General features: G+C 71.0%; 53 protein-coding genes and 1 pseudogene (1 of these 54 only partly in view). 23 read left to right on the forward strand and 31 right to left on the reverse strand.

Translation table 11 applies throughout. The features are described from left to right. The 3 genes from AB0J02_RS05135 to AB0J02_RS05145 form a co-directional block, all read right to left on the reverse strand. On the reverse strand, positions 1 to 1472 hold a 1472-nt coding region (locus AB0J02_RS05135), incomplete at its 3' end, for an L-aspartate oxidase (protein ID WP_363192210.1). Further along, complete coding sequence (gene panC / locus AB0J02_RS05140; RefSeq protein ID WP_363192211.1) at positions 1469 to 2455, reverse strand: pantoate--beta-alanine ligase; 987 nt, start codon at positions 2453 to 2455, stop codon at positions 1469 to 1471. The genes panC and AB0J02_RS05135, both read right to left, overlap by 4 nt. Beyond that, on the reverse strand, positions 2452 to 3318 hold the full coding sequence (locus AB0J02_RS05145; RefSeq protein ID WP_363192604.1) for a DUF2520 domain-containing protein: 867 nt from the start codon (positions 3316 to 3318) through the stop codon (positions 2452 to 2454). Before AB0J02_RS05145 ends, panC begins: the two co-directional genes overlap by 4 nt. Positions 3319 to 3521: 203 nt before the next feature. Between AB0J02_RS05145 and AB0J02_RS05150 the strand changes: the two genes are divergently transcribed. Continuing rightward, the gene (locus tag AB0J02_RS05150; protein WP_363192212.1) at positions 3522 to 4673 is read left to right on the forward strand and encodes a beta-eliminating lyase-related protein; all 1152 of its coding nucleotides are present in this window, start codon (positions 3522 to 3524) and stop codon (positions 4671 to 4673) included. Between the two features lie 12 nt (positions 4674 to 4685). On the opposite strand, the gene AB0J02_RS05155 is transcribed toward AB0J02_RS05150, so the two are convergent. Next, positions 4686 to 4907, reverse strand: coding sequence for a hypothetical protein (locus AB0J02_RS05155; protein ID WP_363192213.1), 222 nt, complete (start codon positions 4905 to 4907; stop codon positions 4686 to 4688). Positions 4908 to 5104: 197 nt separating this feature from the next. Between AB0J02_RS05155 and AB0J02_RS05160 the strand changes: the two genes are divergently transcribed. Then, positions 5105 to 6211, forward strand: a complete 1107-nt coding sequence (locus tag AB0J02_RS05160; protein ID WP_363192214.1) for a DUF5937 family protein — start codon at positions 5105 to 5107, stop codon at positions 6209 to 6211. On the opposite strand, the gene AB0J02_RS05165 is transcribed toward AB0J02_RS05160, so the two are convergent. Both AB0J02_RS05165 and AB0J02_RS05170 read right to left on the reverse strand, forming a co-directional pair. Beyond that, a complete protein-coding gene (locus tag AB0J02_RS05165; protein ID WP_363192215.1) occupies positions 6208 to 6885 on the reverse strand; it encodes a response regulator transcription factor in 678 nt (225 codons plus the stop codon). The genes AB0J02_RS05160 and AB0J02_RS05165 overlap by 4 nt on opposite strands. A gap of 55 nt (positions 6886 to 6940) precedes the next feature. Beyond that, the gene (locus tag AB0J02_RS05170; protein WP_363192216.1) at positions 6941 to 8143 is read right to left on the reverse strand and encodes a sensor histidine kinase; all 1203 of its coding nucleotides are present in this window, start codon (positions 8141 to 8143) and stop codon (positions 6941 to 6943) included. A gap of 184 nt (positions 8144 to 8327) precedes the next feature. Here AB0J02_RS05170 and AB0J02_RS05175 point away from each other — a divergent pair, with 184 nt between their 5' ends. Next, entirely contained in the window at positions 8328 to 9326 is a 999-nt protein-coding gene (locus tag AB0J02_RS05175; RefSeq protein ID WP_363192605.1) for an SAM-dependent methyltransferase, read from the forward strand. Here AB0J02_RS05175 and AB0J02_RS05180 read toward each other — a convergent pair. Continuing rightward, positions 9291 to 10442, reverse strand: coding sequence for an NADH-quinone oxidoreductase subunit D (locus AB0J02_RS05180; RefSeq protein ID WP_363192217.1), 1152 nt, complete (start codon positions 10440 to 10442; stop codon positions 9291 to 9293). The genes AB0J02_RS05175 and AB0J02_RS05180 overlap by 36 nt on opposite strands. Positions 10443 to 10473: 31 nt before the next feature. On the opposite strand from AB0J02_RS05180, the gene AB0J02_RS05185 reads away from it, so the two are divergent. Further along, on the forward strand, positions 10474 to 10998 hold the full coding sequence (locus AB0J02_RS05185) for a PH domain-containing protein (RefSeq protein ID WP_363192218.1): 525 nt from the start codon (positions 10474 to 10476) through the stop codon (positions 10996 to 10998). Then, positions 10995 to 12347 carry a PH domain-containing protein gene (locus AB0J02_RS05190; protein ID WP_363192219.1) on the forward strand — a complete coding sequence of 451 codons (1353 nt, stop codon included), beginning with the start codon at positions 10995 to 10997 and terminating at the stop codon, positions 12345 to 12347. The genes AB0J02_RS05185 and AB0J02_RS05190 overlap by 4 nt, the downstream gene beginning before the upstream one ends. Before the next feature lie 133 nt (positions 12348 to 12480). Here AB0J02_RS05190 and AB0J02_RS05195 read toward each other — a convergent pair whose 3' ends face one another. The 4 genes from AB0J02_RS05195 to AB0J02_RS05210 all read right to left on the reverse strand — a co-directional run bounded on the left by AB0J02_RS05195 (position 12481) and on the right by AB0J02_RS05210 (position 15953). After that, positions 12481 to 13359, reverse strand: a complete 879-nt coding sequence (locus tag AB0J02_RS05195; protein ID WP_363192220.1) for a hypothetical protein — start codon at positions 13357 to 13359, stop codon at positions 12481 to 12483. 159 nt (positions 13360 to 13518) lie between these two features. Continuing rightward, entirely contained in the window at positions 13519 to 14487 is a 969-nt protein-coding gene (locus tag AB0J02_RS05200; protein ID WP_363192221.1) for an ABC transporter substrate-binding protein, read from the reverse strand. Between the two features lie 63 nt (positions 14488 to 14550). Next, a complete protein-coding gene (locus AB0J02_RS05205) occupies positions 14551 to 15219 on the reverse strand; it encodes an ABC transporter permease (protein WP_363192222.1) in 669 nt (222 codons plus the stop codon). Continuing rightward, a complete protein-coding gene (locus AB0J02_RS05210; RefSeq protein ID WP_363192223.1) occupies positions 15216 to 15953 on the reverse strand; it encodes an ABC transporter permease in 738 nt (245 codons plus the stop codon). The genes AB0J02_RS05205 and AB0J02_RS05210 overlap by 4 nt, the downstream gene beginning before the upstream one ends. A gap of 196 nt (positions 15954 to 16149) precedes the next feature. Between AB0J02_RS05210 and AB0J02_RS05215 the strand changes: the two genes are divergently transcribed. From AB0J02_RS05215 to AB0J02_RS05245, 7 genes are all read left to right on the forward strand, one after another. Further along, entirely contained in the window at positions 16150 to 17325 is a 1176-nt protein-coding gene (locus AB0J02_RS05215) for a betaine/proline/choline family ABC transporter ATP-binding protein (protein WP_363192224.1), read from the forward strand. A 261-nt stretch (positions 17326 to 17586) separates the two neighbouring features. Beyond that, the gene (locus AB0J02_RS05220) at positions 17587 to 19368 is read left to right on the forward strand and encodes a phosphatidylglycerol lysyltransferase domain-containing protein (protein ID WP_363192225.1); all 1782 of its coding nucleotides are present in this window, start codon (positions 17587 to 17589) and stop codon (positions 19366 to 19368) included. A gap of 58 nt (positions 19369 to 19426) precedes the next feature. Continuing rightward, complete coding sequence (gene folP / locus AB0J02_RS05225; protein WP_363192226.1) at positions 19427 to 20290, forward strand: dihydropteroate synthase; 864 nt, start codon at positions 19427 to 19429, stop codon at positions 20288 to 20290. Continuing rightward, a complete protein-coding gene (locus tag AB0J02_RS05230) occupies positions 20287 to 20817 on the forward strand; it encodes a nuclear transport factor 2 family protein (protein WP_363192227.1) in 531 nt (176 codons plus the stop codon). The genes folP and AB0J02_RS05230 overlap by 4 nt, the downstream gene beginning before the upstream one ends. Positions 20818 to 21027: 210 nt before the next feature. After that, positions 21028 to 21387: a dihydroneopterin aldolase gene (gene folB, locus AB0J02_RS05235; RefSeq protein ID WP_363192228.1), complete on the forward strand. Its 360-nt coding sequence runs from the start codon at positions 21028 to 21030 to the stop codon at positions 21385 to 21387. Beyond that, positions 21384 to 21983: a 2-amino-4-hydroxy-6-hydroxymethyldihydropteridine diphosphokinase gene (gene folK, locus AB0J02_RS05240; protein WP_363192229.1), complete on the forward strand. Its 600-nt coding sequence runs from the start codon at positions 21384 to 21386 to the stop codon at positions 21981 to 21983. Before folB ends, folK begins: the two co-directional genes overlap by 4 nt. Before the next feature lie 52 nt (positions 21984 to 22035). Then, on the forward strand, positions 22036 to 22518 hold the full coding sequence (locus tag AB0J02_RS05245) for a DUF3180 domain-containing protein (RefSeq protein WP_363192230.1): 483 nt from the start codon (positions 22036 to 22038) through the stop codon (positions 22516 to 22518). 67 nt (positions 22519 to 22585) lie between these two features. On the opposite strand, the gene folE is transcribed toward AB0J02_RS05245, so the two are convergent. From folE to dacB, 6 genes are all read right to left on the reverse strand, one after another. Beyond that, complete coding sequence (folE, locus tag AB0J02_RS05250; RefSeq protein ID WP_363192231.1) at positions 22586 to 23191, reverse strand: GTP cyclohydrolase I FolE; 606 nt, start codon at positions 23189 to 23191, stop codon at positions 22586 to 22588. A 100-nt stretch (positions 23192 to 23291) separates the two neighbouring features. Beyond that, positions 23292 to 25307, reverse strand: a complete 2016-nt coding sequence (gene ftsH, locus AB0J02_RS05255) for an ATP-dependent zinc metalloprotease FtsH (protein ID WP_363192232.1) — start codon at positions 25305 to 25307, stop codon at positions 23292 to 23294. Between the two features lie 195 nt (positions 25308 to 25502). Further along, complete coding sequence (gene hpt, locus AB0J02_RS05260) at positions 25503 to 26063, reverse strand: hypoxanthine phosphoribosyltransferase (protein WP_164303328.1); 561 nt, start codon at positions 26061 to 26063, stop codon at positions 25503 to 25505. Positions 26064 to 26117: 54 nt separating this feature from the next. Beyond that, complete coding sequence (gene tilS / locus AB0J02_RS05265) at positions 26118 to 27125, reverse strand: tRNA lysidine(34) synthetase TilS (protein ID WP_363192233.1); 1008 nt, start codon at positions 27123 to 27125, stop codon at positions 26118 to 26120. A 200-nt stretch (positions 27126 to 27325) separates the two neighbouring features. Then, positions 27326 to 28471, reverse strand: coding sequence for a zinc-dependent metalloprotease (locus AB0J02_RS05270; protein WP_363192234.1), 1146 nt, complete (start codon positions 28469 to 28471; stop codon positions 27326 to 27328). A 96-nt stretch (positions 28472 to 28567) separates the two neighbouring features. Then, positions 28568 to 30058 carry a D-alanyl-D-alanine carboxypeptidase/D-alanyl-D-alanine-endopeptidase gene (gene dacB, locus AB0J02_RS05275; protein ID WP_363192235.1) on the reverse strand — a complete coding sequence of 497 codons (1491 nt, stop codon included), beginning with the start codon at positions 30056 to 30058 and terminating at the stop codon, positions 28568 to 28570. Between the two features lie 86 nt (positions 30059 to 30144). On the opposite strand from dacB, the gene AB0J02_RS05280 reads away from it, so the two are divergent. Beyond that, positions 30145 to 30636, forward strand: coding sequence for an inorganic diphosphatase (locus tag AB0J02_RS05280; protein WP_363192606.1), 492 nt, complete (start codon positions 30145 to 30147; stop codon positions 30634 to 30636). 156 nt (positions 30637 to 30792) lie between these two features. Next, positions 30793 to 32457, forward strand: coding sequence for a threonine/serine exporter family protein (locus AB0J02_RS05285; protein ID WP_363192236.1), 1665 nt, complete (start codon positions 30793 to 30795; stop codon positions 32455 to 32457). A 110-nt stretch (positions 32458 to 32567) separates the two neighbouring features. Here the strand turns inward: AB0J02_RS05285 and AB0J02_RS05290 are convergent. Both AB0J02_RS05290 and AB0J02_RS05295 read right to left on the reverse strand, forming a co-directional pair. Continuing rightward, positions 32568 to 33191: pseudogene (locus AB0J02_RS05290) on the reverse strand (VTT domain-containing protein); the annotation flags it as partial. Positions 33192 to 33373: 182 nt separating this feature from the next. Further along, positions 33374 to 34135 (reverse strand): MerR family transcriptional regulator, encoded by a 762-nt coding sequence (locus AB0J02_RS05295; protein ID WP_363192237.1) that lies wholly within the window; start codon positions 34133 to 34135, stop codon positions 33374 to 33376. A 133-nt stretch (positions 34136 to 34268) separates the two neighbouring features. On the opposite strand from AB0J02_RS05295, the gene AB0J02_RS05300 reads away from it, so the two are divergent. Together AB0J02_RS05300 and AB0J02_RS05305 are read left to right on the forward strand one after the other, a co-directional pair. Further along, positions 34269 to 35567, forward strand: coding sequence for an ion channel protein (locus AB0J02_RS05300; RefSeq protein ID WP_363192238.1), 1299 nt, complete (start codon positions 34269 to 34271; stop codon positions 35565 to 35567). Between the two features lie 41 nt (positions 35568 to 35608). Next, positions 35609 to 37027, forward strand: coding sequence for a glutamate decarboxylase (locus tag AB0J02_RS05305; RefSeq protein ID WP_363192239.1), 1419 nt, complete (start codon positions 35609 to 35611; stop codon positions 37025 to 37027). Between the two features lie 12 nt (positions 37028 to 37039). On the opposite strand, the gene AB0J02_RS05310 is transcribed toward AB0J02_RS05305, so the two are convergent. Together AB0J02_RS05310 and AB0J02_RS05315 are read right to left on the reverse strand one after the other, a co-directional pair. Then, positions 37040 to 37654, reverse strand: coding sequence for a PadR family transcriptional regulator (locus AB0J02_RS05310; RefSeq protein WP_363192240.1), 615 nt, complete (start codon positions 37652 to 37654; stop codon positions 37040 to 37042). Positions 37655 to 37671: 17 nt separating this feature from the next. Next, the gene (locus AB0J02_RS05315) at positions 37672 to 38208 is read right to left on the reverse strand and encodes a DinB family protein (protein WP_363192241.1); all 537 of its coding nucleotides are present in this window, start codon (positions 38206 to 38208) and stop codon (positions 37672 to 37674) included. A gap of 342 nt (positions 38209 to 38550) precedes the next feature. On the opposite strand from AB0J02_RS05315, the gene AB0J02_RS05320 reads away from it, so the two are divergent. Further along, positions 38551 to 38796 carry a DUF397 domain-containing protein gene (locus tag AB0J02_RS05320; protein ID WP_363192242.1) on the forward strand — a complete coding sequence of 82 codons (246 nt, stop codon included), beginning with the start codon at positions 38551 to 38553 and terminating at the stop codon, positions 38794 to 38796. Positions 38797 to 38896: 100 nt separating this feature from the next. Here AB0J02_RS05320 and AB0J02_RS05325 read toward each other — a convergent pair whose 3' ends face one another. Continuing rightward, positions 38897 to 39388 (reverse strand): ATP-binding protein, encoded by a 492-nt coding sequence (locus AB0J02_RS05325; protein ID WP_363192243.1) that lies wholly within the window; start codon positions 39386 to 39388, stop codon positions 38897 to 38899. A gap of 254 nt (positions 39389 to 39642) precedes the next feature. On the opposite strand from AB0J02_RS05325, the gene AB0J02_RS05330 reads away from it, so the two are divergent. Then, positions 39643 to 40509, forward strand: coding sequence for a helix-turn-helix transcriptional regulator (locus AB0J02_RS05330; protein WP_363192244.1), 867 nt, complete (start codon positions 39643 to 39645; stop codon positions 40507 to 40509). A 98-nt stretch (positions 40510 to 40607) separates the two neighbouring features. Next, positions 40608 to 42083: an aldehyde dehydrogenase family protein gene (locus AB0J02_RS05335; RefSeq protein ID WP_363192245.1), complete on the forward strand. Its 1476-nt coding sequence runs from the start codon at positions 40608 to 40610 to the stop codon at positions 42081 to 42083. A gap of 43 nt (positions 42084 to 42126) precedes the next feature. On the opposite strand, the gene AB0J02_RS05340 is transcribed toward AB0J02_RS05335, so the two are convergent. Further along, positions 42127 to 42381: a type B 50S ribosomal protein L31 gene (locus tag AB0J02_RS05340; protein WP_363192246.1), complete on the reverse strand. Its 255-nt coding sequence runs from the start codon at positions 42379 to 42381 to the stop codon at positions 42127 to 42129. A 2-nt stretch (positions 42382 to 42383) separates the two neighbouring features. After that, the gene (gene rpmG, locus AB0J02_RS05345) at positions 42384 to 42548 is read right to left on the reverse strand and encodes a 50S ribosomal protein L33 (protein WP_363192247.1); all 165 of its coding nucleotides are present in this window, start codon (positions 42546 to 42548) and stop codon (positions 42384 to 42386) included. 167 nt (positions 42549 to 42715) lie between these two features. Here rpmG and AB0J02_RS05350 point away from each other — a divergent pair, with 167 nt between their 5' ends. Beyond that, on the forward strand, positions 42716 to 43186 hold the full coding sequence (locus AB0J02_RS05350) for a hypothetical protein (protein ID WP_363192248.1): 471 nt from the start codon (positions 42716 to 42718) through the stop codon (positions 43184 to 43186). Positions 43187 to 43376: 190 nt separating this feature from the next. Here AB0J02_RS05350 and AB0J02_RS05355 read toward each other — a convergent pair whose 3' ends face one another. The 3 genes from AB0J02_RS05355 to AB0J02_RS05365 form a co-directional block, all read right to left on the reverse strand. Beyond that, a complete protein-coding gene (locus AB0J02_RS05355; protein WP_363192249.1) occupies positions 43377 to 45650 on the reverse strand; it encodes an FUSC family protein in 2274 nt (757 codons plus the stop codon). A 203-nt stretch (positions 45651 to 45853) separates the two neighbouring features. Further along, positions 45854 to 46945, reverse strand: a complete 1092-nt coding sequence (locus AB0J02_RS05360; RefSeq protein WP_363192250.1) for a DUF2786 domain-containing protein — start codon at positions 46943 to 46945, stop codon at positions 45854 to 45856. Further along, entirely contained in the window at positions 46942 to 47352 is a 411-nt protein-coding gene (locus tag AB0J02_RS05365; protein WP_363192251.1) for a helix-turn-helix domain-containing protein, read from the reverse strand. The genes AB0J02_RS05360 and AB0J02_RS05365 overlap by 4 nt, the downstream gene beginning before the upstream one ends. 109 nt (positions 47353 to 47461) lie before the next feature. On the opposite strand from AB0J02_RS05365, the gene AB0J02_RS05370 reads away from it, so the two are divergent. Then, positions 47462 to 48310: an NAD(P)H-binding protein gene (locus AB0J02_RS05370; RefSeq protein ID WP_363192252.1), complete on the forward strand. Its 849-nt coding sequence runs from the start codon at positions 47462 to 47464 to the stop codon at positions 48308 to 48310. Here AB0J02_RS05370 and bla read toward each other — a convergent pair. Continuing rightward, complete coding sequence (gene bla / locus AB0J02_RS05375) at positions 48268 to 49149, reverse strand: class A beta-lactamase (protein WP_363192607.1); 882 nt, start codon at positions 49147 to 49149, stop codon at positions 48268 to 48270. The genes AB0J02_RS05370 and bla overlap by 43 nt on opposite strands. A 220-nt stretch (positions 49150 to 49369) precedes the next feature. Here bla and AB0J02_RS05380 point away from each other — a divergent pair, with 220 nt between their 5' ends. Further along, positions 49370 to 51076 carry a bifunctional 3'-5' exonuclease/DNA polymerase gene (locus tag AB0J02_RS05380; protein WP_363192608.1) on the forward strand — a complete coding sequence of 569 codons (1707 nt, stop codon included), beginning with the start codon at positions 49370 to 49372 and terminating at the stop codon, positions 51074 to 51076. 73 nt (positions 51077 to 51149) lie between these two features. Continuing rightward, positions 51150 to 51569: a MazG nucleotide pyrophosphohydrolase domain-containing protein gene (locus AB0J02_RS05385; protein WP_363192253.1), complete on the forward strand. Its 420-nt coding sequence runs from the start codon at positions 51150 to 51152 to the stop codon at positions 51567 to 51569. Between the two features lie 353 nt (positions 51570 to 51922). Here the strand turns inward: AB0J02_RS05385 and AB0J02_RS05390 are convergent, their stop codons facing one another. The 3 genes from AB0J02_RS05390 to AB0J02_RS05400 all read right to left on the reverse strand — a co-directional run. Continuing rightward, entirely contained in the window at positions 51923 to 52654 is a 732-nt protein-coding gene (locus AB0J02_RS05390; protein WP_363192254.1) for a toxin glutamine deamidase domain-containing protein, read from the reverse strand. A 19-nt stretch (positions 52655 to 52673) separates the two neighbouring features. Next, positions 52674 to 53747 (reverse strand): ADP-ribosylglycohydrolase family protein, encoded by a 1074-nt coding sequence (locus AB0J02_RS05395; RefSeq protein ID WP_363192609.1) that lies wholly within the window; start codon positions 53745 to 53747, stop codon positions 52674 to 52676. Between the two features lie 444 nt (positions 53748 to 54191). Beyond that, positions 54192 to 56121, reverse strand: partial view of a putative T7SS-secreted protein gene (locus AB0J02_RS05400; RefSeq protein ID WP_363192255.1) — the 3' portion only. The gene runs 62 nt beyond the window's last position; 1930 of the gene's 1992 nt are visible here — the last part of the coding sequence; the start codon falls outside the window, past its right edge — the gene reads right to left on this strand; it ends in the stop codon at positions 54192 to 54194.

The raw sequence follows: 56121 nt of genomic DNA on the forward strand, positions 1-56121 counted from the left end.
CCGTGCTCGGCAAGGGAGTTGACGGCCTCGGCGTGGATGCGGCCCAGCTGCGCGGCGGCCTCGGCAAGGGAGTCGGCGGAGCGGAGCACTCCCGCGCCCGCCGTCATCACCCGCTGGATCGCGAAGCGGGCCTCCGGCGGGAGGAGGGGGTGGGTCGGGGTCTGCGGGTGCGGCACAGGTGCGGGCACGCGCGCGTGGAGGTGTTTCTCCGCGTGCCGCTCCTGAATGTCCTCAGCGATGCGCTCCGCGTAGACCAGTCCCTCCAGGAGTGAGTTGGAGGCGAGGCGGTTCGCGCCGTGGACGCCCGTGCAGGCGACCTCCCCGCACGCGTACAGACCGGGGACGGTGGTGCGGCCCCGGAGGTCGGTGCGGACGCCGCCGGAGGCGTAGTGCGCGGCCGGGGCGACCGGGATCGGCTCGGTGACGGGGTCGATGCCGTGGGCGCGGCAGGCGGCGAGGATCGTGGGGAAGCGGTGCTCCCACATGTCGGCGCCGAAGTGCCGCCCGTCGAGGTACATGTGCTCGGTGCCGCGCTCCTGCATGCGGCGCGTGATGCCCTTGGCGACGATGTCGCGGGGCGCCAGTTCGGCGAGTTCGTGCTGCCCGACCATGAAGCGCACGCCGTCCGCGTCCACGAGGTGGGCGCCTTCGCCGCGTACGGCTTCGGAGACGAGCGGCTGCTGGCCCTCGGCGTCCGCGCCCAGGAAGAGCACTGTCGGGTGGAACTGGACGAATTCGAGGTCGCTGACCTCGGCGCCCGCGCGCAGCGCGAGGGCCACGCCGTCGCCGGTGGACACGTGCGGGTTCGTGGTCGCGGAGAAGACCTGGCCCATGCCGCCGGTCGCGAGGACCACGGCGGGGGCGAGGACCGCGCCGACACCGTCGTGCTGGCCCTCCCCCATGACGTGCAGGGAGACGCCGGCCGTGCGGCCGTCGGCGTCCATCAGCAGGTCCAGGACCAGGGCGTTCTCAACGGTGTGCAGCCCACGCGCGCGTACCGCCTCGACGAGCGCCCGGGAGATCTCGGCGCCCGAAGCGTCACCGCCCGCGTGCGCGATGCGGCGCCGGTGGTGGCCGCCCTCGCGGGTCAGGTCGAGTTCCCCCTCGGGGGTCTCGTCGAAGTGGGCGCCGGTCGCGATGAGGCGGCGTACGGCGTCGGGGCCCTCGGTGACGAGCGTGCGTACCGCCTCCTCGTCGCACAGGCCCACGCCCGCGACCAGGGTGTCGTCGAGGTGCTGCTCGGGGGTGTCGCCGTCGCCGAGGGCTGCGGCGATACCGCCCTGCGCCCAGCGCGTGGAGCCGTCGTCGAGGCGGGCCTTGGTGACGACGACCGTCGTCAGGCCCGCGGCCTCGCAGCGCAGCGCGGCGGTCAGTCCCGCGACGCCCGAGCCGACGACCACGACGTCGGCGTCGATGGACCAGCCCGGGGCGGGGGCGTGCAGTCGTATGCCGGTTCCTACAGAGGCGCTCATGGGCGGGCTCCGAATGTCAGGGGCAGGTTGTCGATCAGCCGGGTCGTTCCCACGCGCGCGGCGACGGCGAGGACGGCCTCGCCCTCGAAGTCGTCGGTCACGTCGGTGAGGTCGGTCGGGTCGATCAGGGCCAGGTAGTCCAGTTCGACCGGGGGGCGCAGGCGGGCGGCCTCGTCCAGGATCTGACGGGCCGCGGCACGGACGGCCGTGGGGCCGCCCGGGGAGGCGACGGCGTGGGCGTCGGCCGCGGCGCGGGACTCTCCGAGCGCGCCCAGCGCCTGGGCACGCGCGCGCGTGGTCGGGCTTTCGGCGGCACGCGCGCGAAGGGCCTCTTGTGCGGCGTGCCGGTCGCGGCCCGCGAACAGGGCGCTGGACAGCGCGAGCGCGCTGCGCCGCTCGTCCGGCGACAGGTACCGGTTGCGGGAGGAGAGCGCCAGGCCGTCGTCCTCGCGGACCGTGGGCACGCCGACGATCTCCACGTCGAAGTTCAGGTCGCGCACCATGCGGCGGACCAGGGCGAGTTGCTGCGCGTCCTTCTGCCCGAACAGGGCGACGTCCGCGCGCGTGAGGTGCAGCAGTTTGGCGACGACGGTGAGCATGCCGTCGAAGTGGCCGGGGCGCGAGGCTCCTTCGAGGCGCTCGCCCATCGGCCCGCCCGCGATGCGGACCTGCGGCTGTCCGCCCGGGTAGACCTCGTCGGCGGAGGGGGCGAACACGGCGTCGGCGCCCGCCTGTTCGGCGATCTTGACGTCGGCGTCCAGGGTGCGCGGGTAGCGGTCGAGGTCTTCGCCCGCGCCGAACTGCAGCGGGTTCACGAAGACGGTGACGACCACTTCGCCGTCGGCGCCCGCGCGCTCGCGTGCCGTACGGATCAAGGTGGCGTGGCCCTCGTGCAGGGCGCCCATCGTCATGACGACGACGCGCTGCCCGGCACGCGTGCGTGCCCGCAGTTGCCCGCCTTCGTGCAGCAGAGCCGCGCTCATCGCGGGTCCTCCCCACCGGGCGCGAGGACGCCGAGCAGGTCCTCGGCGAGCTCCGGCTTCAACAGGCCGTGGGCGAGGGCGCGGTCGGCGGTCGCGCGGGCCATCGCGAGGTATCCGGCGACGGTCCCCGGGGCGTGCTTGCGCAACTCCGCGACGTGCGCGGCGACCGTGCCGGCGTCGCCGCGCGCCACCGGTCCCGTGAGGGCGGCGTCGCCGGACCTGAGCGCGTTGTCGAGCGCGGCGCCGAGCAGCGGGCCGAGCATCCGGTCGGGGGCGGTGACGCCCGCGTCGCGCAGCAGGTCCATGGCCTCGGCGACCAGCGTGACCAGGTGGTTCGCGCCGAGCGCCAGGGCCGCGTGGTAGAGCGGCCGCATCTCCTCGGCGATCCACTCGGGCTCGCCGCCCATCTCGATGACCAGGGCCTCCGCGGCGAGCCGCAGCTCCTCGGGCGCGGTCACGCCGAACGAGCAGCCGGCCAGTCGCTGGACGTCGATCGGGGTGCCGGTGAAGGTCATCGCGGGGTGCAGCGCGAGCGGCAGGGCGCCCGCGCGCAGCGCCGGGTCCAGGACCTTGGTGCCGTAGCGCCCGGAGGTGTGCACGAGCAGCTGGCCGGGACGGATCGAGCCGGTCTCGACGAAGCCCTCGACGAGGCTCGGCAGCGCGTCGTCGGGGACGGTGAGCAGCACGAGGTCGGCCCGCGCGAGGACTTCGGCGGGCGGCACCAGGGGGACGTCGGGGAGCAGGGTGGCGGCTCGCCGTACGGACGCGTCGGAGACTCCGGAGACGGCGACGGGGCGGTGCCCGGCCAGTTGCAGGGAGGCGGCGAGCGCGGGGCCCACGCGGCCCGCGCCGACGACGCCCACGGTGAGGCGGGCCGGCCGGTCCCTGGGATCGGTGGGCTCGGATCGGTGGTTCGGAGAGGGAAGTGACACGGGACGATGGCCTTCCGTTCCAGTCCGCTCGGGGTACCGGACGATTTCTCGTCATGTTAACGCTATCTGGGCGGGCGGGCCTCGGTTGTCCACAGGCTGTGGGCAAGCGCACGCGCGTGCGACATGATCCGTTGATGAGCGACGCGTACGACACCGAGGAAGACAAACAGGCCGCGCGGCGGCTCGCGGCCTGGCGGGGTGCGGAGCGCACCTTGGCGCGGCGGCCGAACCTGACGACGCTCGGCGAGCGGCTCGCGCAGCTTACGGAAGCGGCGGGATCGGTGACCGACCCCGGCGGCGAGCTCGACTGGTACGGCGGCGGGGTCGTCGCCGAGCTGGAGGCGAAGGTCGCCGCGCTGCTCGGCAAGGAGGCGGCCGCGTTCTTCCCCAGCGGCACGATGGCGCAGCAGGTGGCACTGCGCTGCTGGGCCGGCCGCACCGGGAACTCCACGGTCGCCCTGCATCCGCTGGGCCACCCCGAGGTCCACGAGCGCGACGCCCTGTCCACGGTGACGGGCCTGCGCACGGTGCACCCCACAGGTGAACTGCGTCAGCCCACGGCCGACGAGGTGCACGCCCTGGACGAGCCGTTCGGGACGCTGATGCTCGAACTGCCGCTCAGGGACGCCGGTTTCGTCCTGCCGACGTGGGAGGAGCTGGAGGAGGTGTGCGAGGCGGCACGCGCGCGTGACGCCGTCGTGCACTTCGACGGGGCGCGCCTTTGGGAGTGCACGGCGCACTTCGGGCGCCCGCTGGACGAGATCGCGGCGCTCGCGGACAGCGTCTACGTGTCGTTCTACAAGACGCTCGGCGGGATCAGTGGCGCCGCGCTCGCGGGCCCGCAGTCGTTCGTGGACGAGGCCAGGGCCTGGCGGCACCGGTACGGGGGCCAGATCTTCCAGCAGTTCCCGCAGGCGATCGCGGCGCTGGCCGGCCTGGACCGGGAGCTGCCGAAGCTGCCGTCTTACGTGGCGCACGCGCGCGTGGTCGCACAGGCGATGCGGGAGGGCTTCGCGGCGGCCGGGGTGCCCTGGGCGCGGATCCACCCTGAGGTGCCGCACACGCACGAGTTCCGCGTGTGGCTGCCCTACGACGCCGAGGCGCTCACGGAGGCCGCCGTGTCGCAGGCGGAGCAGACGAAGGTCTCGCTGTTCGGTCGCTGGTCGGCGACGGACAAGGTGCCGGGGCTGTCGATCGCCGAGGTCACCGTCGCCGGGCCGGGCCTGGAGTGGAGCGCCGACGACGTCCGCGCGGCCGTCGCGGACTTCGTAGGGCGCCTGCCCTGAGGCAACAACCGCTCAGCACCCGGCGGCGTGGCCACGGAGGGTGGCGAAGCGGCGGGTCAGGGCCGCGCGGATCCGGCCGCGGGCCGGGCGGCCGGCCAGGACCGCCTCGAAGCGGCGGAAGTCGCGCAGCTCGCGGACGGCGCCCCAGTCGTGCAGGCTCGTGGCGGACCTCACCGGTTCGCCGCGCTGGGCGGCTCGGTAGGCGTCGAGTGCGTACTGCTGGCTGACGGTCATGGCGAACACCTCGCTCGATACATCGATTGTCGCGCTACGCCCCGGAAACAGGCGGGTTGAGCCGGTAACGGCTGCTCTGGCGTGCTTCGGGGCCGATGACCACGAGGTTGCTCCCGCCGGGCGGGCCCGGTCACGTCGATTGACGGGAGCCGTCAATCGACGACCCGGCTGTCAGTGGCGGCGTGCACCATAGGGGCATGAGCGTGCGCATCGACATCACGGGTCTGACGCCCGAGCGGGTCGGCGTCGTGCCCTCGCCCCTGGCCGAGCTCGGCATGGCGCTGCACGCGCTGGCCGAGCCCGCACACCATCCGGGGCTGCAGGGGTGGACGACGAGCGTGTCCGCGCGGCTGGACCCGTGTCTCGCGGACCGGCTGTGCGAGGCGGACTTCCTGTGGCGGACGACGTTCTCGGACGTCTTCACGCCGTCGGCCGGGATCGCCGGGCGGCGCACCCGCCCCGGGGCGACGCTCGGCGAGGAGCTCGATCTGCTCGACAAGCTGTCCGACGAGCAGTTCGTGGACGCGGCCCTGGAGTTCACCTGCCAGTCCACCTATGCGAGCCGGACCGTGAGCCGTCTCGACGACCCGCGCACCCGTGAGCGCGCGCTCGACCTCGCGGCCGCGCGCGGGGCCCACCAAGTGCGTTTCACGCAGCGCCTGCTGGATGATCCGCCCGCCATCAGGTCGTGGTTCCGTGACCTGCTGCGGGACTGCGAGGAGGCCTTCTTCTCGGACGTGTGGGCGCGGGTGCAGCACCAACTGGCCGCCGACGCGCGGCACAAGACGGAGCTGGTGCGCCGCAAGGGTCTCGGGGAGGCCCTCAAGGCCGCCTCCACCGCGGTCTCCCTCGTCGAGGCGGGCCGCACCGTCACCGTGGACAAGATCACCGACGGGGTGACGGCGGCGGAGGACGGCGATCTCGTCCTGATACCGACCAGCATGGGCTGGCCGCATCTGTGGGTGCTGCACCGGGCCGGCTGGCAGCCGGTGATCATGTACCCCGTCTCCTCGCCGGGGCTCGCGGCGCCGCCGTCCGTCGAGCAGCTGACGCTGCGCATGTCCGCCCTGGCTCACCCGGTGCGGATGCGGCTCTGCCGCCACCTCGCGCGAGGTTCGTACACGACGGGCGAGCTGGCCGACGCGCACGGGATGTCGGCGCCGGAGATATCCCGGCACCTTTCGGTACTGAAGAAGGCGGGTCTGATCACGACCCGCCGCCAAGGGCGGTACGTACAGCACCAGTTGGATCTGAGCGTGGTCTCGCGCCTCGGCGGCGACTTCATCGAGGGCGTGCTGCGCTAACCGGAGTGGGCTCCGCCGGCGCGGACGAGTCCCGTCTCGTAGGCGAGGACGACGACCTGGACGCGGTCGCGCAGGTTCAGCTTGGTGAGGATGCGGCCCACGTGCGTCTTCACCGTGGCCTCGGAGAGCACCAGGCGGGCCGCGATCTCGCCGTTCGACAGGCCCTGGGCGACCAGGATCATGACCTCGCGCTCGCGCTCGGTGAGCCGTTCCAGCGCCTTGTGCTGCGGCTCCTTGGACCCGCTGGGCAGCATCGGCGCGAACCGGTCGAGCAGGCGCCGCGTCGTGGACGGTGCGACGACCGCGTCGCCGCTGTGCACGGAGCGGATCGCGGTGAGCAGTTCGCCGGGCGGCACGTCCTTGAGCATGAAGCCGGACGCGCCGGCCTTCAGCCCCGAGAACGCGTACTCGTCGAGGTCGAACGTCGTCAGGATCAGCACCTTCGGCGGATTCGGGTCCGCGCAGATCCGCCGCGTCGCCTCGACCCCGTCCAGCTTCGGCATGCGTACGTCCATGAGGACCACGTCCACCGACGTGGCGCGCAGCACCTCGATCGCCTCGACTCCGTCGCCCGCTTCGGCGACGACCTCCATGTCCGGCTGGGCGGCGAGCACCATCCGGAAGCCGGTGCGCAGCAGCACCTGGTCGTCGACGAGCATGACCTTGATCGACATCGTGCGGGTCCTCACGTCTCGTGGCGACTTGTGCGGGTTCAGTTGCTGGTACGTGTCAATGGGCGGGCTTGAGAGGCAGCAGGGCGCTGATACGGAAGCCACCGCCGGGGCGCGGGCCCGCGTCCAGCGTTCCGCCGACCATACCGATGCGCTCGCGCATGCCGATCAGGCCGTGGCCGCGGCCGTCCGCGCCGCCGTCCTCGTACAGCTCGTGCGGGGCGCCCTGACCGTCGTCCTCGACGAGCAGGCCGAGGCCGTCGTCGAAGTAGACGAGGCGGACGCTCGCGCCCGCGTTCGGGCCGCCGTGCTTACGGGTGTTGGTGAGGGCTTCCTGCACGATGCGGTACGCGGTCAGCTCGACGCCGCTGGGCAGCGGGCGCGGGGTGCCCTCCACCTTGAAGTCGACCGGCAGGCCCGAGGTGCGCACCTGGTCGACGAGGTCCTCGATCTGTTCGACGTCGGGCTGCGGCACGTACTCGCCGCCCTCCTCGTGCTCGCCGGTGCGCAGCACGCCGAGCAGCCGGCGCATCTCGGCGAGCGCCTGCCGGCCCGTGCCGGAGATGGTCTCCAGGGCCTTCTTGGCCTGGTCGGGTGCCTGGTCGAGGACGTAGGCGGCGCCGTCGGCCTGCACCACCATCACCGACACGTTGTGCGCGACGACGTCGTGCAACTCGCGGGCGATGCGCGCCCGTTCGGCCGCGACAGCGACCTTCGACTGGGCCTCGCGCTCCTTCTCCAGGCGGTTCGCCCGCTCTTCCAGCTGCGCCAGGTAGGCGCGGCGGGTGCGCAGCGAGTCGCCGAGGACCCAGGCGAGGGCGAAGGGCACCATCTGGAAGATGGTGACCGCGATCTGCCCCGCGCCGCTGGTCTGCGTCGTGGGCCAGCGCACCTCCGAGAGCGGTGCCGCGCACAGGCCGCACACGAGTGCCAGCCGGGACGCCCAGCGGGTGCCGGTCGCCGCGACGGTGTAGACGATCACCAGCAGGGCGAAGTCCGACGGGTTGACCTTCGCGTCGAAGACCAGCTGGCCCAGGCCCGCGGCCATCGCGAGCAGGAGCATCTTCTCGGGCATGAGGCGGCGCAGCGCCACGACCACGGACAGCAGGACGGCGCAGACGACCGCCGCCACCTCGTTCCGGTGCATCGGCGCCTCGTTGACAAAGCTGACGCTCGCCACGGAGATCCCGAGCAGGATCACGGCCCAGAAGCCGTCGACCCACGTCGGGTGTCTGCGGAGGAAGTCATAGAGGCGCTGCACGTAACCCAGAGTAGGTAAGGCCGCAGCGTGCAGGGGTCAACCGGAGGACCGATCCGCGCCGGGCGCGCGTACTCCGCAAGGTGGAGGCGCGTGTGCCACCTGCGCATAGCCTTCGGGCGTGAAGAACGTAGGAGAGGGCGCGCAGAACGTACGGGAGGGCGCGGGCAGCGGGTGGCGCGCCGCCATGGAAGAGGCGCTGTACGGCCCCCGCGGCTTCTATCGCAGGCCCGAGGGCCCCGCCGGGCACTTCCGTACGTCGGTGCACGCGTCGGCGCTGTTCGCGGGCGCCGTGGCCGAGCTGCTCTGCCGGGTCGACGCGGCGCTCGGGGAGCCGCCCGAGCTGGCCTTCGTCGACATGGCGGCGGGGCGTGGCGAGCTGGTCTCCCGCGTCCTGCACGTACTGCCGGAAGAAGTGGCCGCACGCGTGCGTGCCTACGCGGTGGAGCGGGCCGGGCGCCCCGCGGATCTCGATCACCGGATCGAGTGGCGCTCCGAGCCGCCCGCCGGGATCTCCGGCCTCCTCTTCGCGAACGAATGGCTCGACAACGTGCCCCTGGAGATCGTCGAGGCGGACGCGGACGGCACGGTCCGGCTGGTGCTCGTACGGGAGGACGGCGAGGAGAGCCTCGATTCCGCGCCCCTCGGCCAAGAGCTGCGGCTGTGGCTCGACGCCTGGTGGCCGCTGCCGGCCGAACCGGGGCTGCGCGCCGAGGTCGGGCTGGACCGCGACGAGGCGTGGGCGGCGGCCGTACGCACGCTGGAGCGCGGCCTCGCCGTCGCCGTGGACTACTCCCACGCGCGCGGGGCGCGCCCGCCTTTCGGGACCCTGACGGGTTTCCGGGACGGCCGCGAGACCGCCCCCGTGCCGGACGGCTCCTGCGACATCACGGCGCATGTGGCGCTGGACGCGTGCGCCGCGACCCCGGGGGCCCGCGTCGTCCCGCAGCGCACCGCCCTGCGGGCCCTGGGCGTCACCGGAGGGCGCCCGCCGCTGACGCTGGCGTCCCAGGACCCGGCGGCCTACGTCCGGGCGCTCACGCACGCGGGAGAGGCCGCTGAGCTGACGGCGCGCGGCGGACTCGGCGACTTCGGCTGGCTGATGGAACCCGTGGGCCTGACGGACCCGGTGCCCGTACGCCTGACGGACCTACTTGTCGATGTCGCCGACCACGAAGAACAGTGAGCCGAGGATCGCCACCATGTCGGCGACCAGCGTCCCCGGGAGCAGCTCGGCCAGCGCCTGGATGTTGTTGTACGAGGCGGAGCGCAGCTTGAGCCGGTACGGCGTCTTCTCGCCCCTGCTGACGAGGTAGTAGCCGTTGATGCCGAGCGGGTTCTCCGTCCACGCGTACGTGTGACCCTCGGGTGCCTTGAGGACCTTCGGAAGGCGCTGGTTGACCGGCCCCGGCGGCAGTTCGGCGAGCCGGTCGAGGCAGGCGTCGGCGAGGTCGAGGGCGATGTGGGACTGCTCCAGAAGGCACTCGAAGCGCGCCAGGCAGTCGCCTTCCTGGCGGGTGACGACCTTCAGGGTGTCCCCCAGCTCCCCGTAGGCGAGGTACGGCTCGTCGCGCCGCAGGTCGAAGTCGACCCCGGAGGCGCGTGCGATCGGGCCGCTGACCCCGTAGGCGTGCGCGGCCTCGGCGGACAGGACACCGACGCCCCGGGTGCGGCCCCGGAAGATCTCGTTGCCGAGGACGAGCCGGTCGTAGACGTCCATACGGGAGCGCACGTCCGCGACGGCGGTACGCGCGCGCCCCGTCCAGCCGAGCGGCAGGTCCTCCTTGAGGCCGCCGACCCGGTTGAACATGTAGTGCATGCGCCCGCCGGAGACCTCCTCCATGACGTTCTGGAGTTCCTCACGCTCACGGAAGGCGTGGAAGACCGGAGTGATTCCGCCCAGTTCGAGCGGGTACGAACCAAGGAACATCAAGTGGTTCAGCACCCGGTTCAGCTCGGCCAGCAGGGTCCGCAGCCAGACGGCGCGCTCGGGGACCTCCATGCCGAGCATCCGCTCGACTGCGAGCACGACCCCCAGCTCGTTCGAGAAGGCGGACAGCCAGTCGTGGCGGTTGGCGAGCATCACGATCTGCCGGTAGTCGCGCGCTTCGAAGAGCTTCTCCGCACCGCGGTGCATGTAGCCGATGACCGGCTCCGCGTGCTGGATCCGCTCGCCGTCGAGCACGAGACGCAGGCGCAGCACTCCATGGGTGGACGGGTGCTGCGGACCGATGTTGAGCACCATGTCGGTGCTCTCCGCGGCACCACCGATGCCGACCGTGGCCTGAGTCGTGGGCGTCATGCGGACAGTCTCTCCTACGTAGGGTGGTCCTATGGAAACGGGGACTACAGGGGCCACGGGGCCCACGGACGGCGCCGAAGCACGGCCCGAGGCCGGGCCGGTCTGGACGGGCCTGCCGCCCGGACTGCTGAAACTGCGCCGTCTGCTGCTGGTGCTGTGGCTGATTCCGCTGGCGGCGGCGACCGGCGTGCTGCTCGCGCTCTTCGCGGGTCCCGCCTGGGCGGCGTTCGCCCTGCTCCCGCTGGCCGTGCTCGCCTGGAGCTGGCCGATGCTGGGCCGCAACTGGCGCTCGTGGCGGTACGCGGAGCGGGCCGACGACCTGCTCATCAGCCGCGGTGTCCTGTGGCGTGAAGAAACGATCGTGCCGTACGGGCGGATGCAGCTGGTCGAGGTGACCTCGGGCCCGCTGGAGCGGAAGTTCGGCCTGGCCAGCCTGCAACTGCACACCGCGGCCGCCGCCACCGACGCGACACTGCCCGGACTGGTCCCGGCCGAGGCCGAGCGGCTGCGCGACCGGCTCACCGAGCTGGGCGAGGCCCGATCGGCCGGCCTGTGACGGCCTCGCACGTCCCCGGGGACGTCCCGGCCGAGACGCCCGCCGACACCGTACGAGAGCGGCGCCTGCACCCCGTCACGCCGCTGCGCCGGGCATGGGCCCCGATAGCGGTCCTGCTCGGCTGGGCCTTCCACGACATGGACCAGGCGCAGCGCCAGCTGGCCCACCTCACCGCCACCACGCTGACCCTCGGTCTCGCCGTCCTGGTCCCTGCGGCCGCCCTGTACGGCTTCCTCACCTGGTGGTTCACGCACTTCGCCGTGACGGACACCGAACTGCGCATCCGTACGGGCCTGTTGTTCCGCCGCACCGCCCACATCCGGCTCGACCGCATCCAGGCCGTCGACGTCACCCAGCCGCTGCTGGCCCGCTTCGCAGGCGTGGCCAAGCTGAAACTCGACGTAGTAGGCGCCGACAAGAAGGACGAGCTCTCCTACCTGGGAGAGAAGGAAGCACGCGACCTACGTGCCGAACTCCTCGCCCGCGCGGCCGGGTTCGCGCCCGAGTCGGCGCGCGAGGTGGGCGAGGCGCCGGCGCGTCAGATCCTGCACACGCCCCCGCGCATGCTCGCGGTGGCACTGCTCCTGACGGGCACGCCCTGGGCGATGCTGCTGGCCGCGGTCGCCGTACCGACCTTCCTGTGGTTCGCCACCCACAACCTGTGGACAGTGATCGCGGTCGGGGTGCCCCTGGTCGGCGGGGCGTTCACCAACAGCGCCGGCCGGTTCATCAAGGAGTACGACTGGACGGTCGGCGAGTCCCAGGACGGTCTGCGCATCGACCACGGGCTGCTCGACCGGGTGCACGAGACGGTGCCGCCGGGCCGTGTGCAGACCGTGCGCATCGTGGAGCCGCTGCTGTGGCGGCGGCGCGGCTGGGTCCGTGTCGAGCTGCACGTCGCCGGTTCCGCGAACTCGGTCCTGGTGCCCGTCGCCCCGCGCGAGCTGGCCGAGGACGTCATCGCACGGATCCTGCCGGGCGTCGCGGTGCCCAAGCCGGCCGACTTCACGCCGGCGCCCCGGCGCGGCCGCTGGTGCGTGCCGCTCTGGTGGCGGGCGTACGGGGCCGCCGTCACCGAGTCGGCGTTCGCCGCGCGACAGGGCCTCCTGCAGCGCCGGCTCTCACTGGTCCCGCACGCGAAGGTCCAGAGCGTGCGCCTCACCCAGGGCCCCTGGGAGCGGCTGTGGCGGGTCGCCGACCTGCATCTCGACACGGGTGCCAACAAGAAGGTGACGGCGCGTCTGAGGGACGTACAGGAGGCGTCGGAGCTGTTGCGGGCGCAGGCGGACCGGTCGCGCACCGGGCGGCGGGACGCGCGCCCGGATCGCTGGATGAGCAAGGCCCCCTAGAGCCTGGACGAGCAAGTCCCCGTAAAGCTCTGTACGTGCGCCTCTGCACGGGTACCACTGCACGTGCGCCTCTGTGAGTGCACCTCCGTAAGTGCGCCTCCGTAAGTACGCCTCCGTAAGTGCACAACGGGCATCAAGCCCGCAGCGCGGACCTCAGCCCGCCGACATCGATCTGCTCGGTCTCGTCATGAGCGGTCAGGTCGATGACCTCCTGCTCGGCGAGCGCCTCTTCCCCGATGACGTCCGCCAGGTCCTCGTCCTGCTCCACCGCGGAGCCGCTCGTCCCGAAGAAGTCGAAGCCGCCCTCGGGGACCTTCCGCGCGGGCGCCGCGGGCACCACCGCCGCGGCGACCGGCACGGTGAAGTGGCCGGGCGCCGCGTGGGACTTCCCCCGCGAATCGGCCTCCTCGGCGGCGCCGGGCCGCTCGGGGCGGGCGAGCCCGTCGAGCGCCGCGTTCGCCCGCAGGTACAGGGCCGGGGTGACCGCGCCTCCCGGGCCGGGCGGGGTCGGGCCGGGACTCGGACTCGGCGCCGCGGGCAGTGCCCTGGCCGGGGCGGCGGCCTCTATCGCGAGCCGGCGCCGGCCCTCCAGGGCGCTGGCCCGCTCCGTCTCCGCGTTCGCGTACCGCCGCAGCAGCGCCGCGTGTTCGTTGCGCAGGGCGGCCAGCTCGGAGCGCTTCGCGCGCAGCTTGCCCTCCAGCTTGGTGCGCAGCTCCCGCGACTCCTCGAGGTCGCCCTCCAGCTCCGCCACGGACTCCTCGTGCCGCCAGCGCTCGCTCGCGGCGCCCCGCGTCAGATCGGCGACCTGTTTGCCCGCGAGGCGGTCCCAGCGGCGCATCACGACGGCGCCGATCACGGCGGCGGCCGCGGCGGCGGCGGTGACGCCGCGCAGCACGAGCGGATCGTCCGACAGCCAGACGCCGCCCGCGCAGACGAGGGGCACACCGGCGATCACCGAGGGAGGCAGCAGCCGGTGCAGGGGTGGGGAATGGCGGTGACGTCCACGTGGCATGGCCAGAAACTTACCGCGCGTAGGCGAATCGCGAAGCCCCGCCCGGCAAAATCCGGGCACAGGCGGCACAGAAAACACCGAACTCACTCCAGAAGACGCCCACTTGATCTCCCGCCCCTCTCCCGACCCTCTCCTGCCCCTCCAGGCGACTCCCCAAGATCACTTACCGATGAGGCCCTTGGACTGCAGATAGTCCTTCGCGACATCCGCTTCCTTCTGCCGCTCGGCGTCGACCTTTCGGTTCAACTCGACGAGATCGTCCGTCGTGAGCGTCTTCGTCAGCTTTCCGAGCGTGTCGGATATGCCCTTGTCGCCGGCGTCCTTCGCGTTCACCACCGGAATGATGTTGTCCGCGTTCTGCAGCTTCTTGTCGTCCTCCAGGAGAACGAGGCCGAAGTTCTTCAGCGTCGCGTCGGTCGTGGTCGTCAGGACCAGCTGATCCGTGCCGTTCTTCACGGCCTGCTTGGACTGCGTGGTGCCGACGCCCTTGGGGTCGATCCCCGTGACGTCGATCCCGTAGGTCTTCTTCAGACCCGGCGCGCAGAACGGCCGCTCCTCGCATTCGTCGCCGGCCGCGATCTTGACCTTCTCGCCGGACTTGCCGAGGTCGGAAAGCGTCTTGAGGCTGTGCTTCTTCGCGAAGCTCTCACTCACCGCGAACGCGTTCTGGTCGACGGCCTCACCGGCGTCCAGGACCTTCAGGCCTTGCGGCTCGGCGAGCTTGCGCAGAGCGGCGACCGTGGCGTCGACATCGCTGGAGGCGACGGTCTTCGCATCCGCGCCGTTCTTCTTCAGGTTGAGGAATTCGGCGAGCGTCGCCGCGTATTCGGGCACCACGTCGATGGCGCCCTTGGCGAGCTGCGGCTCGTAGATCTCACGGTTCTCGACCGTCTTGACCGACGCGTCGTACCCGGCGTCGTCCAATATCTGCCGGTACAGCTCACCGAGCACCTTGGCCTCGGTGAAACTCGCGGCGCCGACGACGACCTTGCCCTTCTCGGCACCACCGGCCGAGCTGCCCGAATCGTCCTTGCCCTCGAGGCTGTCGCCACCGCACGCGGCAAGTCCCGCGGTCAGTGCTCCCACCGCCACGGCCGCCAGGGCCATTCGACGCGTCCTGCTGTTCATCGCTCTCCTAGTTGCACTGGTCGGTCGCACTGCCGAAACTCAAGAACACCGGCCGAACACGCGTCACGCCCGCCCCCGCATGGGGTCGAGAACCCGTCCCACCACTACGAACACGCCTTCCACCAGCAGCGCGAGCGCGGCCACGAGGACGGCCCCGGCGACGACCTGGGGCGTGTCCTGGAGGTTGAACCCGGCCGTGATGATCCGCCCGAGCCCGCCCTCGCCCGCCATCGCGGCCAGCGTCGCCGTCGCGATCACCTGCACCGCCGCCGACCGCAGGCCGGTCATCACCAGCGGGTACGCCAGCGGCAGTTCGACCCGGGCGAAGACCTGGCGGCCGCTCATGCCCATCCCGCGCGCGGCCTCCACCACCGAGCGGTCGACCTCGCGCATGCCCACGTACGTGTTCGTCATCAGCGGCGGCACCGCGAACAGCACCAGGGCGATCAGCGTCGGCACGTCGCCGTGCCGGCCCAGCGGAGTGAGGGTCAGCAGGACGAGAACGGCCAGCGTCGGTACCGCGCGCCCCACGTTCGACACGTTGATCGCGAGGGCGCCGCCCTTGCCGATGTGCCCCAGCCACAGGGCGAGCGGCAGCGCGATCAGACAAGCCACGGCGAGCGCGACACCGCTGAAGTACAGGTGCTCGGACAGGCGGTGCCACACCCCCTTCTCGCCCTGCCAGTTGGCCCCCGTGCCCAGCCAGTCGTAGGCCCCCGATATCGCGTTCATGCCACCTTCTCCGGCTCCGCAGCGGCCGCGCTCCTACGTATTCGCGGCCCGCGCGAGGGCCGGCCGGCCGTCACCCGCGTCCACGGGGTCAACCACCGCTGCACACCGAGCAGCAGCAGGTCCGCGAGGATCGCGAGCACCACGCACAGCACCGAGGCGGTGAGCACCTGGGCCTTGAAGTCACTGTCGAGGCCGTCGAGGATCAGCGTGCCGAGGCCGCCGTAGTCGACGATCGCGCCGACCGTCGTCAGCGCCACCGTGGAGACCGTGGCGATCCGTACGCCGGCCAGCAGCGCCGGGAGCGCCAGCGGCAGTTCGACCTCCCACAGCAGCCGCAGCGGCCCGTACCCCATCCCCCGCGCGGCCTCTCTGGCCTCCTCGGGCACGGACTGCAGTCCGGCCAGAATGTTGCGCACGAGAATCGTCAGCGAATACAGGACGAGCCCGGTGACCACGAGCGCGATCGACAGCCCGAAAAGGGGCAGCAGCAGCGAGAACATCGCCAGCGAGGGAACCGAGTAGAACACCGTCGTCAGACCGAGCACCGGTCCCGCGAAAGCCCGCTTGTGCCGGGCGAGCAGCGCGAGCGGGAACGCGATCAGGACCCCGATCGCCACCGAGGCCGCCGTGATTCCGACATGCTGGACGGTCGCGTCGATCAATTCCTGGCTGCGGGTACGCAGATACTCCCCGCACACCCAGTCATTCGCCACCAGGCAGTTCTGCTCGCTCACCCCGCCCACCTCCCCCGCATCCCCGAACGTATGTCAGTCGTCCGTACCTGCGCACGCACGTTTCCCGACTGTCGACGACCCTAGCGGCCACCACTGACAATGGCCGAGACCCGCCCCCTCCCCGCAACATTCCCTTTACATGACCGCCGCGCCCGGGCATCCCCAACGCGGCCGCCATTCGGCAGAATGGGGTCTCATGATCCGGTTCGAGCACGTCAGCAAGCGGTACGCGGACGGCACCACTGCCGTCGACGACCTGTCCTTCGAGGTGAACGAGGGGGAACTCGTCACGCTCGTCGGCCCGTCGGGCTGCGGCAAGACCACGACGATGAAAATGGTGAACCGGCTCATCGAGCCCACCGAGGGCCGGATATTCCTCGACGGCGACGACATATCCACCATCGACCCGGTCCAGCTGCGGCGGCGGATCGGATACGTCATCCAGCAAGTGGGCCTTTTCCCCCACAAGACGGTGCTGGACAACACGGCGACCGTGCCGCACCTGCTCGGTGTCAAGCGCGCCACAGCCCGCGAGCGGGCGGCCGAACTGCTCGACCTGGTGGGCCTGGACCCGAAGACGTTCGGCGACCGCTACCCCGACCAGCTCTCGGGCGGGCAGCGGCAACGGGTCGGGGTGGCCCGGGCCTTGGCGGCCGATCCGCCGGTGCTGCTGATGGACGAGCCGTTCGGCGCGGTCGACCCGGTGGTGCGCGACCACCTCCAGACGGAGTTCCTGCGCCTCCAGCAGACGCTCGGCAAGACGGTCCTGTTCGTCACGCACGACATCGAGGAGGCCGTCCGCCTCGGTGACCGCATCGCCGTGTACGGGCAGGGCAGCATCGAGCAGTTCGACACCCCGTCGGCCGTCCTGGGCGCTCCCGCCACCGAGTACGTGGCCGACTTCGTCGGCGCCGACCGGGGCCTGAAGCGCCTCTCCGTGACGCCCATCGAGGAGGGCGACCTGGAGCAGCCGCCCGTCGTGCACCTCGACGACCCGCTGCCCAGGGACCTCGACGCCCGCTGGGCCGTCGTCCTGGACCACGACAACAACCTGCACGGCTGGATCTCCGCCGAGCACGCGCGCGCGGCCGCGCGGCAGGGCGGCGCGAAGGGCGACACCGTACGCGCCCACGCCCGCCGCATGGAGGCCTGGCTGCCGGTCGGCGCCTCCCTCAAGCAGGCGTTCGCGACGATGCTCCAGCACGACGCGGGCTGGATCGCGGTCATCGACGAGAACTCGGAAGGCCGCTTCCTCGGGGTGCTGACCCCGGCCAGGCTGCACGAGGCGCTGCGCCGTTCCACGGCCGCGGACGCCCGGGCCATCCCGCGCGCCGAGGTCGAACTGGAGACGGTGGAGCAGCTCATCAAGTAGCAGCCACTCCGCCCCCGCCTGCCGCTGGTCACTTGGCAGTTGACCACCTGTCAGATGACGCCCACCCCGACCCGTCGCACCCTTTGCGGTGATTTTCCGGCGGGGAGTGAACCCCGTTCCGCCTCGCGTCGTCCTAGAGGGCGCAAGTCGCGGATGCCGGATTTGGCACCGCGTTCACGTTTCTCCCAGAACCACGGGAATGCGATGTTCGTCGGGATGCATGCGGAAAGCCCGCGAGGGGTTCCGAGCCGGATGCGGCGCATGGTGCGCGGCCCCCGTCCGGAGGCGGTACCGGCCCTGATCGCCAGAGCCTGCATCCTGGCCGGGCTCCTGGACGTGGCGGCCGGTGTGTTCCCCCGCTTCCCGCACAGCCGGATGCACACCCTCGCCGAAGTGCTGCCGGGCATGCTCGGACCGTTCGCCGCTGCCCTGGCGCTCAGCAGCGGCGTTTTGCTGCTCCTGCTCGCGCACGGCCTGCGGCGGCGCAAGCGGCGGGCCTGGCGGGCGGCCGTGGTGCTGCTGCCGTTCGGTGCCTGCGCGCAGTTCGCGTACCGGCACTCGATCGCGGGCGTCGTCATCCCGCTGCTGCTCATGTGGCTGCTCACCAAGCACCGCGACCAGTTCGACGCCCTGCCCGACCCGCGCAGCCGCTGGCGTGCGCTGGCCAACTTCGTGCTCATGGGCGCCGGTTCGATCCTGCTCGGCCTCACCATCGTCAGCGTCCACCCCCGCCGGATCGTCGGCAGCCCGAGCCTGGCCGAGCGCCTCGAACACGTCCTGTACGGCATGTTCGGCGTCGACGGCCCCCTCGACTACGCGGGCCGCACCTCGAACACGGTCGCGTTCTCGCTCGGCGCGCTCGGCATGGTCACGACTCTCACCACGGTCTACCTCGCGTTCCGTCCCGAGCACCCCGCCGCGCGCCTCACCGAGGACGACGAGACGAAACTGCGCGCCCTCCTTGAGAAGCACGGCGCCCGCGACTCCCTCGGGCACTTCGCGCTGCGCCACGACAAGGGCGTGGTGTTCTCGCCCAGCGGCAAAGCGGCCGTCTGCTACCGCGTCGTGTCCGGCGTGATGCTCGCCGGCGGCGACCCCGTAGGCGACGTGGAGGCCTGGCCCGGTGCGATCGAGCGCTTCATGGACGAGGCACGGGCCCACTCCTGGACACCGGCCGTCATGGGCTGCTCCGAGACGGGCGGCGAGGTATGGACCCGCGAGACCGGCCTGACCGCGCTGGAACTGGGCGACGAGGCGGTGGTGGACGTCATGGATTTCTCCCTCACCGGGCGCGCGATGCGCAACGTGCGCCAGATGGTCGCAAGGATCGAGCGCCATGGCTACGAGACACGGGTGCGGCGCATCCGTGACCTCGCCCCCGCCGAGCTGAACCGCATCCGCCGTGCCGCCGAGGACTGGCGCGGCACCGACACCGAGCGCGGCCTCTCCATGGCGCTCGGCCGGATCGGCGACGCCACGGACGGCGCGTGCCTGATCGCGACGGCCCACAAGAGCGAGGAGAGCGGACCGGGCCCGTACAAAGACCTCAAAGCGGTCCTCCACTTCGTTCCCTGGGGCGCCGACGGCGTCTCCCTCGACCTGATGCGCCGCGACCGCGACGCCGACCCCGGCATGAACGAACTGCTGATCGTGGCCGCCCTCGAAGCCGCCCCGAAGCTCGGCATCACCCGCGTCTCGCTCAACTTCGCGATGTTCCGCTCGGCGCTCGCGCGCGGCGAGCGGATCGGCCCGGGCCCGGTCCTGCGGGGCTGGCGCGGGCTGCTCATGTTCCTCTCGCGCTGGTTCCAGATCGAGTCGCTCCACAGGTTCAACGCCAAATTCCGGCCCCGCTGGGAACCCCGCTTCGTGATCTACGGCTCCTCCAAGGACCTCCCGAGGATCGGCTGGGCGGCCATGCGGGCCGAGGGGTTCGTGACCCTGCACCTGCCGCACCCGCTGCGCCGCCGGACGCCGGAACCGCGGCCGTGCCCGCACGGGAATCAGGAACACAGGAGTCAGGGACACGGGGCACACGCCGCATAGGAGGCAGGCACCGCGCACACCGGCACAGGCACCCCCGAACCGGCTCTAGGCTGGACGCATGAGCACGTCGCAGGTCCACCGCGGCCACGTAGCCCACCTCCCCGTCTGGGACCGCTGCGCGGTCATGGGAGTCGTCAACGTGACGCCCGACTCCTTCTCCGACGGGGGCCGCTGGTTCGACACCACCGCCGCGATCAAGCACGGCCTCGACCTGGTCTCCCAGGGCGCCGACCTCGTGGACGTCGGCGGCGAGTCCACCCGCCCCGGCGCCACCCGGGTCGACGAGGACGAGGAGCTCAAGCGCGTCATCCCCGTCGTCCGCGGGCTCGCCGCCGAAGGCGTCACGGTCTCGGTCGACACCATGCGCGCCTGTGTCGCCGAGCACTCGCTCGCCGCCGGCGCGGCCCTGGTCAACGACGTCAGCGGCGGTCTGGCCGACCCGAGGATGGTCCCGGTCGTCGCCGCCGCGGGCGCCCCCTTCGTAGTGATGCACTGGCGCGGCTTCCTTCAGGGCGCCACCGTACGAGGCTCCTACAAGGACGTCGTCGCCGAAGTCGTGAGCGAGCTCCACGCACGCGTGGAGGCCATCATCGAGGGCGGCGTCGCCCCCGACCACATCGTCGTCGACCCCGGCCTCGGCTTCTCCAAGGAGCCCGGGCACGACCTCGCCCTGCTCGGCCATCTCGAACAGCTCCGCGCGCTGGGCCACCCGATTTTGGTCGCGGCCTCCCGCAAGCGGTTCCTGGGCCACGTACTGGCCGACGAGGAGGGCGCCCCGCCGCCCGCGCGGGAACGCGACGCAGCCACCGCCGCCGTCTCCGCGATCGCCGCGCACACCGGCGCCTGGGCGGTGCGCGTCCACGAGGTGCGGGCCACCGCCGACGCGGTCCGGGTGGCCCGCGCCGTCGAAGGAGCCCTGTGACCAGCACCGACACCCAGGCCGTCGACGACGCCAACCGCGCCTACTACGAGGCCATGGAGCGCGGTGATTTCGAGGAGCTGACCTCCCTGTGGCTGGCGCCCGAGGACGCCGCGTACGCCGAGGACGCGGACCCCGACGACGCCGAGGACACGTCCGTCAGCTGTGTGCACCCCGGCTGGCCGGTGCTCTCCGGGCGCGGCGAGGTGCTGCGCTCGTACGCGCTGATCATGGCGAACACCGAGTACATCCAGTTCTTCCTGACGGATGTGCGGATCAGCGTCGTCGCCGACACCGCCCTGGTGACCTGCACGGAGAACATCCTCAGCGGCGGCCCCGCCCCGGAGGACGGTGACGAGCTCGGCCCGCTCGTCGGACAGCGCGTCGTCGCGACGAATGTGTTCCGGCGCACCCGAGACGGCTGGAAGCTGTGGTCGCACCACGCGTCCCCGGTGCTCGCGGAGGAGGATGACGGCTCCGACGCCGCCGACACCGCAGGCAACTCGGAGGACGACGGCTCACCCGCCTGAGTGGGTGGGGGCCCCTGAACGGGCCGGAGATCCCGGCGCGGGGTTGGGTCCGTCACTGCCTGGGTATGGGCGGCTACCAGCCGGGGCGCCCCCGTCCAGAGCCCCCGCGAGCGAGTGATGTCAGTGCTCGCAGGTAGATTCGATCGAGGTCATCGCGTCGACCGCACATCGACGCGCCGGCCTCTACCGACGACTGCAGGAGTGATTCGCGTGGATCGTGTCGCGCTGCGCGGCCTCAAGGCCCGCGGGCACCATGGCGTCTTCCCCAAGGAGCGCGAGGAAGGCCAGACCTTCATCGTGGACCTGGTGCTCGGACTGGACACCCGGGCGGCGGCGGCCGACGACGACCTGGCGAAGACCGTGCATTACGGCATCGTGGCGGAGGAGGTCGTGGCCGTCGTCGAAGGCGAGCCGGTCGACCTCATCGAGACGCTCTCGGAGCGCATCGCCCAGACCTGCCTGAAGCACGAAGGGGTCCTGGAGGTCGAGGTCTGCGTCCACAAGCCGGACGCCCCGATCACCGTGCCCTTCGACGACGTGACCGTCACCATCACCCGGAGCCGAGGATGAATCAGACGCAGTTCGACCCGACCGTCCAGCCGGTTCCGACCTCCGTGGTGGAGCAGGTCGATGCCGCCGACACCACGCTCTCCAACCCGCAGCGCGCCGTGCTGTCCCTCGGCGCGAACCTGGGGAACCGTCTGGAGACCCTCCAGGGCGCCATCGACGCCCTGGAGGACACCCCCGGCGTCCGCGTCAAAGCGGTTTCGCCCGTGTACGAGACGGAGCCCTGGGGCGTCGAGCCCGGCAGCCAGCCGTCGTACTTCAACGCGGTGGTGGTCCTGAAGACGACCCTTCCGCCCGCCTCGCTCCTGGAGCGCGCCCACGCGGTCGAGGAGGCCTTCCACCGGGTACGGGACGAGCGCTGGGGCCCGCGCACCATCGACGTCGACATCGTCGCGTACGCCGATGTGGTCTCGGACGACCCGACGCTCACGCTGCCCCATCCGCGGGCCCACGAGCGGGCGTTCGTGCTGGCGCCCTGGCACGACGTGGAACCGGAGGCCCAGCTGCCCGGCCGCGGCGCCGTCGCCCAGCTGCTCGCCACCGTGACCCGCGACGGTGTGACGTCGCGCGCCGACCTGGAACTTCGGCTGCCCGAGTAATCGTTAAGGTCTAGCGGGCAGACCGAAGACACACGAGGGGCGAGCAACGGGGATGAAGCAACTGCGCATCAGGACTCTGGCCGGCCTCTTCGTGGTCGCCGGAGTGCTGTCCTGGGCCGGCGCCCGGCTGTGGGACTCGGTCGGCTCGCTGCCGCGGGTCCCGCCGGCCGCGCCCATCGTGCTGGCGGTGATCGCCGCGGTGCTGCTCGCGACGGCCCTGTCCATCCGCTCCCGGTTGCGCGCCCAGCGCGAGCGCCGGCCCGAGGCGAAGGGCGTCGACCCGATGATGGCCGCCCGCTCGCTCGTCTTCGGGCAGGCGAGTGCGCTGGTCGCCGCGCTGGTGGCGGGGATGTACGGCGGCACCGGCGCGTTCCTGCTGGAGTCCCTGGACGTCCCGGCCCGGCGTGATCAGGCGATCTACGCGGGGTTCTCGGTCCTCGCGGGTATCGCGGTGATAGCGGCGGCGCTCTTCCTGGAGCGCGTCTGCAAGCTCCCGGAGGACGACGACACAGAGGGCGCCGCGCCGGTCGCCTGAGGAGCTCGGCTCCTTGCGCGGCCCGCGCCGCGCATACCGCCGGTGCCGCGCATACCGCCGGTGCCGCTCAGCGCCCGATGATCAAGCTCATGGCCTCGGCGCGCGTGGCCGGATCCCGCAGCTGTCCGCGCACGGCCGACGTGATCGTCTTGGCCCCGTGCTTGCGCACACCCCGCATCGTCATGCACATGTGCTCGCACTCCACGACCACGATGACGCCGCGCGGCTCGAGGATCTCCATCAGGGAGTCGGCGATCTGCGTCGTCAGACGCTCCTGCACCTGCGGGCGGCGGGCGAAGACGTCGACGAGTCGGGCCAGCTTCGACAGGCCCGTGATCTTGCCGTCGGACGACGGGATGTAGCCGACGTGTGCGACGCCGACGAACGGCACGAGGTGATGTTCGCAGCTCGACTGGACCTCGATGTCCTTCACCAGGACCATCTCGTCGTGACCGAGGTCGAACGTCGTCGTCAGTACGTCCTCGGGCTTCTGCCACAGCCCCGCGAATATCTCCCTGTACGCGCGAGCGACGCGCGCCGGAGTCTCCCGCAACCCCTCGCGGTCCGGGTCCTCTCCGACCGCGATGAGCAACTCCCGCACGGCGTTCTCGGCTCGCTTCTCGTCGAACTCACCGATCAAGCCCTCGCCGTCCAGTGTCACCGGGTCGGTCATCTGGTGCCTCTTCCTCGTATGTACCGGCGCGGCAGCGCAAAAGGCCGCGTCCCCCACACCGTAAAGCGTGGGGGACGCGACCTGCATTCCGGGCCCTGAGTCAGCTCTCGGGGCGCTCTTCCTTCACCGTGTCCACCGGGGTGGTGGTTTCGATGGCGGGCGTCGACCCGTTCGCCCCGTTCGTCAGTGACAGCTCCTTGGGGGAGAGCACCGGCGGGCGGGTCGAGGGGGTGCGGCGGGAGGAGCCGGTCCACGCGGGGCGGGCCGGACGCTTCACGATCGGGGCGAAGATCTCAGCGATCTGCTCCTTGTTCAGCGTCTCCTTCTCGAGCAGCGCGAGGACCAGGTTGTCGAGAACGTCGCGGTTCTCGACGAGGATCTCCCAGGCCTCGTTGTGCGCGGTCTCGATGAGCTTCTTGACCTCTTCGTCGACGAGCGCGGCGACCTCTTCCGAGTAGTCGCGCTGGTGACCCATCTCGCGGCCCAGGAAGGGCTCCGAGTTGTCGCCGCCGAACTTGATCGCGCCGAGCCGCTCGGTCATGCCGTACTGCGTGACCATCGCGCGGGCCGTACCGGTGGCCTTCTCGATGTCGTTCGCGGCACCCGTCGTCGGGTCGTGGAAGACGAGCTCCTCGGCCGCGCGGCCGCCCAGCATGTAGGCGAGCTGGTCGAGCATCTCGTTGCGCGTGGTCGAGTACTTGTCCTCGTCCGGCAGCACCATCGTGTAGCCCAGAGCACGGCCTCGGGAGAGGATCGTGATCTTGTGGACCGGGTCGGAGTTCGGCGAGGCCGCCGCGACCAGGGCGTGACCGCCCTCGTGGTACGCGGTGATCTTCTTTTCCTTGTCCGACATGATCCGGGTCCGCTTCTGCGGGCCCGCGACCACACGGTCGATCGCCTCGTCGAGCGACAGGTTGTCGACCAGCTTCTTGTCCGAGCGCGCCGTGAGCAGCGCCGCCTCGTTCAGGACGTTCGCCAGGTCGGCACCGGTGAAGCCCGGGGTGCGGCGCGCGACGGCCGACAGGTCGACGTCGGGCGCGACCGGCTTGCCCTTCTGGTGAACCTTGAGGATCTCCAGACGGCCCTGCATGTCCGGGCGGTCGACCGCGATCTGCCGGTCGAAGCGGCCGGGACGCAGCAGCGCCGGGTCGAGGATGTCGGGCCGGTTCGTGGCGGCGATCAGGATCACGCCGCCCTTCACGTCGAAGCCGTCCATCTCGACGAGCAGCTGGTTCAGCGTCTGCTCGCGCTCGTCGTGACCGCCGCCGAGGCCGGCGCCGCGGTGGCGGCCGACCGCGTCGATCTCGTCGACGAAGACGATCGCCGGAGCGTTCGCCTTGGCCTGCTCGAAGAGGTCGCGTACACGGGAGGCGCCGACACCGACGAACATCTCGACGAAGTCGGAACCGGAGATCGAGTAGAACGGCACCCCGGCCTCACCGGCGACGGCCCGCGCGAGCAGCGTCTTACCGGTACCGGGCGGGCCGTAGAGCAGCACGCCCTTGGGGATCTTGGCGCCGACGGCCTGGAACTTGGCCGGCTCCTGCAGGAACTCCTTGATCTCGTGGAGTTCCTCGACGGCCTCGTCCGACCCCGCCACGTCGGCGAACGTCGTCTTCGGGGTGTCCTTGGTGATGAGCTTGGCCTTGGACTTCCCGAACTGCATGACTCGGGAGCCGCCGCCCTGCATCTGATTCATCAGGAACAGGAAGACGACCACGATGAGAACGAAGGGCAGCAGCGTCAGCAGGATGCCCACGAAGGGGTTCTGCTTCGACGGGGAAACGGTGTACCCGTCGGGGATCTGCTTGTCCTCGAACTTGGCCTGCAGATCCTTGGCCACCTCGACGCCCTGGTCGCCGATGTAGCTGGCCTGGATCTTGCTCGAGCCGTCGACCTTCTGGCCGTCCTTCAGCTCGGCCTTGATGGTGTTGTCGTCACCGGTGGTCAGCTTGGCCGACTTCACCTTGTTGTCGTTGATGGCCTGAATGACCTGGCCGGTGTCCACCGTCTTGTAGCCGCCGGACGAACCGACGACCTGCATCAACACGACCACGGCAAGGACGGCCAGCACGATCCACATGACCGGCCCACGGAAGTATCGCTTCACGTCCATCCATACGGAGCGATGACGCCCCGTCCCTCCTGCCATAGTGAGTTTGATAAGGCTTTTCGAAAGTGTTTGAAGAACTGTTCTTCGGACGGTACCCCAGCATTGTCACCCGACGCCGCAGGGGACGACCGACAAACGTGCCTTCGCATGCTCCAACGGCGGGGACCCCGTGAGGGTTCCCGGCCGCCTGACGCGTGCTCAGCCGCCGTAGACGTGCGGCGCGAGCGTGCCGACGAAGGGCAGGTTCCGGTACTTCTCGGCGTAGTCCAGGCCGTACCCGACCACGAACTCGTTCGGGATATCGAAGCCGACCCACTTCACGTCGATGTCGACCTTCGCCGCTTCCGGCTTGCGCAGCAGCGTGCACACCTCGAGAGAGGCGGGCTCGCGCGAACCGAGGTTGGTGAGCAGCCAGGACAGCGTCAGCCCGGAGTCGATGATGTCCTCGACGATCAGGACGTGCTTGCCCTTGATGTCGGTGTCGAGGTCCTTGAGGATCCGCACGACGCCGGACGACTGGGTGCCCGCGCCGTACGAGGACACCGCCATCCAGTCCATCGTGACGGGGGTGGACAGGGCGCGTGCCAGGTCCGCCATGACCATGACGGCGCCCTTGAGGACTCCGACGATCAGTACGTCCTTGCCCGCGTACTCCGCGTCGACCTTCGCTGCCAGCTCTGCGAGCTTCGCGTCGATCTCTTCCTTGGTGATGAGCACCGACTTGAGGTCGGTGCCCATGTCTTTCGCGTCCACCCGCATCACTTTCGGTCGTCCCACCGGCCGCACAGAGCCCACCGAGATCGTGGTCTCTCTTCAGCCTTGCCGGATCACCAGTCTGCCACCCTGCCGTTGGGCGACGACTTTGCCCGGGAGGTTGATCTCCCCCTGGCCGCGCCATCCGGTGATCAGGCGGTCCACTTCTTCGATGTGGCGGGCGAAGAGCGCGCCGGCCGGGGCGCCTGCCTCGATCGCGGCCCTGCGCAGGATCCGGCGGCGTACGGCGGGCGGCAGCGCGTAGAGCTTGGCGCATTCCAGGAGTCCGGCCGCGTCCCGTACGGAGGCGGCGGCCTGCTGGGCCCAGCTGTCCAGGGCATCGGCGTCGTCCCGGGAGAGCTGGGCCGTACGGGCGAGGGCCTCGACGACGCCCTTGCCGAGCGCCTTCTCCAGGGCGGGCAGTCCTTCGTGGCGGAGCCGCGACCTCGTATAGGCCGGGTCGGTGTTGTGCGGGTCGTCCCAGACGGGCAGGTGCTGCACGAGGCAGGCCTTGCGGGCGGTCTGCCGGTCGAGTCTGAGGAAGGGGCGGCGATAGCGGCCGTTGGCCCCTGAGACCGCGGCCATACCGGACAGCGAGCGGATACCGGAGCCGCGGGCGAGGCCGAGCAAAACGGTCTCGGCCTGGTCGTCACGGGTGTGGCCGAGCAGGACGCCGGCGGCGCCGTGGCGCTCCGCGGCGGCGTCGAGGGCCCCGTAACGGGCGTCGCGGGCGGCGGCTTCGGGGCCGCCGTCGCGGCCGACGTGGACGGCGATGGATTCGACGGGGTTCAGGCCGAGGGCGGTCAGGCGCAGGACGACATCCTCGGCACGACTGTCGGAGCCGGGCTGCAGACCGTGGTCGACGGTGATGCCACCGGCGCGGATGCCGAGTTTGGGTGCTTCGAAGGCGAGGGCCGAGGCGAGCGCCATGGAGTCGGCGCCGCCCGAGCAGGCGACCAGCACAAGAGGCTGTCCGCCGGAGGGGGGCTTGGATGGTGCGCTGAGGATGTCGTGGAGGACGCGGCGGACCGCCAGGCGTATCGCCGCGACCGCAGGATGGGGACCCATGTCCGGTTCCCTTCATTCCGTTGTCTAGGGGGGTGGGCGCCAGTAATTGAAATGGCTCAGTCGCTCAACGGTGATCCGGTGACTTCGGTCACGCAGAGTGTGTCGATGGTGACAGAGCCGAGCCATTCCCTGAGCATCGCACGCCTACCCACGGCCTACGGTCCCTCGGATGGGTGATCCTGAGTAATTATGGGCGCGGTCTACGGGGTGTCGTGAGCGCCGTCCGTCCTGTTGTGCACCCGCGCGACCCAGTCCGCGGGTTTGGCGATCTCCGCCTTGGTCGGGAGCGTGTTGGGCGACGTCCAGATCCGGTTGAAGCCGTCCATGCCGACCTCGTCGACGACCGCGCGCACGAAGCGCTCGCCGTCGCGGTACTGGCGCAGCTTGGCGTCGAGGCCGAGGAGCTTGCGCAGCGCCATGTCGAGCCGGGAGGCACCCTTCTGCCTGCGCTGTTGAAACTTCTCGCGGATCTCCCCGACCGTCGGGACGACCGCGGGTCCGACGCCGTCCATCACGAAGTCCGCGTGCCCTTCGAGCAGGGACATGACGGCGGTGAGGCGGGCCAGGATCTCGCGCTGGGCCGGGGACTGGACGAGCTCCACGAGGGAGCGTCCGCCGTCGTCCTCCTCGCCTTCGGGGCGGCCGCCGGCCAGCGACTGGGCGGCTTCTCTGATGCGCTCCAGGAACGTCGACGGGTCGACCTCGGTCTCGGCGAGGAACGACTGGATTTCGCCCTCCAGGTGGTCGCGCAACCAGGGCACGGCCGTGAACTGGGTGCGGTGCGTCTCCTCGTGCAGGCAGACCCAGAGCCTGAAGTCGTGCGGGTCCACGTCGAGTTCGCGCTCCACGTGCACGATGTTCGGCGCCACGAGGAGGAGGCGGCCGCCGCCGTTCGCCGCGGCCGGGAGATCGCGGCTCGCGGGGGCGAATGTCTCGTACTGGCCGAGGACGCGAGAGGACATGAAGGAAAGGAGCATGCCGAGTTCGACGCCCGTGACCTTCCCGCCGACCGCGCCGAGCACGGCGCCGCCGGGGCCCGACCGGCGTTCCTGCATCTTGTCGAGCAGGGGCTTGAGGATCTCGCGGAAGCCCTCGACGTTGGCCTTCACCCAGCCGGGCCGGTCCACGACGAGGACGGGGGTGTCGTGCACGTCTTCCGTGGCCATGCGCGTGTACGCGCGTACGTGCTCCTCGGAGGCCCTGGCGTGCCGGCGCAGCTCCGCGACGATGGCCCGTGCCTCGTCGCGGCTGACCTCTGGGCCGGGTCGTACGAGTCGGGTCGCGGTCGCCACCGCGAGATTCCAGTCGACCATCCCTGAAGAAGCAGCACCGCCGATGCTCGTCATGCGTCAACGGTACGTGACCCCTTCCGTACGTGAAGGGGGTTGAGCCCCGACCGACGCCCCACTTCCGCCCCGCTGCCCCCTAGGGGACGCCAGGGCTCAGCGGCAGCCGCAGTTGGCGACGGACGAGGCGAGGCGGTCGAGGACCGCCTGGGCCGATTGGGGGCCGGGGGCGTTCTGCGTCATGAACGCGAAGACGAGGAGCCGCCCGTCGGCGTCGACGACGGTGCCCGCGAGGGTGTTCACGCCGGTGAGGGTGCCGGTCTTGGCGCGGACGAGGCCGGTGCCCGAGGCGTCGGCCGGGTTCTCGTAACGGCTGACGAGGGTGCCGGTGAAGCCGGCGACGGGCAGGCCTGTGAGCACGGATCGCAGTTCGGGGTGGCCGGGCTCCGCCGCTTTGGCGAGCAGTCCGGTGAGGAGCCGGGCGGAGACCTTGTCGGTGCGGTCGAGGCCGCTGCCGTCGGAGAAGTGGGCCCCAGAGAGCGGGAGTCCGAGCGTGTTCAGCTGCTTTTCGACGGCCCGGCCCGCGCCGTCGAAGTCATGGCTCTCGTCGGCGGCGACGGCGGCCTGCCGGGCGAGGGCCTCGGCGATGTCGTTGTCGCTGTGCGTCAGCATGCGCTCGACCAGGGCGGAGAGCGGCGGTGACTCGACCTTCGCGACGTCCTCGGCCCGGCCGGACGCCTTGCTCGGGCCCGGGGCGCCGCTCTTGGTCTTGATGCCGCGCTCGTGCAGGAGGTCCGCGAATTTCTGTGCCGCCGACGCGGCCGGGTCCGCCGCGCGGGGGGCCGTTCCGCTGTTGGAGTCGTCGGTGCGGCCCTCGTCGGCCATGAGTGCGGTGACCTCGGAGAGGTTCTCGTTCGGGCCGATGGGGTGCGTGGTCGGCCCGGAGTACAGCGAGGTGTCGTATGTGAGGGTGACTTCGGTGGTGCCGCTCTTCTTGAGGGAGGCCGCCGTTTTCTCGGCGAGAGTGCGCAGGCTGGCGGCGCCGTAAGGATTCTTCTCACGGGCCGTCAGGGTCGGGTCGCCGCCGCCCACCAGGACGAGTTCTCCCGAGTCCTTCTCCAGGACCGTGCGGGTCGCGATGCGGTGGTCGGGGCCCGCCGCCGTCAGGGCCGCGACGGCCGTGGCCAGCTTGGTGGTGGACGCCGGGGTGAGGGCGTCCCCCGCGGACTTCCCGTAGAGCGTCTTTCCGGTGACGGCGTCGACGACCGCCGCCGTGCGGCGTGTTCCCAGCGACGGGTCCTTCAGGAGCGGCTCCAGGACGTCGGCCAGCGCGCGCCGCGTCGGGCCCGGCACCGACGCGCCGGGCGCGGCCAGGACCGCCGGAGCGCTGGGCGCGGCGGCCGGGGCCCCCGGAGCATCGCCGTGATCTGCGCCACCCCCGGCGTCCTGGTAGGCCGCGCGGTGCGCCTCGGCCTTACGCTGGCCGGATGCGTCCCAGGGACCGGTCGTGGCCACCACGACGGCCGTGAGGGCAAGGCCCACCGCCGTCGCGCCCGCCGTGACGTGTTTGGTCCTGCTCCTCGCAACCCACGTGGCAGCGGTCTTCGCCGCGCTCGTCAAGAGCTGCGAAGCCTTCGGCTCCGGCACCGCGGACCAGCCCCTTTCGCGATCACACACCTGCGTGAGGGACACTTAACCACCAGTCGTATGTGTTGATCATGGAGGAGCCACCGGTGGAGTTCGACGTCACGATCGAGATTCCGAAGGGATCGCGGAACAAGTACGAGGTCGACCACGAGTCCGGTCGGATCCGTCTGGACCGTCGTCTGTTCACCTCGACCGCCTACCCGACGGACTACGGCTTCGTCGAGAACACCCTCGGCGAGGACGGCGACCCGCTGGACGCCCTGGTCATCCTGGACGAGCCGACCTTCCCCGGCTGCCTCATCAAGTGCCGCGCCATCGGCATGTTCCGTATGACGGACGAGGCCGGCGGCGACGACAAGCTGCTGTGCGTCCCGGCGACGGACCCGCGGATGGAGCACCTGCGCGACATCCACCACGTCTCCGAGTTCGACCGCCTGGAGATCCAGCACTTCTTCGAGGTCTACAAGGACCTGGAGCCCGGCAAGTCCGTCGAGGGCGCCGACTGGGTCGGCCGTGTCGAGGCCGAGGCCGAGATCGAGCGTTCCTACAAGCGCGCTCAGGACCACGGCGGTCACTGACCGAATCGTTCACTGACGGGCCGCACGATCCCTGCCGGGGTCGTGCGGCCCGTTTGCGTATTCGTGCGCATACTGAGGCGTGGGGGAGGCAGACGACAGAGGCAGACCACTTACGTAGGCGTGCGAAGGGCGAGGAACCACAGAGGTGCCACACAGGTGACGGAACGGGAATCCGAGGCCCCGGAGGACCGCAAACCGCAGTCCGACGAGGCCCGCAGCCAGTTCACGCAGCCCATCGGGGTGTTGCCGTCGGCTCCTGTGGTGGAAGAGGAGTCCTCGGTCACCTCGGAGTTCGCGCTTCCCGACGGACTGAACGTGCAGGCGCCCGAGGCGGCCGACGCGGAGGGGTCCGCGTTCACGCCGCCGAAGACCTACAGCTCGCGGCAGTCGCCGGTCGCGTTCACCCCGGCGCACGGCATCCCCATGGTCAAGCTGACCAAGGAGGCGCCCTGGCAGGATCGGATGCGCACGATGCTGCGGATGCCGGTCGCCGAGCGGCCCTCGCCCGAACCGGCGCAGAAGCAGGACGAGGCCGGGCCCGCCGTACCGCGCGTGCTCGACCTGACGCTGCGTATCGGGGAGCTGCTGCTCGCCGGTGGCGAGGGCGCCGAGGACGTGGAGGCGGCGATGTTCGCCGTGTGCCGGTCCTACGGGCTCGACCGGTGCGAGCCGACGGTGACGTTCACGCTGCTCTCGATCACCTTCCAGCCGTCGCTGGTCGACGACCCGGTGACCGCGTCGCGCACCGTGCGCCGCCGCGGCACCGACTACAACCGGCTCGCGGCGGTGTTCCGCCTCGTCGACGACATCAGTGACGAGGACGACGAAGTCGACATCACGCTGGAGGAGGCGTACCGGCGGCTCGCGGAGATCCGACGCAACCGGCACCCCTACCCCGGCTGGGCGCTCACCGGGGCGAACGGTCTCCTGGCCGGCTCCGCCTCGATCCTCGTCGGCGGTGATCTCCTGGTGTTCGTCGCCGCGGCGATCGGCGCGATGCTGGGCGACCGGCTCGCGTGGCTGTGCGCGGGGCGCGGATTCCCGGAGTTCTACCAGTTCACGGTGGCCGCGATGCCGCCCGCGGCGATCGGTCTGCTGCTCACGCTCGCCGATGTGGACGTGACGGCGTCCGCGGTGATCACCGGTGGGCTGTTCGCACTGCTGCCGGGGCGGGCCCTCGTGGCGGGCGTGCAGGACGGGCTCACCGGCTTCTACATCACGGCCTCGGCGCGGCTCCTCGAAGTCATGTACTTCTTCGTCGGCATCGTCATCGGCGTACTGATCATGCTGTACGTCGGTGTGCAGCTGCACGCGCAGCTCAACCCCGACGCGGCGCTGACGCCCCACGCGCGGCCGTACTGGCAGATCGCCGCGTCGATGGCGCTGTCGCTGGCGTTCGCCGTGCTGTTGCAGCAGGAGCGCTCGACCGTGCTCGCCGTGACGCTCAACGGGGGTGTGGCGTGGATCGTCTACGGGGCGATGCACGACGTGGGCGACATCTCGCCGGTCGCCTCCACCGCGGCGGCGGCCGGGCTCGTCGGCCTGTTCGGGCAGTTGTTCTCGCGGTACCGGTTCGCGTCGGCCCTGCCGTACGTCACGGCCGCGATCGGGCCGCTGCTACCCGGTTCGGCGACGTACTTCGGGCTGCTCGGCATCGCCCAGAGCAATGTGAACGACGGGCTCGTCTCGCTGTCCAAAGCGGCCGCGCTGGCGATGGCCATCGCGATCGGGGTGAATCTGGGTGGCGAGATCTCCCGGCTCTTCATCCGCTCGCCCGGGGCGGCGAACCGCCGGGCGGCGAAGCGGACGCGGGGCTTCTAGCCCGGCGTCCGGGGCCCGGCGCCCTTCGGGAGCTACCGCTTGGCGTGCCGGCCGCGCTGGGCCGGGGTCTGCCCGGCGTCCGCGAGGCCCGGCTCCGCCTGGGCCGCCGCCTTCTTCGCCTTGCCGCGTGCCCGTAGGAACTCGATCGCGATCGGTACGACCGAGACCAGGACGATCAGGATCAGGATCGCCTCGATGTTCTTGTGAACGAACTCGATGTTGCCCAGCCAGGAGCCGAGCAGCGTCACGCCCGCGCCCCACAGGACGCCGCCGATCACGTTGAACGTGATGAACGAGCGGTACTTCATGCCGGAGACGCCCGCGATGATCGGCGTGAACGTGCGGACGATCGGCACGAAGCGGGCCAGGACCAGCGACTTGGGGCCGTACTTCTCGAAGAACTCGTGCGCCTTCTGCACGTTCTCCTGCTTGAAGAGCTTGGAGTCCGGGCGCCGGAACAGCGACGGGCCGACCTTCTTGCCGAAGAGGTAGCCCGCCTGGTCGCCGAGGACCGCGGCGACGCAGATCAGCGCGACCGCCGCCCACAGGGGGAAGTCCAGGGTGCCCGCGGTGATCAGCAGGCCGCAGGTGAACAGCAGCGAGTCGCCCGGCAGGAAGAAGCCGATCAGCAGACCCGACTCGGCGAACACGATCAGCAGCAGACCCCAGATGCCGAACGTGTTCAGCAGGTGGTCCGGGTCAAGCCAGCTGGGTCCGAGAGCAAGCGTCGTCACGGGCGTCACGGGTCCGGGCTCCTGAGGGGCTTGAGAAACAGAATGGAACTGACCAGAGCAATGGTCGACCAAGGCAATGGCGCTGCAAAGTTATCAACGCCGATCGACCTTTCCAGGTTCCAGTGGCCTTCTCAGGATGCACTGTGCGTCAACTGTGGCAAACCTGTCGGTATGCGCAGGCGCTACGCCGTGTGCCGGGCGGCGTTCGCGTGGATCGCGTCGCGCAGGTGCTCGGCGACGCCCTCGCCCATCGAGTCGTAGAACGCCTTGAAGCGCTCATCGGCCACATACATGTCGCCCAGACAGACGTGCATCCCGTACGGGCACTCGTAGAACCACGTCGAGATGTGCGCGCGGTGCTCCTCCGCCAGGTCCATGGCGCGTTCGCCCGCCGCGTCCTCGCCGGCGGCGACGAGGGCCGCGTAGCGCGCGCTCCAGTCGTCGACCTCGGCCTGCAGCCGCTTCCAGTCGGCCTTCGTGTAGCGCGCGGCCCGCCGCTGCGACTCGGCGTACTCCTGTGTGCCGCCCCAGCGCTGCTCGGCCTCCTCCGCGTACTGCTCGGGGTCCTTGTCGCCGAAGACCTCGAACCGTTCCTCCGGGGTGAGCTGGATTCCCATCTTCTGTGCCTCCATGGCGTGTTCGACGGCTTCGGCCATCTTCTGCAGTCTCTCGATACGGGCGAGGAGCACCTCGTGCTGACGCCGCAGGTGGGCGCGCGGGTCCGTCGTCGGGTCGTCGAGCAGGGTCTGGACCTCGTCCAGCGGGAAGCCGAGTTCCCGGTAGAAGAGGATCTGCTGGAGCCGGTCCAGGTCGGCCTCGCCGTAGCGGCGGTGACCCGCGTGGTTGCGTTCGCTCGGGACGAGCAGGCCGATCTCGTCGTAGTGGTGCAGGGTGCGCACCGTGACGCCGGCGAATCCGGCCACCTGGCCCACCGAGTGGCTCATGCGCCGCGCCTCCTGATGTGTGGGTCGTCTGCCGTACGTGGTTCAGCGTGGGCCCTCACGTCACGTGAGGGGCAAGGAGGTCGCGCGAATCCTTCCGGGTGTTATGCCCAGAATGTCCGCATAAAGTGGCGCCGTGAGCAATGAAGCCGCCGTCGCGCCGCCACCACCCGCCCCGCCCGCGGTCTCCGCTCGCACCCTGCTGCCCCTCGTCGCCCCCGCTCTCGTGGTGGGCGTCGGATGCAGTCTGCTGTTCCTCGCGGTGAGCGGGGCCGCCGAGAAGCTGCAGGACGTGCTCTGGACGACCCTGCCCGACGCGCTCGGCATCGGCGGGTACGGGTCGCTGTGGATGATCGTGATGCTCACCCTCACGGGGGTCCTGGTCGGGCTCGTGGTGTGGCAGGCGCCCGGGCACGCCGGGCCCGATCCGGCCACCCTCGGCCTGGGCGGCGAGGAGCCGCTGCCGCCGTACGTGCTGCCGGGTCTGATCGTCGCGACGGCCCTGATGCTCGCGGGCGGGCCCAGCCTCGGCCCGGAGAACCCGATCATCGCCACCAATGTCGCGGTGGCGTTCTGGCTCGGCCGCAAGGTGCTGCCGAAGGCGCCGGGCACGCTGTGGGTGTCGCTCGCCTCGGCCGCGACGCTGGGCGCCCTGTTCGGCACACCGGTCGCCGCGGCGCTGGTCGTCTCCGAGGCGCTGGCCGGCAAGCCGATGCCGATCAAGGGCTCGCTGTGGGACAACCTCTTCGCGCCGCTGCTCGCCGCCGCGGCGGGCGCGCTGACCACGACACTGGTCGCCTCCCCCTCCTTCGACCTGGGGCTGCCGCCGCTCGGCCGGCCCGGCTGGGGCGATCTGCTGGCCGCGATCGTGGTGTCCTGCGCGGCCGCCGCGCTCGGCATGGCCGCCGTCTACGCGTTCCCCCACGTCCACGGCGCCTTCGGGCGGCTGCGGCATCCGATGCTGATGCTGCCGCTGGGCGGGCTCGTGCTCGGCCTGCTGGGTGCGCTCGGCGGGCATCTGACGCTCTTCAAGGGGCTGCACGAGGTGGGCGAGCTGGCCGCCGACCCCGAGGGCTGGTCGGCGGGGCAGTTCGCCGTGATGACCGTCGTGAAGCTGGCCGCGCTGCTGGTCGCCGCGTCCTGCGGGTTCCGCGGCGGACGGATCTTCCCGGCCGTGTTCGTCGGCGCCGCGTTCGGGCTGTGCGCGCACGCGCTCGTACCCGGAGTGAACGCGTCGGTCGGCATCTCGGCGGGCGTCCTCGGCATGCTGCTCGCGATCACCCGGCAGGGCTGGGTGAGCCTCTTCACGGCCGCCGTGCTCGTCGCCTCGCCCGCGGTCCTCGCGCTCATGTGCATCGCATCATTGCCCGCTTGGCTCCTGGTGACGGGACGGGCACAGATGCAACTCTCGGAGGACGGTACGTCGTTGCACTGAGCCACTCGCCATGTCCCGCCGCCCACCGAGGAGTTACCGACATGTCGCCGCTGCATCAGAGCCCGTCCGACAAGCCCGACGAGCGCCGCCTCTCCGTCAACCCCTTCTACGCGGAGGCCGATCCGACGGCCGGGATGACGGACGCGCCGCCCAAGCACCACCTTCCCGACAAGCCGCTCGCGCCCACGACCGCGTACCAACTCGTCCACGACGAGCTGATGCTGGACGGGAACTCGCGGCTGAACCTCGCCACCTTCGTCACCACGTGGATGGAGCCGCAGGCCGGCGTCCTGATGGCGGAGTGCCGGGACAAGAACATGATCGACAAGGACGAGTACCCGCGCACCGCCGAGCTGGAGAAGCGCTGCGTGGCGATGCTCGCCGACCTGTGGAACGCGCCGGACCCGACGGCCACCGTCGGCTGTTCGACGACCGGGTCCAGCGAGGCGTGCATGCTCGCCGGGATGGCGCTCAAGCGGCGCTGGACGCAGAAGAACGCGGACCGCTACCCCTCCCGCGAGGCCCGGCCCAACCTCGTCATGGGCGTGAACGTGCAGGTCTGCTGGGAGAAGTTCTGCAATTTCTGGGAGGTGGAGGCCCGTCTGGTGCCCATGGAGGGCGAGCGTTTCCACCTCGATCCGGCGGCCGCGGCCGAGCTGTGCGACGAGAACACGATCGGTGTCGTCGGGGTCCTCGGCTCCACCTTCGACGGGTCGTACGAGCCGATCGCCGAGCTGTGCCAGGCGCTCGACGCCCTGCAGGAGCGGTCGGGCCTGGACATCCCGGTGCACGTGGACGGGGCCTCGGGCGCGATGGTGGCGCCGTTCCTCGACCCCGACCTGGTCTGGGACTTCCGGCTCCCGCGCGTGGCCTCCATCAACACGTCGGGCCACAAGTACGGTCTCGTCTATCCGGGTGTCGGCTGGGCCCTGTGGCGCACGGCGGACGCCCTCCCCGAGGAACTCGTCTTCCGCGTCAACTACCTGGGCGGCGACATGCCGACGTTCGCGCTGAACTTCTCGCGCCCCGGGGCCCAGGTGGTCGCCCAGTACTACACGTTCCTGCGCCTGGGCCGCGAGGGCTACCGGGCGGTCCAGCAGGCCACCCGTGACGTGGCCCGGGGCCTCGCCGAACGCATCGAGGCGCTCGGCGACTTCCGCCTCCTCACGCGGGGCGACCAGTTGCCGGTCTTCGCGTTCACGACCGTGCCGGAGGTGACGGCGTACGACGTGTTCGACGTGTCGCGGCGGCTGCGGGAGAAGGGCTGGCTGGTCCCGGCGTACACGTTCCCCGCGCACCGGGAGGACCTGGCGGTGCTGCGGGTGGTGTGCCGCAACGGGTTCTCGGCGGATCTGGCGCAGCTCCTGATCGAGGACCTGTCCCGCCTGCTGCCGGAACTGCGGCACCAGCCGCATCCCTTCACCCGGAACAAGGAGGCCGCGACCGGGTTCCACCACTAGGGCCCTGCGATTTCAGATCGCGTACGGGTTCTCCTGCCCGTCCGCGAGTACGCCCACGAACGGTTCGCCCTCGCCCGCGAAGGTGTAGGCGCCGCCCTCGATGCGGCCGATCAGGCTCCGGGTCCACTCGGCTCCCGTGTCGGCGGAGAACACCCAGTAGTTCATGATCTCGCCGATGTGGCCGAGCTGTCCGGGGCCGTTCTCGGGCGTGTAGTAGTCGGTGACGGAGCCGCGCCACTTCTCGATGCGGCGCACCCGCTCCCTGAGCAGCGCGACGGCCTCCTCGCGCGGCAGGTCCACCATGAAGCCGAGCGCGGCCGCGAGGATGTCGGGCCGCTGGTCGTACGCGGTCAGCGACGCGCGGAGCAGGGTCAGGTACTCCTCCGTGCCCCGCTCCGTGATCTCGTACTCGGTGCGCGGCGGGCCGCCGGCCGTCGACGGTGCGATCTCGTCCGCGACCAGCAGTCCCTGCTTCGCCATCTGCTTGAGCGCGTGGTAGATCGAGCCCGGCTTGGCGTTGGACCACTCGTGGGCGCCCCAGTACTCCAGGTCGCCGCGCACTTGGTAGCCGTGTGCGCGGCCGTGCTGGCGTACGGCCCCGAGGACCAGGAGGCGGATCGCTGACATGCGGCCAGCGTAGGACGTCAGCTGCGGGCGAGTGCCACCAGCTCGAACGCCGTCCTGCCGTCCAGCGACTCCCGGATGATGTCGGCGTGGCCCGCGTGCCGGGCGGTCTCGCGGATCAGGTGGAGGCCGAGCCAGCGCACCGAGACCGCGGGGCAGCCGAAGAACCACGGGTCGGGCGGCAGCGGGAAGGTGTCGTCCAGGCTGGGAGCCGCGTGGAAGAACTCCTCGGTGCGCCGGGCCACGTCGTCGTAGTGGTCGAGGACCTGCTTGACCGTCTCGTCGCCGACCAGGCGGAAGCTGTCGCCCCAGGTCTCGGCGGTGCGCTCGATGTCGGGGGCGATCTGCTGGGCCCGCGCGATCCAGCCCTGCTCGACCTCGGCCACGTGCTTGAGGAGGCCCGCGAGGGAGAGTTCGCCGGCGCTCGGCCTGGAGGAGGCCTGTTCGTCGGTGAGGCCGAGCAGGGCCCGGCGGATGCCGCCGCGCTGTTCGGCGATGAAGGCGAGCAGGGCGCCGCGCTCGTCGCCGCGGGCTTCGGGGTTCACGTGCATGACCATGACGGCCACCTCTCGTCCTCGGATCGTCCTCGTCGGCCTGGGCTTGTTCCGACACAGATGAAGGTACGAGCCATGTAGGTCAGGTCCTGGCCGCCTTCCCGGTCGGCCCACCGGCCAGGGAAGATCAAGTTCGGTGGATCGCGGGCGCATGCCGTGCGCTCGTCGGGGCAGACGGCCGATAGTTGTGACCGTGCGGCCACCAGACATGCACGTGCATCTGCCCATGCATCGGGCATATGAACGCAGCTATGCTCCTGCACAGATAGGACAGTTGGTCCTTGCACACGTGCCTGTCGCAGGGTCAGGCCGGTCCACAGTCACAGCACCACCGGGGAGCGAACCGTGCACCACGACGTGTACAACGGCATGGCGGCCACGGAGCTCCACGGAGTGGTCTGGCAGAAGAGCAGGCACAGCAACTCACAGGGTTCCTGCGTGGAGTTCGCCAAGTTGCCGGGCGGCAGGGTGGCCGTGCGCAACTCCAACTTCCCGGACGGGCCCGCACTCGTCTACACGCCGGCCGAGATCCAGGCTCTGCTGCTCGGCGTCAAGGACGGCGAGTTCGACCACCTGATCTCCGACGCCTGACAACGGGCGCCCGGCAGAGGGCCGGGGCCGAGACCGGCGACGCGCGTAGATTTCGGGCCCGACTGCGCCTACTCGTCCGTACGTTGGGACGAGCCCGTGTTCATAGCCTGAACAGGGCCCAGACCACTTTTCCGCTCAGCGTTCCGGCCAGCGGATGCCAGCCCCAGCTGTCGCTGAACGAGTCGACGAGAAACAGGCCGCGCCCGGACTCCGCCGAGAAGTCACCGTCGACCTCGCCGGCCACCGGGCTGTCGTTGCTGGGGTCGCGCACCGCGCACACCACGCGCGACGCCCACCGCATCAAGTGCAGCCGCACCGGCGGATCCTGGCCATAAGGGGTGTCCGCGGGGAGCGCGTGCCGCAAGGCGTTGGTGACCAGCTCCGAGACCACCAGGCAGATGTCGTCGAAGCGCTCCGGGACGTCCCAGTCGGCGATCGTCCTGCGGGTGAACTCCCGTGCGCAGCGCACCGCTTCGTACCGGGCGGCAAGGGAGCAGGAGGCGGCGCCGGCGACAGCGGAGGGGTCGAGTGGAGGCAGGCCCTGCCTTAACGCATCGAAAGGCTCGAGCATGGCCGATCCGTTCGTCCCCATGCGAGGCACTCCCCAGATTCGCAGTACACAGCGAGCGGTGGTGTCGACCATCGTTCCGAATGCGTACAGCGGATGCAAGGGCAGATGCACGTGCACGCGCCGGAGTTGAGCACTCCATACCCTTTCTTGCTCATTTCTTCCTACGACTTCTTGCGCCGGTCTTTCGTGATCTTTCCGTTTCTGTAACCGAACGAGTACGGGGTGGAGCGTTTAATGGCAGACTTCGGCCCTTGAACCGAAGGGGAGGCAGAGACGTGAGCGCTGGGGATCCGGGCGGATCGGTAGTGCGGCGCATTCTGTTGGGCTCGCAACTGAGGCGCCTGAGGGAAGCGCGCGGCATCACGCGAGAGGCCGCCGGTTACTCGATCCGCGCCTCCGAATCCAAGATCAGCCGCTTGGAGTTGGGACGGGTGAGCTTCAAGGCGAGAGATGTCGAGGACCTGCTGACCCTGTACGGGGTGACCGACGAGGCCGAGCGCGGCGCGCTGCTCTCGCTCGTCAAAGAGGCCAACGTCGCGGGCTGGTGGCACAGTTACTCCGATGTGCTGCCCGGCTGGTTCCAGACATACATCGGTCTCGAAGGTGCCGCGTCACTGATCCGCGGGTACGAAGCACAGTTCGTGCACGGCCTGTTGCAGACCGAGGCCTACGCGCACGCGGTGATCGAGCGCGGCATGGGGGGCGCCCCCCGGGAGGACGTCGACCGGCGGGTGGCGCTGCGCCTCGCGCGGCAGAAGGTACTGGTCGCGGAGCGGGCGCCGGACGTCCGACTCGTCCTGGACGAGGCCGCGTTGCGCCGGGTGCACGGCGGCCCCGAGGTGATGCGCGGCCAGCTGGAGCACCTGGTCGAGGTGGCGCAGTTCCCGCACGTGACGCTGCAGATCATGCCGTTCAGCCATGGCTGGCACGCCGGCGAGTCCGGCACCTTCACGCTCCTCACCTTCCCGGAGTCCGACCTCTCGGACCTCGTGTTCCTCGAACAGCTCACCAGCGCCCTGTACTTGGACAAGCGCGAGGACGTCACGCAGTACGAGAAGGCGATGGCGCGGCTGCAGGAGGAGTGCCCCTCACCGGAGCTCAGCCTGGAGCTGCTGCGACGTATCGCGACCGAATTCGCTTAAACACAACACCAGTTGGTTGAAATCTGACTGCAACTGAGCGCCAACAGACCTACCATGACGTCACCTCAGGTGTCCGGCGCAGCAGCAAGGGATTTCCCATGACGTCACAGTCCTCGCAGGACTTCTTCACGGAACTCGACCGGCAGTACATCGACGGCTCGTGGCGTCCCGGGCGAGGGTCATGGGACATCATCGACTTCAACCCGTACAACGGTGACAAGCTCGCCTCCATCACCGTCGCCTCGGTCGAGGAGATCGACGAGGCGTACCGGGCCGCCGAGCGGGCGCAGAAGGACTGGGCGAAGACCAACGCGTACACCCGGCGTCTCGTCTTCGAGCGGGCCCTGCGCCTCGTCGAGGAGCGTGAGGGCGAGATAGCCGAGGCGATCATCGACGAGCTCGGCGGCACGCGCACCAAGGCGGGCTTCGAGCTGCATCTCGCCAAGGAGTTCCTGCGCGAGTCGATCCAGCTGGCGCTCCGCCCGCAGGGCCGGGTCATCCCCTCCCCCGTGGACGGCAAGGAGAACCGCGTCTACCGGGTGCCGGTGGGTGTGGTGGGTGTGATCTCGCCGTTCAACTTCCCGTTCCTGCTGTCGCTGAAATCGGTCGCGCCGGCCCTCGCGCTGGGCAACGGCGTCGTGCTGAAGCCGCACCAGAACACGCCGGTCGTCGGCGGCTCGCTGGTCGCGAAGATCTTCGAGGACGCGGGGCTGCCGGCCGGCCTGCTGAACGTCGTCATCACGGACATCGCCGAGATCGGCGACGCGCTGCTGACCCACCCCGTGCCGAAGGTCATCTCCTTCACCGGCTCCGACACGGTGGGCCAGCACGTCGCGACGGTGTGCGCCTCGCAGTTCAAGCACGCGGTGCTCGAACTCGGCGGCAACAGCGCGCTGACCGTGCTCGACGACGCCGACATCGACTACGCGGTGGACGCGGCGGTCTTCAGCCGCTACGTCCACCAGGGCCAGGTCTGCATGGCCGCGAACCGGATCCTCGTGGACCGCAAGGTCGAGGAGGAGTTCACGCGGAAGTTCGTCGCGAAGGTCTCGACGCTCAGGGCGGGCGACCCGCGCGACCCGGAGACCGTCATCGGCCCGGTCATCAACTCCACGCAGGCGGACGCGATCACGGGCGTCGTCGAGCAGGCCCTCGCGGAGGGCGCGACGGCGCTGCTCCGCGGCGGCGTGGACGGGAACCTGGTGGAGCCCGTGGTGCTGAGCGGGCTGCCCGCCGACTCCCCGGTGCTGCGTCAGGAGATCTTCGGGCCCGTCGCGCTCCTCATCCCGTTCGACGGGGACGAGGAGGCGGTACGGATCGCGAACGACACCCCGTACGGGCTGAGCGGGGCCGTGCACACCGGCGACATCGAGCGGGGCGTGACGTTCGCCCACCGGATCGACACCGGCATGATCCACGTCAACGACGGCACCGTGCACGACGAGCCGCTCGTCGCCTTCGGCGGGGAGAAGCGGTCGGGGCTCGGCCGCCTCAACGGCGAGGCGACGGTCGAGTCCTTCACGACCCAGAAGTGGATCTCGGTGCAGCACGGACGGAGCCGGTTCCCGTTCTAGCGGGAACCGGCTCTTCACAGCTCTGTTTCGTGGCGGCTCGGCCTTATCGGCCGGGCCGCTGCGCGTAGCGGCGCTCGAAGCGCTCCACCCGGCCGGCGGTGTCCAGGACCCGCTGGTTGCCGGTGTAGAAGGGGTGGCTGACGTTCGAGATCTCGACGTCGACGACGGGATACGTGTTCCCGTCCTCCCACTCGATCGTCCGCTCGCTCGTCATGGTGGAGCGGGTGAGGAAGGCGTGGTTCGCGGCGCGGTCGCGGAACACGACCGGGGCATAAGCGGGGTGGATGGCGTTGTTCATGGTCAGCGCTCCTCTCGGAACTCGACGTGACGGCCGGCGGCGGGGTCGTACTTGCGCAGGGTCACGCGGTCGGGGTCGTTACGGCGGTTCTTGCGGGTCACGTACGTGTAGCCGGTCCCCGCGGTGGACCTGAGCTTGATCACTGGGCGGAGTTCGTTGCGTGCCATGTGCTCAGTATACGAAAATGGATTCCATTTTCAATAAGGTGACGGGGTCGAGGGCTGAGACATGCGTCACCCCCGCCGCCACGGGTAACGACTGGTAACTTCTGCGGCGGCCCAGGACGACAGCAGTGATGTAGGGGGAAGTTGTGCGCATCAGGACCGTACGAGTCGTGGCGGGTACCGCGGCCGTCGTGGCGGCGCTGGCCGTGACCGGCTGCAGCAGTGACGACGGCGGCAAGGACAAGGCGTCGGACAGCGGCTCGTCGTCCGCGGCGGCGACCGACGGCGGATCGTCGTCGTCCGGTCCGACCGGGACCGCGAAGGACGCCGAGGGCATCTGGAGCGCCACCACGGACGGGCAGGCCGTCGTCCTCGTGGTCGGTGGCGAGCAGGCGTCCCTCAGCACGGGCGACGGCCATCTGTGCACCGGGACCGTGACGGACCCGGACAAGCCGACGCTGAGCCTGAAGTGCGCCGACGGGAACACCGACCGCACCTCGGGAGCGGTCGAGTCCAACGACGGCAAGACCATGAAGGTGTCCTGGGGCGCCGGGAAGGCCGACACCTTCACGAAGTCGGCGGACGGCAAACTGCCCACGGGCCTGCCGACGGGCCTGCCCAGCGGGATGCCGACGAACTGAGTCCCTCAGCAGGGCCCCAGGGCCTGTCTTCACACTCCCCTCGTCGCCCGGAGGGCGGCCCGGCGCGTTCGGTGCGTGCTCTCGGCGGGCCGGGCGCAGGGCCTCGTACGGGGCGTACCCGGCTTCGCGCCCGGCGCGGCGGGAGTGCGTGCCGGGCGTCACCGGGCAGAGGGGAGTGCGAAGACAGACCCTAGGAGCCGCGCGGCCCGTCCGCCTCTTCCTTCGGCTTCACGGTCATCGGCGGTACGTCGGTGTCCAGCGCGTCGGACAGCTCATCGAGCGACTCCACGAGCATGCCCGCGCCGCGCCGTACGACGCGGTCGGGGACGCCCTCGCCGTCCCAGGCGCCGAGGGCTTCGCGGACCGGTTTCCAGCCGGGGACGCGGCGTTCGCGGATGGCCCGGGCACCGTCGCGGGTCGCGGTGCGCAGGCCGTCGGCGAGGACCGCCGCGGCGGGGACCGGGGTGGCGTCGCGCTCCGGGAGATGGGCCTCCACCAGCATCGCGACGCGGCCCAGGCGGTGCAGGGCGTGCGCGGCGTCGTCGGCGGCGGCGTTGGACAGACCGCGGTGGCGTACGGGTTCGGTCCTGGCCCGGGCCGCCGCCTCCTCCCAGGCGATGTGCGCGTCCCGCGCCTTGAGCAGCGCCTCGCGGACGCGCGGGCTGCTCTTGCCCGCCGGGTGGGCGTAATGGTCGACGACGACGGCCGCGTACTCGCCGAGCGCGACGAGCCAGTCGGCCAGGCGGGTGCGCAGGCGCGGGGTCTCCCAGGCCGGGTAGAGCGCGTACGACAGCATCGCGAGCAGGCCGCCGGCGAGGGTGAGCACGACGCGCTCGGGGACCGTCTGGCTCCAGGTCTGGCCGCCCATGCCGAGCAGGAAGACGACGTACGCGGCGACGCAGGCCTGGGCCGGGAGCTGGCCCGTGCGCATGAGCAGGTACATCAGGGCCGCGCAGAGCACGGCGAGGGCGGCGGACAGCTGCGTACCGGGGTGGGCGAGCTGGACGACGGCGGTGGCCAGGGCGACGCCGACGAGGGTCCCGCAGAAACGGGCGACCGCGCGGGAGTACGTCTGCGAGAAGTCCGGCCGCATGATCATGACGGCCGACATCGGGGCCCAGTAGCCGTGCCCCAGGGGGAGGAGGTCACCGATGAGATAGCCGGCCAGCGCGACCGCGCAGACGCGGGTGGCATGCCGCAGGATCGGCGACCCGGGCCGGGCCTCCTTGCGGATCGCCCGCACGACGACCGGGAGCAGGCGTAGAAGGCTGGGCCGTTTCAGCGGGCTGGCGGGGGCAGGCCGGGCCGGACGCTCGGGGCCTGTCCCGTCCGGGGGCGCCGGCTGTTCCGCAGGCGCCTCGGCAGCGCCCGCGCCGGTGCGCGCGGGAAGCGGTGTGCGGCGGCGGATGCTTCGCCGGAGGCCGTGGGCCCAGTCGGCGGTGGCCCGCAGGGGGGCGATCGGGCCCGTGGACGCCGGGTCCACACCGCCCGCCGTCTCCACCACGTCCCGCAGCAGTGAGCCGAGGCGGGTCGCCGCCCGGTTCGGCGGGCCGGAGAGGATCGAGCCCGTGTCCGGGGTGCGGAAGACCGCGATCGGGCCCGACGGGATGTCGACCGGGGTGCCGCGGCGGATGGCGCGGGCGGCCGCGTCCAGGATCGAGCCCGCGGCGGCCAGCAGCTCGCGGACCCGGTCGCGTTCGGGGCCCTCGGCGGGGGCGCCGACCGCCGGGTCGGCGAGGGAGGCGAGGACCGGCCGGATGCGCTCGGCCACACCGCGCGTGCCGTGCAGCTGGGCCGGGCGGGTGCGGGCCTGGCGGGGCGTGAGCGCGGCGGCGCTGCGGGCCAGCATCAGCGGCGCCGGGTCGAATCCGGCGACCGGGTCGTGGCGCAGCCGGCGCGCGTAGTCGGCCTCGGCGGCCAGCGCGTCGGCGAGGGCGTCGCGGTGCGCTCCCCAGCGGCGTACGGGAAAGAGGATCACCAGGGCCGCCTGGACCAGGCCGCCGAAGGCCATCATCGCCGCGTGGCCCGCCGCCTCGGCGACCGACGTCGGCAGGGTGATCGTGACCAGCATCATCGCGACGTTCGACGACGCGATGATGCCGATGGTCGGTCCCGCCGCCCAGGACAGGCCCGCCAGGAACGTCCACAGCGCGAGCAGCGGCAGGAACAGGAACAGATGCGAGCCGGTGAGATAGCCGAGGAAGGTGGAGACGCCGAGGCTCGCGCCGGAGGCGAGGGCGAGCTCCGGCCGGGGCCGCCAGCTGCGCTGGAACGTGGCGATCGCCGCCTGGAACCCGCCGAACGCCGAGCCGGCCGCCACCGCCGGGCCGAACAGGGACAGGCTGACGGCGACCACGATCGCGAGCCCGGCCGCGCCGCGCAGGGCGATCAGGGGTTCCAGACGTTTCCGCTCGACGGTCAGCCCCGAGCGGGTGGTGTCCTTCAGCGCCCGGAACCAACTCACTCCGCCAGAATACGGTCATTGACCGGCAATACGGGCAGCCGCCTACGCCGTCCCGGAGGACCAGGTCCAGCAGGCCGGGAAAACGCTCGTCGAACTCGGCGCGGTTTCGGCGCGGCGCAGCCGTTTGAACCACCGGGGCCCGGCGCCCCGCCGCTCCAGCGGACCCGCCTCGCGCAGCACGGAGAAATCACGGCGCCGCGGCACTACAACCCCCGGGCCCGCTCCGCCGCGGCAGCGCCCTGCGTCCAGCCCGCCTCGTCCGTGACCCCTCTCATCCGGGTCGTCACCGTCTCCGGGAACATCTCCTCCGCGCGGCCGGTGACGGCGACCTCCCGCGCCGCGAGAACCGGCAGCAACTCGCCCTGAGCGCCCACCACTTCACCCGCTACTGCCGCCAGCCGGTCGCCGATCCGGTGCGCGTACGCGGCCAGGAACGACTGCCTGAACGTCTTCGTACGCTTACGGCCGGACGCCCGCTGCTCGGCCTCGGCCCGCGTCATCGCCGCCGAGGCCTGCACCAGCAGTGACGTGTAGAGAACCTCCACCGCCTCCAGGTCCGGCTCGAAGCCGACGACCGTGGAGAAGCCGAACGCGCTGTTCCACACGGCGCGGCAGCGGTTCGCACCGGCCACCGCGTCGAGAAGCACCGCCTTCGCCGTCTCGTACGGGGCGTCGACGCCGATCCGGCACGCGGCGGGCGCGTCCTTCGCCTGGGTACGGGACGCGAGCAGCGCCTCGTCGACGGAGTGCCGGGCCATCAGCTCCTGCGCCTTGGCCGACAGTGCCTCGGCCTCCGGCGGATACCCGGTCGCCTCGGCCTTGGCGAGCAGCGCGCGGATACGGGCCAGAGCGCGCGGCTCACCCGCGACGGGCACGGTGACGGACTCCCCCGGCACCGGGCCGACCGGTTCGATCGCGGGCAGCCGCAGCAGCAACCGGTACAGCTCCAGGGCCGTGGTGGCGGCGGAGAAGCGGTCCCGGCGCGGCTCGTCGGCGGGCAGTTCGGCGAGCTGGTCGGGCCAGCGCGGCGGCAGCGTCGCGTACCGGCCGGTCTCGGCGCGGATCAGCCGGGCGGCGAGCCCCACGTGTTCCGCGGACAGCTCGCGGCCAGCCATCCGGACCACGTCGGCGGGCTGCCAGCCGCGCTCCCAGGCGCGGCGCACGAACTCCCGTCCGCGCAGGGCCAGTTCGGCATCCGAGGACGGGTCGGCGGCGAGCAGGGACGCCCCGGTGTCCGGGTCGGCGTCGGCGGTGAACAGGGCGGCGGCGAAGGCGCGCTCGACGGTGGAGCTCATTGCGGACCGGCCTCGTCCCAGGCGGCGCGGGCCGCGGTGATGGCGGGCTTGTGATCGCGGGACCAGTCGGCGAGCCCCTTGATGAGGTGCGTGAGGCTGTGGCCCATCTCCGTCAGCTCGTACTCGACCTGCGGCGGGATCGTCGGGTACACGGTGCGCGTCACGAGCCCGTCGCGCTCCAGGCGCCGCACGGTCAGCGTGAGCATGCGCTGCGAGATGCCGGTCACCGCGCGCTGCAGCTCGCCGAACCGCCGTACACCCGCGGCGAGTTCGACGACGACGAGCACCGACCACTTGTCGCCGAGGCGGTCCAGGACGTCACGGATCCCGCAGTCGTCATGGTCGTCGCAGGCGACGGCCGGCCCGGCCGGCCGCGGGGTGGTTACCCCGGTGTGCCCCACTGACATCAAAGTGCCTCCTTACGCGCCCGCCGGCCTGCCTCGACGATGGTCTCAGCACCGACAACGCGTCTGATCGTCTCAGCACGGACAACGCATCTCACGAGGGGGACCTTCCATGCTGCTGGTCACAGGGGCGTCCGGCGAGCTGGGCACGCTGATCGCGGGGCACCTCGCGGGCCGCGACGACGTACTCCTCGGCACGCGCGAGCCGGGCTCCGGGGGCGGGCGACGCCGCATCGACTTCGACGAGCCCGACACGCTCGCGGAGGGCTTCACCGGCGTGGACACGCTCCTGATGATCTCGGCCGGACAAGGGGAGGACGACGAGGTCATCACGCGGCACGAGGCGGCGATCTCGGCGGCGGAGAAGGCCGGCGTGCGCCATGTCGTGTATACGAGCCTGTCGGGCGACGGCGACCACCTCACGTACGCGCTGGCCCACCGCTGGACGGAACGCCGGCTGCGGGAGTCGGCGCTGCCGGCCTGGACGGTGCTGCGCAACGGCCTCTACGCCGAGCTGCTCGCCTTCCTCGCGGCGCCCGGCACCGACGGTGTGATCACGGCGCCGCTCGGCTCGGGCCGGCTCGCGGCGGTGGCCCGTGCCGATCTGGCGGAGGTGGCGGTACGGGTCGCCCTGGACCCGGCACGGCACATGTCCCGCACCTACGAGCTGGTGGGTGAAGTCCCGGTGGGCGGCGCCGAGTTGGCGGAGGCCGCGAGTGCCACCTACGCGCCGGGCACGCCGGCCGGGGCGCGGGCCCGGATCGCGGCGTCCGGGGCGCTCCCGTTCCAGGTGCCGATGCTCGTGGGGACGTACTCGGCGATCGCGGCGGGCTTCATGGACGGCTCGGGCATTCCCGCACCGGAGCGGGGCGCGCTCCGCGAACTGCTGGGCCGCGCCCCGCGCCCGGCGGCCGAGGCCTACACGGAGGCGATCAACTCTGCGGCCCGCGCCACCAGTTGATCGTCCGGCGTGGCGTCCTGCGCGGGCTTGGTGGTGAGTACGGACAGGACGACGGGGGCACCGGACGGGGTCCAGGCGACACCGACATCGTTCGCCGTGCCGTATGAACCCGTGCCGGTCTTGTCGGCGAGCACCCAGCCGTCGGGCAGCCCGGCGCGGAACCGTTTGTCGCTGGTGGTGTTGGCGAGCAGCCAGCCCGCGAGCCGGGCCCGGTCGCCGGGGTCGAGGACCCGGCCCAGGACCAGCCGGGCGTACGTGCCCCCGATGGCGCGCGGCGTCGTGACGTCCGTCCCGCGCCCCGGCTCGGCCGAGTTCAGCTCGGGCTCCCAGCGGTCGAGCCGGGTCACCCGGTCCCCGGCCGAGCGGGCGAAGCGGGTGACGGCGGTGGGGCCGCCGAGATGGCGCAGGAGGAGGTTGGCGGCGGTGTTGTCGCTGTAGGAGATCGCGGCGCCGCACAGCTCGGCGACGGTCATCCCGTGCGCCAGATTCTTCGCGCGGCCGGTGACGGGAGCGCCGCCCGCCCGGTCGATGTCGGCCTGCGTGTAGCGGATGCGGCGGGCCAGGAACGTACCGTCGTGATCGAGGTCGCGCAGCACCGCGGCGACGGCGAGGGTCTTGAAGGTGGAGCAGAGCGGGAAACGCTCGTCGGCGCGGTGGGTGACGACAGACCCGGTGCGGAGGTTCTGCGCGAAGACCCCCAGGCGGGCGCCGTGCTCGCGTTCCAGCACGGCCAGGCGGCGGCCGAGGCCGCTCGTGGCATGGGCGGTCCCGATCACGGATCCGGCCAGGGCGGTCGCGCCCAGGGCGGTGCCGGTGGTCAGCAGGGTGCGGCGGCTGATGGGCAAGACGATCCCGTCCTCTTCGGTTCTCTCGGTCCCGTACTGATCTCTGTCATGCACTGATCTCTGTCATGCACTGATCTGTTTCTCGTACTGATCTCTGTGCGGCCGAGTGAAACAGCGCTTTCCCGGCTCCGGGCGACGACACCGCAAGATCCCGCAACATGGCCGGAATGTTGGCCACAAGGAAATGTCAGTGCCGGATGTGACACTCGGCCATGTGAACGAGCGCTGGGCTCTCGCCCCCACCGAGCACGGCGGCGCCGACGTCGTGCCGCTGGGCCGGGACGGTCTGCCCGCCGGTCCGGTCACCAGGAAGCCCGACCTGGTCGAAGCCGTGCGGGAGCGGGCCGACGTGGCCCGGTGGGTGTGGCGGGACACGCACGCGGTGTACCCGCGGCTGCTCGCCGCCGGGCTCCGGATCGAGCGCTGCTACGACATCGAGGCCGCCGAGAACCTGCTGCTGGCCCACGAGGGCCGGCACGGCGAACCCCGCTCCGCCGCCGCGGCCCTGGCCAGACTCCGGAAAGCGCCGGTCCCCCAGGACCCGCCGCCCCGCGTCGCCGAGCCCGGCTCCCAGTCGTCGCTCTTCGAGCCGCGCCCGCCCGTCGACGTACCGCTGAGCGATCTCGTCGAGGTGTACGCGGACCAGCAGCGCAGACACGCGGCGACGGGCCTGCCGGACCGGATGCGGCTGCTCACCGCGTCGGAGTCGGCGGGCATGCTGGTCGCCGCCGAGATGCACGCGGCCGGGCTGCCGTGGCGCGCCGATGTGCACCGGGACCTGCTGCACGAACTGCTCGGCGAGCGGTACGCGGGCGGCGGTGAGCCGCGCCGGCTGGCGGAGCTGGCGGACGAGGTGTCGGCGGCGTTCGGCCGGCGCGTGCGCCCCGAACTGCCCGCGGACGTGGTGAAGGCGTTCGCCGGGGCCGGAATCAAGATCGCCTCGACCCGGCGCTGGGAGATCGGATCGCTGGACCACCCGGCCGTGCAGCCGCTCCTCGAGTACAAGAAGCTGTACCGGATCTACACCGCGCACGGCTGGTCCTGGCTGCAGGACTGGGTGCGCGACGGGCGGTTCAGACCCGAGTACCTGCCGGGCGGCTCGGTCTCGGGCCGCTGGACGACGAACGGCGGCGGGGCCCTGCAGATCCCCAAGGTCATCCGGCGCGCGGTCGTCGCCGACCCGGGCTGGCGGCTCGTCGTCGCCGACGCCGCGCAGATGGAACCGCGGGTGCTCGCCGCGATCTCCCGCGACCCGGCGTTCATGGAGGTCTCGGGCCAGGACGGCGACCTGTACCAGTCGATCTCGGACCGCGCGTTCTCCGGCGACCGCGGCCAGGCCAAGCTCGCCGTGCTCGGCGCCATATACGGGCAGACGTCGGGCGACGGCCTGAAGAACCTCGCGCTGCTGCGCCGCCGCTTCCCGAAGGCGGTCGCCTACGTCGACGAGGCGGCCCGGGCCGGTGAGGAGGGCCGCCTCGTGCGCACCTGGCTGGGCCGCACCTGCCCGCCGGCGGTGGGCGCCGCCGACGCGGAGGAGGCGGGCCTGCCCCAGGCCGAGCCCGACCAGGCGCCCCCGGACGGCGATCCCCCGCGATCCAACGGATACGGCTACGGCTACGCCTCCTCGAACTCCCGCGCCCGCGGCCGCTTCACCCGCAACTTCGTGGTGCAGGGCAGCGCCGCGGACTGGGCCCTCCTGATGCTGGCCGCGCTACGCAGGACGCTGACCGGTATGGCAGCGGAGCTGGTGTTCTTCCAGCACGACGAGGTGATCGTGCACTGCCCCGAACACGAGGCGCCCCGGGTGACGGAGGCGATCCGAGAAGCCTCGGACCTGGCCGGGCTGCTGACGTTCGGCGAGACGCCGGTGCGGTTCCCGTTCACGGTGGCGGTGGTGGAGTGCTACGCGGACGCCAAATGACGGCCTGCCCCCTTCTGCCACCCGCTCCCCGGGAACTTGATCGGATGTCGCGGGCAACGCCTAGGGTCGAGACATGGACCATGAGCCGATGCGGCGAGTCGCCGAGTTCCGCGAGATGTTCGACGGCACGGCCGACGCCGAAAGCCCCGAACTGGCGGACCACCGCGAGACGTTGCTGACCGAGGAAGCGCACGAGGCCGCCGAGGCCCTCACCCACCTCGCGAAGACCCTGCGGACCGGCGGCGACCCGCTCACCGCGTACCAGGCGGTGGCCAAGGAACTGGCCGACGTCCTCTACGTCACCTACGGCGCCGCGGACGCGCTGGGAATCGACCTGCCGGCCGTCTTCACCGAAGTCCACCGCTCCAACATGAGCAAGCTGGACGCGAACGGCCACGTCCTCCGCCGAGCCGACGGCAAGGTACTCAAAGGCCCCGCATACCAGCCACCGAACCTCGACGACCTCGTCACGTGGCCGTCGGGCGGTTCCTGAGCGCGGAACCGGGACCAGAACTGCGACCACAGGCGCCGCGTCCGCCAAAGCAAAAGCCCCAGATCACGGCGAGTGAGTCCTGGGGCTTCCACAGAGCCGCCTTCGGGATTCGAACCCGAGACCTACGCATTACGAGGGCCTGCAAGGTCGTGACGGGTAATGGCGTGCTTGCCCGCCAGGTCCTGCCTTGCCTAATCAGGAGCGCGGCACTGCTTCCGCCCGTGCCGCTTGATCCAATCTGTGCTTCCCCGTCCGCTCACGCATCGCTCACGGTCACCGCTCGCTGAGTGGGACTCAGGAACCCCGTGGTGAGGCGGGGGAGCCATCGTGCACACGGTGCTGGTGAGCAGCCCTCACCCGTTTCCGTGCTGCCGGTATCCCCGCCCCTCTTCGGCAGCACGCGGTGCCTCAGGCAGAGCTCGGACGAGGATCACCTCGCGGACCCATTCCGTGTCGAGCCGGGCGAGCGACTCCGTGAGTCCGTCGAGGAAGACCACCCGCCCGCGTTGGTTGTGGGCGTAGATCAGATGGCCCGTGACATCGTGACCGCCGATCGCGCGGCGGATCCAGACCACGCCCCGGGTGTCCGGGCCCGGCTCCCGCACGGCCCGGACCACCTCGTCCCAGTCGCGCACGGGCACGTGATCGAAGTGCGGGAAGTAACGCCGATGCAGCCTGGCCCACCAGCCGGGTGCCTCATGGGCCGGCTGCCAGGGCACCGCGACCGACGGGTGGCCGTCGATCGCGGAGTGCGTGGCGGCGACGCAACCCCGGGCATTGATTCTGCGACTCTGACCGGTGATTCGGAGCGCGGCCTCCTGTGGCGGCACCGCGAGAAGGTCCGCCAGCGGATCGTACGACGCGGGATGGTGCGGGTAGCCGCCGATCTTCGGCACCACGACGGACGCCGCCAGCATCGGTGTGCGGGGGAACCCAGGCTGGGGAACGGTGTGGCAGGCCATCATCCAGGCGGTGTCCGTCTCGGCCACGGGACGCGGCGCGGCGAGCTCGACCAGCCCGCCATATACCTCGCCGAGCCACTCGGTCGTGCGCTGAGCAGGGCCCTTCAGGCCGGGACTCCTCATCGTTCCGCTTCCCCGCGGGTCAGGCCGCATCGTCCCAGGCCGCAGCCAGCGCGCTGATGCGGTCCTCGTACTCCAGCGCCGCGCGCCACTCCGGCGGCCAGTACACGAGTCCGCGACTGGCACCGGCGAACGCACCCGCCAGCGCGGCGATCGAGTCCGAATCGCCGGACGAGTGCGCGGCGCGTGCCACCGCCCCGCGTGGGTCACCGTCGACGACCAGGAAGCAGTACAGAGCCGTGGCGAGGGCTTCCTCGGCGATCCACCCGGCACCGACCGCCTCCGACGGATCCCGGCCCACGTCCTTCACGCGCAGGGCGGCAGCCGCGGTGTCGAGAGCGCGCAGGCACTCGTCCCAGCCCATGGCGATGAAAGCCGCGTCCGGGGCACCCGCCTTGGCGGCCAGGTCACCCAGCCACTCCGCGTGGTACGTGTGCCGGGAGTCCTGTGCGTAGGTCCGCAGTCTGGGCAGCAGGTCACCGAGCGCGCAGCCGTGCGCGAGCAGCCACGTGGCGTGGGCTGTCAGGTCGCTGGCCGCGAGCGCCGTGGGGTGGCCGTGAGTGAGCGCTGCCTGCAACTGTGCGATGCCCGCGCGCTGTTCGGGGCCGAGGCCGGGGATGAGGGCGACAGGCGTGACACGCATGTTGGCGCCGCAGCCCTTGGAGCCCATGACCGTGGCGTCCTGCCAGCGGATGCCGCGTTCGAGAGCTGCGCACGCGCGGAGACACGTCTGGCCGGGGGCCCTGTTGTTGTCGGGGTCGTGGAGCCAGGTGACGAAGTGCTTGCGCAGAGCGGCTTCGACCGTGGCAGGGGTGAGGGCAGCCGCACCCGCGGCCGCGCTCGCTCCACGGGCCCGGCGGGCTCCCGGCTCACCTGTGGCGGCCTCCACCAGCGCCTCTCCCACAGCCAGTGCCATCTGGGTGTCATCGGTCACCCGAACCACGTCGCCCGCGGACAGCGGCAGACCCATCCGTTCCCACGGCCCGAACTTGGCGGTGATCTGGGCCATGTCGAGAAACTCGGTGGGGTAGCCCATGGCGTCACCGATGGCCAGACCGAAGAGGGAACCGGCGGCTGCCTTCCGGACGCGCTTCACCGTGGAATGGCCGGCGAGCGCCGCCAACGCCGCCGAACTCTCCGCCTCGGCGAATGGGCCCGCGACGATGTGGGTGGACCCGGCAGCGGGCCACTGTTCGATCAGCTCCGTTACGGCTTGAGAGGGTGTGAGGCCACGCGCCTTGCCCGCATCCAGGCGGAAGGTCCATACCGCCCCGAGGCTTCTCGCGCGTGCGCCTCCTGATGCGAGCGGCGTCCAGTCCGCAGCATCGTCCTCGTCGTTGCACCAGAGGTAGCCGAACACCTCGTCCTGGTCGTCGGCCAACTTCACGTACTGCACGGGGCGGTCCGTGTCGAACGCGTAGCGCGGCGGTCCCCCTGACACGACGACTTTGGGATCCTCCTCGAAATGAGGGTTGGTCGTCCGCTTGACGAAGCGAGGTTCTGCGCCGTCGCGCTCGGAGTTCATGTGAGCTTTCCTTTGCTATTTCTGCGGCAGGACTTCGCCATAGATGTGCCACTTACCGTTGTCCTCGAAAGCACGAGTCACCCGGTATGTGGTGTCGCGCCCGAGGAGTAGTTCTCGCTCGGCGACGCCGTAGTGACTGACGTTCTCCATCCACAGGGCTGAGTGCCCCTCAGGCACACGGAGGTGCACGATCGCTTCTTTGTCGAAGACGGCCCCATTGTCGCCGAGCGAGGTCGACAGGTAAGCGGGGTCGCTGATCTCTTCCCCGATCAGTTGCTCCGGCTTATTGACGCCCAGGTACTCCACGTCCTGCCCGCGGACCACCATAGTGTCCTGGGCCAGCGGATTGCCGGCCAGTGCCTTGTCGGTCTCCGCGATGTTGTGCACGACCTGAGGGGTGCCCAACTCGTCCGCGCCGCGGAGGTACCCATTCATCTCTTTGTAAGTCGCGTATTGAGGACTTGGGTTCCCGTAGTGGTCGTTCGAGTAGTCCAGAAGGGAATTCTTGGTCGACTCCGGAAGGTTGTCCGCGTAGCTGTTCCACGTTTCCCGCCCATGGGAAATTGCCGCGTTCTCGTCCGGGAAGGTGAGCGCACCGTCGTTCAGTTCGGAGGACGCGACCGCGTGTTTCTGTTCATTGGTGAGATGTGTGAACTCCTCGTTCGAGATCCCCTTCGAATGCTGGAGCCCGTCATCCGCATGCGCCGCGCCGTCCAGGTCCTTCGCGGCAGTACCCTCGTCCAGCTTCCAGGAGTCCGGCAGATGCGGTGCGCCGCCGATGTCGTCCGCCGCCTGCAGCCCTCCGCGCGCGCCGCCGACATCGTCCGCCGCCCGCAGCCCTCTGCTCGCGATGTTGGACGCGGCGGCCTCCGTGCCCTCCCTCATGGCGAGCCGCATGCCGCTCTTGGCGAATCCCGCGCCCTTGGTACCGAGAAGTTCCGGCAGCAGGCGCCCGATGAACTCCGAACGGTCGTTCTTGAGGCCGTCGACAACGGCGGTGACGATGCGTTCGGGGTGGGTGCCGGTGGAGACCAGGCCGGTGAGCGTCATGTTGAGGCCCTGGTAATACGCGGCCGGGTGAGTGAGGTTGTAGGGGTCGGTGGGGTTCAGACCGCGGGCGAAGTTGACCAGGCCCGCGCTGCCCTTGATCACGCCGCCCAGCAGGTGCGTGGACTCGACGTCCAGGGCCGTACTGGCGTCGACGAGTGTGTTGCTCAGCTGGGTCAGGGGCGGCGGTTCGGCCGGGGCGTGCGCCAGTGCGGCGTCCACGGCAGCCTCGGCACGGGCGGCAGCTTCGTTACGAGCACGGCGGGCATCCTCCAGGATGTGCTCGGCCTTGCTGCGATCCGCCTCACCCGGGTCCTTCCAGGGCTCCGGCTCGGGGCCGGGGTCCTCGCCGGAGAGGGTCTTGACGTTGTAGGCGTCGATCCTCTTGTTGTACGCCTTGGCGGACTCCGCGCTCGTGCGCTTGCCACGGTTGTACGTGTCGATGGCGTCCTGCGCTTTGTCCTGCGCCCACTTGACGGAGTCGGCGTAGGAGTCCAGCGCCTTTGCCGCGTCCTCGCACGCGTCGGCTGCCTGGGCCCACTTGGTGGGGTGGATGCTGATCTTGCGGTGGAAGGCGTCACCGGCCTCGCCCTTCCAACCGGAGGCGTCGACCTTCCGCATGCCCCGGCCGACCTTGTCGAAGGCGGTGTAGAAGTCCTTGAGGTGCTTGGCCGCTTCCCGGATCTTGCCGGGCTTGCCGTGGACGAGCTCGGTGGGGTCATCGGTGTGGCCCAGGCCCTGTTCGGTCGGGGTCGCTCCCAGGCCCGCCGCGACGTAGTCACCGCCCTTGTGGACCCAGTCACCGGCCTTGTCCAGACCGACGTCGTCCAGGCCGTCGCCGAGCTTGTCGCTGCCGTAGTCGACGACCTCGCCGAGCTTCTTCTTGCCCGAGTCGATC

This window comes from Streptomyces sp. NPDC050264, assembly GCF_040655895.1.
GTDB lineage: Bacteria > Actinomycetota > Actinomycetes > Streptomycetales > Streptomycetaceae > Streptomyces.

Excerpts from the sequence above, each read along its gene's own strand:
- rpmG (WP_363192247.1), bottom strand. The coding sequence starts at position 42,548 with ATGGCACGCAACGAACTCCGCCCAGTGATCAAGCTCAGGTCCACCGCG.
- AB0J02_RS05155 (WP_363192213.1), bottom strand. The coding sequence starts at position 4,907 with ATGACCGTCAGCCAGCAGTACGCACTCGACGCCTACCGAGCCGCCCAG.
- tilS (WP_363192233.1), bottom strand. The coding sequence starts at position 27,125 with ATGGGTCCCCATCCTGCGGTCGCGGCGATACGCCTGGCGGTCCGCCGC.
- AB0J02_RS05165 (WP_363192215.1), bottom strand. The coding sequence starts at position 6,885 with ATGTCGATCAAGGTCATGCTCGTCGACGACCAGGTGCTGCTGCGCACC.
- AB0J02_RS05360 (WP_363192250.1), bottom strand. The coding sequence starts at position 46,945 with ATGAGCTCCACCGTCGAGCGCGCCTTCGCCGCCGCCCTGTTCACCGCC.
- AB0J02_RS05180 (WP_363192217.1), bottom strand. The coding sequence starts at position 10,442 with ATGACGCCCACGACTCAGGCCACGGTCGGCATCGGTGGTGCCGCGGAG.
- AB0J02_RS05215 (WP_363192224.1), top strand. The coding sequence starts at position 16,150 with ATGATCCGGTTCGAGCACGTCAGCAAGCGGTACGCGGACGGCACCACT.
- AB0J02_RS05310 (WP_363192240.1), bottom strand. The coding sequence starts at position 37,654 with ATGTCAGCGATCCGCCTCCTGGTCCTCGGGGCCGTACGCCAGCACGGC.
- folK (WP_363192229.1), top strand. The coding sequence starts at position 21,384 with ATGAATCAGACGCAGTTCGACCCGACCGTCCAGCCGGTTCCGACCTCC.
- AB0J02_RS05205 (WP_363192222.1), bottom strand. The coding sequence starts at position 15,219 with ATGAACGCGATATCGGGGGCCTACGACTGGCTGGGCACGGGGGCCAAC.
- hpt (WP_164303328.1), bottom strand. The coding sequence starts at position 26,063 with ATGCGGGTGGACGCGAAAGACATGGGCACCGACCTCAAGTCGGTGCTC.
- AB0J02_RS05305 (WP_363192239.1), top strand. The coding sequence starts at position 35,609 with ATGTCGCCGCTGCATCAGAGCCCGTCCGACAAGCCCGACGAGCGCCGC.
- AB0J02_RS05370 (WP_363192252.1), top strand. The coding sequence starts at position 47,462 with ATGCTGCTGGTCACAGGGGCGTCCGGCGAGCTGGGCACGCTGATCGCG.
- AB0J02_RS05295 (WP_363192237.1), bottom strand. The coding sequence starts at position 34,135 with ATGAGCCACTCGGTGGGCCAGGTGGCCGGATTCGCCGGCGTCACGGTG.
- AB0J02_RS05340 (WP_363192246.1), bottom strand. The coding sequence starts at position 42,381 with ATGAACAACGCCATCCACCCCGCTTATGCCCCGGTCGTGTTCCGCGAC.
- AB0J02_RS05150 (WP_363192212.1), top strand. The coding sequence starts at position 3,522 with ATGAGCGACGCGTACGACACCGAGGAAGACAAACAGGCCGCGCGGCGG.
- AB0J02_RS05365 (WP_363192251.1), bottom strand. The coding sequence starts at position 47,352 with ATGTCAGTGGGGCACACCGGGGTAACCACCCCGCGGCCGGCCGGGCCG.
- panC (WP_363192211.1), bottom strand. The coding sequence starts at position 2,455 with ATGAGCGCGGCTCTGCTGCACGAAGGCGGGCAACTGCGGGCACGCACG.
- folP (WP_363192226.1), top strand. The coding sequence starts at position 19,427 with ATGAGCACGTCGCAGGTCCACCGCGGCCACGTAGCCCACCTCCCCGTC.
- AB0J02_RS05325 (WP_363192243.1), bottom strand. The coding sequence starts at position 39,388 with ATGGGGACGAACGGATCGGCCATGCTCGAGCCTTTCGATGCGTTAAGG.
- AB0J02_RS05200 (WP_363192221.1), bottom strand. The coding sequence starts at position 14,487 with ATGAACAGCAGGACGCGTCGAATGGCCCTGGCGGCCGTGGCGGTGGGA.
- AB0J02_RS05195 (WP_363192220.1), bottom strand. The coding sequence starts at position 13,359 with ATGCCACGTGGACGTCACCGCCATTCCCCACCCCTGCACCGGCTGCTG.
- AB0J02_RS05390 (WP_363192254.1), bottom strand. The coding sequence starts at position 52,654 with ATGAGGAGTCCCGGCCTGAAGGGCCCTGCTCAGCGCACGACCGAGTGG.
- AB0J02_RS05270 (WP_363192234.1), bottom strand. The coding sequence starts at position 28,471 with ATGACGAGCATCGGCGGTGCTGCTTCTTCAGGGATGGTCGACTGGAAT.
- AB0J02_RS05160 (WP_363192214.1), top strand. The coding sequence starts at position 5,105 with ATGAGCGTGCGCATCGACATCACGGGTCTGACGCCCGAGCGGGTCGGC.
- AB0J02_RS05385 (WP_363192253.1), top strand. The coding sequence starts at position 51,150 with ATGGACCATGAGCCGATGCGGCGAGTCGCCGAGTTCCGCGAGATGTTC.
- ftsH (WP_363192232.1), bottom strand. The coding sequence starts at position 25,307 with ATGGACGTGAAGCGATACTTCCGTGGGCCGGTCATGTGGATCGTGCTG.
- AB0J02_RS05245 (WP_363192230.1), top strand. The coding sequence starts at position 22,036 with ATGAAGCAACTGCGCATCAGGACTCTGGCCGGCCTCTTCGTGGTCGCC.
- AB0J02_RS05185 (WP_363192218.1), top strand. The coding sequence starts at position 10,474 with ATGGAAACGGGGACTACAGGGGCCACGGGGCCCACGGACGGCGCCGAA.
- folE (WP_363192231.1), bottom strand. The coding sequence starts at position 23,191 with ATGACCGACCCGGTGACACTGGACGGCGAGGGCTTGATCGGTGAGTTC.
- AB0J02_RS05175 (WP_363192605.1), top strand. The coding sequence starts at position 8,328 with ATGGAAGAGGCGCTGTACGGCCCCCGCGGCTTCTATCGCAGGCCCGAG.
- AB0J02_RS05315 (WP_363192241.1), bottom strand. The coding sequence starts at position 38,208 with ATGGTCATGCACGTGAACCCCGAAGCCCGCGGCGACGAGCGCGGCGCC.
- AB0J02_RS05335 (WP_363192245.1), top strand. The coding sequence starts at position 40,608 with ATGACGTCACAGTCCTCGCAGGACTTCTTCACGGAACTCGACCGGCAG.
- AB0J02_RS05220 (WP_363192225.1), top strand. The coding sequence starts at position 17,587 with ATGGTGCGCGGCCCCCGTCCGGAGGCGGTACCGGCCCTGATCGCCAGA.